Source organism: Paraburkholderia tuberum STM678, from assembly GCF_902833905.1.
In the GTDB taxonomy this organism is placed as follows: Bacteria; Pseudomonadota; Gammaproteobacteria; order Burkholderiales; family Burkholderiaceae; genus Paraburkholderia; species Paraburkholderia tuberum.
On sequence record NZ_CADFGP010000026.1, the window covers coordinates 1 to 55,590 of the forward strand.

At 64.1% G+C, this 55,590-nt stretch carries 56 protein-coding genes and 2 pseudogenes; 38 read left to right on the forward strand and 20 right to left on the reverse strand.

Translation table 11 applies throughout. The features are described 5' to 3' along the window. The 6 genes and pseudogenes from HWY30_RS22230 to ptsP (HWY30_RS22255) all read left to right on the forward strand — a co-directional run. A pseudogene (locus HWY30_RS22230) lies at positions 1-462 on the forward strand (ammonium transporter); the annotation flags it as partial. A 252-nt stretch (positions 463-714) separates the two neighbouring features. After that, the gene (gshA, locus tag HWY30_RS22235; protein WP_090802854.1) at positions 715-2,004 is read left to right on the forward strand and encodes a glutamate--cysteine ligase; all 1,290 of its coding nucleotides are present in this window, start codon (positions 715-717) and stop codon (positions 2,002-2,004) included. A 103-nt stretch (positions 2,005-2,107) separates the two neighbouring features. Next, positions 2,108-3,064 carry a glutathione synthase gene (gshB, locus tag HWY30_RS22240; protein ID WP_090802856.1) on the forward strand — a complete coding sequence of 319 codons (957 nt, stop codon included), beginning with the start codon at positions 2,108-2,110 and terminating at the stop codon, positions 3,062-3,064. Positions 3,065-3,307: 243 nt separating this feature from the next. Beyond that, a complete protein-coding gene (locus tag HWY30_RS22245) occupies positions 3,308-3,835 on the forward strand; it encodes a PTS sugar transporter subunit IIA (protein ID WP_090802858.1) in 528 nt (175 codons plus the stop codon). A gap of 124 nt (positions 3,836-3,959) precedes the next feature. Further along, positions 3,960-4,229, forward strand: a complete 270-nt coding sequence (locus HWY30_RS22250; protein WP_018419292.1) for an HPr family phosphocarrier protein — start codon at positions 3,960-3,962, stop codon at positions 4,227-4,229. A gap of 372 nt (positions 4,230-4,601) precedes the next feature. Next, complete coding sequence (ptsP, locus tag HWY30_RS22255; protein WP_090805570.1) at positions 4,602-6,344, forward strand: phosphoenolpyruvate--protein phosphotransferase; 1,743 nt, start codon at positions 4,602-4,604, stop codon at positions 6,342-6,344. Positions 6,345-6,444: 100 nt separating this feature from the next. Here ptsP (HWY30_RS22255) and HWY30_RS22260 read toward each other — a convergent pair whose 3' ends face one another. The 3 genes from HWY30_RS22260 to gpmA all read right to left on the reverse strand — a co-directional run bounded on the left by HWY30_RS22260 (position 6,445) and on the right by gpmA (position 10,117). Next, positions 6,445-7,203, reverse strand: a complete 759-nt coding sequence (locus HWY30_RS22260) for a HesA/MoeB/ThiF family protein (RefSeq protein WP_090802861.1) — start codon at positions 7,201-7,203, stop codon at positions 6,445-6,447. Positions 7,204-7,438: 235 nt separating this feature from the next. After that, positions 7,439-9,016 (reverse strand): S41 family peptidase, encoded by a 1,578-nt coding sequence (locus HWY30_RS22265; protein ID WP_090802863.1) that lies wholly within the window; start codon positions 9,014-9,016, stop codon positions 7,439-7,441. Between the two features lie 354 nt (positions 9,017-9,370). Further along, complete coding sequence (gpmA, locus tag HWY30_RS22270; RefSeq protein ID WP_090802867.1) at positions 9,371-10,117, reverse strand: 2,3-diphosphoglycerate-dependent phosphoglycerate mutase; 747 nt, start codon at positions 10,115-10,117, stop codon at positions 9,371-9,373. Between the two features lie 137 nt (positions 10,118-10,254). Between gpmA and HWY30_RS22275 the strand changes: the two genes are divergently transcribed. The 5 genes from HWY30_RS22275 to HWY30_RS22295 all read left to right on the forward strand — a co-directional run bounded on the left by HWY30_RS22275 (position 10,255) and on the right by HWY30_RS22295 (position 13,254). After that, positions 10,255-10,680, forward strand: a complete 426-nt coding sequence (locus HWY30_RS22275; protein WP_090802869.1) for a rhodanese-like domain-containing protein — start codon at positions 10,255-10,257, stop codon at positions 10,678-10,680. Further along, the gene (gene grxC / locus HWY30_RS22280) at positions 10,677-10,937 is read left to right on the forward strand and encodes a glutaredoxin 3 (protein ID WP_090802871.1); all 261 of its coding nucleotides are present in this window, start codon (positions 10,677-10,679) and stop codon (positions 10,935-10,937) included. Before HWY30_RS22275 ends, grxC begins: the two co-directional genes overlap by 4 nt. Positions 10,938-11,084: 147 nt before the next feature. Then, positions 11,085-11,561, forward strand: a complete 477-nt coding sequence (gene secB / locus HWY30_RS22285) for a protein-export chaperone SecB (protein ID WP_018419299.1) — start codon at positions 11,085-11,087, stop codon at positions 11,559-11,561. Between the two features lie 22 nt (positions 11,562-11,583). Continuing rightward, positions 11,584-12,582 (forward strand): NAD(P)H-dependent glycerol-3-phosphate dehydrogenase, encoded by a 999-nt coding sequence (locus HWY30_RS22290; protein WP_090802873.1) that lies wholly within the window; start codon positions 11,584-11,586, stop codon positions 12,580-12,582. A gap of 111 nt (positions 12,583-12,693) precedes the next feature. Next, on the forward strand, positions 12,694-13,254 hold the full coding sequence (locus HWY30_RS22295) for an O-acetyl-ADP-ribose deacetylase (RefSeq protein WP_090802875.1): 561 nt from the start codon (positions 12,694-12,696) through the stop codon (positions 13,252-13,254). Here the strand turns inward: HWY30_RS22295 and trmL are convergent. Together trmL and HWY30_RS22305 are read right to left on the reverse strand one after the other, a co-directional pair. Continuing rightward, positions 13,227-13,697 carry a tRNA (uridine(34)/cytosine(34)/5-carboxymethylaminomethyluridine(34)-2'-O)-methyltransferase TrmL gene (trmL, locus tag HWY30_RS22300; RefSeq protein WP_090802877.1) on the reverse strand — a complete coding sequence of 157 codons (471 nt, stop codon included), beginning with the start codon at positions 13,695-13,697 and terminating at the stop codon, positions 13,227-13,229. The genes HWY30_RS22295 and trmL overlap by 28 nt on opposite strands. Positions 13,698-13,715: 18 nt before the next feature. Further along, entirely contained in the window at positions 13,716-14,462 is a 747-nt protein-coding gene (locus HWY30_RS22305) for a ComF family protein (protein ID WP_425199395.1), read from the reverse strand. Positions 14,463-14,583: 121 nt separating this feature from the next. Between HWY30_RS22305 and HWY30_RS22310 the strand changes: the two genes are divergently transcribed. From HWY30_RS22310 to HWY30_RS22340, 8 genes are all read left to right on the forward strand, one after another. Further along, positions 14,584-15,549, forward strand: coding sequence for a methyltransferase domain-containing protein (locus HWY30_RS22310; protein ID WP_090802880.1), 966 nt, complete (start codon positions 14,584-14,586; stop codon positions 15,547-15,549). A gap of 396 nt (positions 15,550-15,945) precedes the next feature. Next, entirely contained in the window at positions 15,946-16,422 is a 477-nt protein-coding gene (locus HWY30_RS22315; RefSeq protein ID WP_090802881.1) for a DUF2244 domain-containing protein, read from the forward strand. A 64-nt stretch (positions 16,423-16,486) separates the two neighbouring features. Continuing rightward, positions 16,487-18,139: a cytochrome c oxidase subunit II gene (gene coxB / locus HWY30_RS22320; RefSeq protein WP_090802883.1), complete on the forward strand. Its 1,653-nt coding sequence runs from the start codon at positions 16,487-16,489 to the stop codon at positions 18,137-18,139. Positions 18,140-18,183: 44 nt separating this feature from the next. Further along, positions 18,184-19,797 (forward strand): cytochrome c oxidase subunit I, encoded by a 1,614-nt coding sequence (gene ctaD, locus HWY30_RS22325; RefSeq protein ID WP_090802884.1) that lies wholly within the window; start codon positions 18,184-18,186, stop codon positions 19,795-19,797. 109 nt (positions 19,798-19,906) lie between these two features. Further along, entirely contained in the window at positions 19,907-20,041 is a 135-nt protein-coding gene (locus tag HWY30_RS41765; protein WP_090802886.1) for a cytochrome oxidase small assembly protein, read from the forward strand. Between the two features lie 42 nt (positions 20,042-20,083). Beyond that, positions 20,084-20,722, forward strand: a complete 639-nt coding sequence (locus HWY30_RS22330; protein WP_090802888.1) for a cytochrome c oxidase assembly protein — start codon at positions 20,084-20,086, stop codon at positions 20,720-20,722. Between the two features lie 50 nt (positions 20,723-20,772). Beyond that, positions 20,773-20,982, forward strand: coding sequence for a DUF2970 domain-containing protein (locus tag HWY30_RS22335; RefSeq protein ID WP_090802890.1), 210 nt, complete (start codon positions 20,773-20,775; stop codon positions 20,980-20,982). A 127-nt stretch (positions 20,983-21,109) separates the two neighbouring features. Then, complete coding sequence (locus HWY30_RS22340) at positions 21,110-21,967, forward strand: cytochrome c oxidase subunit 3 (RefSeq protein ID WP_090802891.1); 858 nt, start codon at positions 21,110-21,112, stop codon at positions 21,965-21,967. Between the two features lie 160 nt (positions 21,968-22,127). On the opposite strand, the gene HWY30_RS22345 is transcribed toward HWY30_RS22340, so the two are convergent. After that, positions 22,128-22,337, reverse strand: coding sequence for a twin transmembrane helix small protein (locus HWY30_RS22345; protein WP_074300894.1), 210 nt, complete (start codon positions 22,335-22,337; stop codon positions 22,128-22,130). 111 nt (positions 22,338-22,448) lie between these two features. On the opposite strand from HWY30_RS22345, the gene HWY30_RS22350 reads away from it, so the two are divergent. The 5 genes from HWY30_RS22350 to HWY30_RS22370 are packed head-to-tail and all read left to right on the forward strand — an operon-like array spanning position 22,449 to position 26,568. Further along, positions 22,449-23,165 (forward strand): SURF1 family protein, encoded by a 717-nt coding sequence (locus HWY30_RS22350; protein ID WP_090802893.1) that lies wholly within the window; start codon positions 22,449-22,451, stop codon positions 23,163-23,165. 51 nt (positions 23,166-23,216) lie between these two features. Beyond that, positions 23,217-23,891: an SCO family protein gene (locus tag HWY30_RS22355; protein WP_090802894.1), complete on the forward strand. Its 675-nt coding sequence runs from the start codon at positions 23,217-23,219 to the stop codon at positions 23,889-23,891. Positions 23,892-23,913: 22 nt separating this feature from the next. After that, positions 23,914-25,023 carry a COX15/CtaA family protein gene (locus HWY30_RS22360; RefSeq protein ID WP_090802896.1) on the forward strand — a complete coding sequence of 370 codons (1,110 nt, stop codon included), beginning with the start codon at positions 23,914-23,916 and terminating at the stop codon, positions 25,021-25,023. A 5-nt stretch (positions 25,024-25,028) separates the two neighbouring features. Then, positions 25,029-25,934, forward strand: a complete 906-nt coding sequence (cyoE, locus tag HWY30_RS22365; RefSeq protein ID WP_090802898.1) for a heme o synthase — start codon at positions 25,029-25,031, stop codon at positions 25,932-25,934. A 4-nt stretch (positions 25,935-25,938) separates the two neighbouring features. Further along, on the forward strand, positions 25,939-26,568 hold the full coding sequence (locus HWY30_RS22370; protein ID WP_090802900.1) for an SCO family protein: 630 nt from the start codon (positions 25,939-25,941) through the stop codon (positions 26,566-26,568). A 75-nt stretch (positions 26,569-26,643) separates the two neighbouring features. Here the strand turns inward: HWY30_RS22370 and HWY30_RS22375 are convergent, their stop codons facing one another. Further along, positions 26,644-26,934, reverse strand: a complete 291-nt coding sequence (locus HWY30_RS22375) for a YciI family protein (protein WP_090802901.1) — start codon at positions 26,932-26,934, stop codon at positions 26,644-26,646. Between the two features lie 270 nt (positions 26,935-27,204). On the opposite strand from HWY30_RS22375, the gene HWY30_RS22380 reads away from it, so the two are divergent. Further along, the gene (locus HWY30_RS22380) at positions 27,205-28,017 is read left to right on the forward strand and encodes a MetQ/NlpA family ABC transporter substrate-binding protein (RefSeq protein WP_090802903.1); all 813 of its coding nucleotides are present in this window, start codon (positions 27,205-27,207) and stop codon (positions 28,015-28,017) included. A 77-nt stretch (positions 28,018-28,094) separates the two neighbouring features. Here the strand turns inward: HWY30_RS22380 and HWY30_RS22385 are convergent, their stop codons facing one another. Then, positions 28,095-29,021: a bifunctional helix-turn-helix transcriptional regulator/GNAT family N-acetyltransferase gene (locus HWY30_RS22385; RefSeq protein ID WP_090802905.1), complete on the reverse strand. Its 927-nt coding sequence runs from the start codon at positions 29,019-29,021 to the stop codon at positions 28,095-28,097. A gap of 366 nt (positions 29,022-29,387) precedes the next feature. On the opposite strand from HWY30_RS22385, the gene HWY30_RS22390 reads away from it, so the two are divergent. The 5 genes from HWY30_RS22390 (at position 29,388) to nagE (ending at position 37,165) form a co-directional block, all read left to right on the forward strand. Then, on the forward strand, positions 29,388-30,122 hold the full coding sequence (locus tag HWY30_RS22390; protein ID WP_090802906.1) for a GntR family transcriptional regulator: 735 nt from the start codon (positions 29,388-29,390) through the stop codon (positions 30,120-30,122). Positions 30,123-30,196: 74 nt separating this feature from the next. Beyond that, positions 30,197-31,300, forward strand: a complete 1,104-nt coding sequence (gene nagA, locus HWY30_RS22395; protein WP_090802908.1) for an N-acetylglucosamine-6-phosphate deacetylase — start codon at positions 30,197-30,199, stop codon at positions 31,298-31,300. Beyond that, complete coding sequence (locus HWY30_RS22400; protein ID WP_090802910.1) at positions 31,284-32,300, forward strand: SIS domain-containing protein; 1,017 nt, start codon at positions 31,284-31,286, stop codon at positions 32,298-32,300. Before nagA ends, HWY30_RS22400 begins: the two co-directional genes overlap by 17 nt. A gap of 38 nt (positions 32,301-32,338) precedes the next feature. After that, on the forward strand, positions 32,339-34,906 hold the full coding sequence (gene ptsP, locus HWY30_RS22405) for a phosphoenolpyruvate--protein phosphotransferase (protein WP_090805572.1): 2,568 nt from the start codon (positions 32,339-32,341) through the stop codon (positions 34,904-34,906). A 444-nt stretch (positions 34,907-35,350) separates the two neighbouring features. Beyond that, positions 35,351-37,165: an N-acetylglucosamine-specific PTS transporter subunit IIBC gene (gene nagE, locus HWY30_RS22410; RefSeq protein WP_090802911.1), complete on the forward strand. Its 1,815-nt coding sequence runs from the start codon at positions 35,351-35,353 to the stop codon at positions 37,163-37,165. A gap of 107 nt (positions 37,166-37,272) precedes the next feature. Here nagE and cydX read toward each other — a convergent pair whose 3' ends face one another. From cydX to rpoH, 5 genes are all read right to left on the reverse strand, one after another. Further along, positions 37,273-37,389, reverse strand: coding sequence for a cytochrome bd-I oxidase subunit CydX (gene cydX, locus HWY30_RS22415; RefSeq protein WP_090802913.1), 117 nt, complete (start codon positions 37,387-37,389; stop codon positions 37,273-37,275). A 36-nt stretch (positions 37,390-37,425) separates the two neighbouring features. After that, positions 37,426-38,562 carry a cytochrome d ubiquinol oxidase subunit II gene (gene cydB / locus HWY30_RS22420; RefSeq protein ID WP_090802915.1) on the reverse strand — a complete coding sequence of 379 codons (1,137 nt, stop codon included), beginning with the start codon at positions 38,560-38,562 and terminating at the stop codon, positions 37,426-37,428. 34 nt (positions 38,563-38,596) lie between these two features. Continuing rightward, the gene (locus HWY30_RS22425; RefSeq protein WP_090802916.1) at positions 38,597-40,189 is read right to left on the reverse strand and encodes a cytochrome ubiquinol oxidase subunit I; all 1,593 of its coding nucleotides are present in this window, start codon (positions 40,187-40,189) and stop codon (positions 38,597-38,599) included. Further along, positions 40,179-40,439 carry a cytochrome oxidase putative small subunit CydP gene (cydP, locus tag HWY30_RS22430; RefSeq protein ID WP_018419327.1) on the reverse strand — a complete coding sequence of 87 codons (261 nt, stop codon included), beginning with the start codon at positions 40,437-40,439 and terminating at the stop codon, positions 40,179-40,181. Before cydP ends, HWY30_RS22425 begins: the two co-directional genes overlap by 11 nt. Before the next feature lie 416 nt (positions 40,440-40,855). Then, complete coding sequence (gene rpoH / locus HWY30_RS22435; protein ID WP_090802918.1) at positions 40,856-41,791, reverse strand: RNA polymerase sigma factor RpoH; 936 nt, start codon at positions 41,789-41,791, stop codon at positions 40,856-40,858. Between the two features lie 354 nt (positions 41,792-42,145). Here rpoH and HWY30_RS22440 point away from each other — a divergent pair, with 354 nt between their 5' ends. Both HWY30_RS22440 and HWY30_RS22445 read left to right on the forward strand, forming a co-directional pair. Then, complete coding sequence (locus tag HWY30_RS22440) at positions 42,146-42,718, forward strand: acyloxyacyl hydrolase (RefSeq protein WP_090802919.1); 573 nt, start codon at positions 42,146-42,148, stop codon at positions 42,716-42,718. A gap of 41 nt (positions 42,719-42,759) precedes the next feature. Beyond that, positions 42,760-43,143, forward strand: coding sequence for a nuclear transport factor 2 family protein (locus HWY30_RS22445; protein ID WP_008921685.1), 384 nt, complete (start codon positions 42,760-42,762; stop codon positions 43,141-43,143). Positions 43,144-43,340: 197 nt separating this feature from the next. Here the strand turns inward: HWY30_RS22445 and HWY30_RS22450 are convergent. Further along, a pseudogene (locus HWY30_RS22450) lies at positions 43,341-44,327 on the reverse strand (2-isopropylmalate synthase); the annotation flags it as partial. A 381-nt stretch (positions 44,328-44,708) separates the two neighbouring features. Further along, positions 44,709-45,680 carry a DNA-binding protein YbiB gene (gene ybiB, locus HWY30_RS22455; RefSeq protein WP_176078932.1) on the reverse strand — a complete coding sequence of 324 codons (972 nt, stop codon included), beginning with the start codon at positions 45,678-45,680 and terminating at the stop codon, positions 44,709-44,711. Between the two features lie 222 nt (positions 45,681-45,902). On the opposite strand from ybiB, the gene HWY30_RS22460 reads away from it, so the two are divergent. Beyond that, positions 45,903-46,601 carry a fumarylacetoacetate hydrolase family protein gene (locus HWY30_RS22460; protein WP_090802924.1) on the forward strand — a complete coding sequence of 233 codons (699 nt, stop codon included), beginning with the start codon at positions 45,903-45,905 and terminating at the stop codon, positions 46,599-46,601. Positions 46,602-46,635: 34 nt separating this feature from the next. Further along, positions 46,636-47,280, forward strand: a complete 645-nt coding sequence (maiA, locus tag HWY30_RS22465; protein ID WP_090805574.1) for a maleylacetoacetate isomerase — start codon at positions 46,636-46,638, stop codon at positions 47,278-47,280. A gap of 112 nt (positions 47,281-47,392) precedes the next feature. Here the strand turns inward: maiA and ftsY are convergent, their stop codons facing one another. Next, the gene (ftsY, locus tag HWY30_RS22470) at positions 47,393-48,553 is read right to left on the reverse strand and encodes a signal recognition particle-docking protein FtsY (protein ID WP_090802926.1); all 1,161 of its coding nucleotides are present in this window, start codon (positions 48,551-48,553) and stop codon (positions 47,393-47,395) included. Positions 48,554-48,803: 250 nt separating this feature from the next. Here ftsY and rsmD point away from each other — a divergent pair, with 250 nt between their 5' ends. Continuing rightward, positions 48,804-49,418, forward strand: coding sequence for a 16S rRNA (guanine(966)-N(2))-methyltransferase RsmD (gene rsmD, locus HWY30_RS22475; protein ID WP_090802928.1), 615 nt, complete (start codon positions 48,804-48,806; stop codon positions 49,416-49,418). Between the two features lie 100 nt (positions 49,419-49,518). Then, entirely contained in the window at positions 49,519-50,028 is a 510-nt protein-coding gene (gene coaD / locus HWY30_RS22480; protein ID WP_062125937.1) for a pantetheine-phosphate adenylyltransferase, read from the forward strand. A 491-nt stretch (positions 50,029-50,519) separates the two neighbouring features. Here the strand turns inward: coaD and HWY30_RS22485 are convergent, their stop codons facing one another. Then, positions 50,520-50,867: a MarR family transcriptional regulator gene (locus HWY30_RS22485; protein ID WP_090802929.1), complete on the reverse strand. Its 348-nt coding sequence runs from the start codon at positions 50,865-50,867 to the stop codon at positions 50,520-50,522. 1,147 nt (positions 50,868-52,014) lie between these two features. Between HWY30_RS22485 and HWY30_RS22490 the strand changes: the two genes are divergently transcribed. Further along, entirely contained in the window at positions 52,015-52,713 is a 699-nt protein-coding gene (locus HWY30_RS22490) for a hypothetical protein (RefSeq protein WP_244144964.1), read from the forward strand. Positions 52,714-52,746: 33 nt separating this feature from the next. Then, positions 52,747-53,004: a YfhL family 4Fe-4S dicluster ferredoxin gene (locus HWY30_RS22495; protein ID WP_090802933.1), complete on the forward strand. Its 258-nt coding sequence runs from the start codon at positions 52,747-52,749 to the stop codon at positions 53,002-53,004. Between the two features lie 78 nt (positions 53,005-53,082). On the opposite strand, the gene hisC is transcribed toward HWY30_RS22495, so the two are convergent. The 3 genes from hisC to HWY30_RS22510 form a co-directional block, all read right to left on the reverse strand. After that, positions 53,083-54,162, reverse strand: coding sequence for a histidinol-phosphate transaminase (gene hisC / locus HWY30_RS22500; RefSeq protein ID WP_090802934.1), 1,080 nt, complete (start codon positions 54,160-54,162; stop codon positions 53,083-53,085). Positions 54,163-54,212: 50 nt separating this feature from the next. Beyond that, the gene (gene pth / locus HWY30_RS22505; protein WP_090802935.1) at positions 54,213-54,818 is read right to left on the reverse strand and encodes an aminoacyl-tRNA hydrolase; all 606 of its coding nucleotides are present in this window, start codon (positions 54,816-54,818) and stop codon (positions 54,213-54,215) included. A gap of 148 nt (positions 54,819-54,966) precedes the next feature. Then, on the reverse strand, positions 54,967-55,584 hold the full coding sequence (locus HWY30_RS22510; protein WP_090802936.1) for a 50S ribosomal protein L25/general stress protein Ctc: 618 nt from the start codon (positions 55,582-55,584) through the stop codon (positions 54,967-54,969). Positions 55,585-55,590 lie beyond the last annotated feature (6 nt).

The following is a 55,590-nucleotide window of genomic DNA, read 5'->3' on the forward strand; positions in this document are numbered from 1 at the left end:
GCGTGGATGTTCGCCGAATGGGCAGCCAAGGGCAAGCCGTCGGTGCTCGGTATCGTGTCGGGCGCGGTCGCGGGTCTGGTGGCGATTACGCCAGCGTCGGGCTTCGTCGGCACGGTCGGGGCGCTCGTGATCGGTATCGTCGCGGGTGTGGTCTGCTTCTGGGCGGCCACGTGGCTCAAGCACAAGTTCGGGTACGACGATTCGCTCGACGCGTTCGGCGTGCACTGCATCGGCGGGATCATCGGTGCGCTGCTGACCGGCGTGTTCGCGGTCAAGGACATCAGCGGCTCGGACGGCAGCGTGATCCTGCAGGCGAAGGGCGTGCTGACGACGCTGATCTACAGCGGCGTGGTGAGCTTCGTGCTGCTGAAGATCATCGACCTGGTGATGGGCATCCGCGTGACCGAAGAGCAGGAGCGCGAAGGCCTCGACGTGAGCCTGCACGGCGAGAAAGTCGAATAACGGAGAACCTGTCCCGGTTCGGCCCGGGCTCCCGGGCCCGTCAGTAAGAAAAAATGGTTAAGCAAGCGCAGCAATTTCGCCCGCCTTCATGGCGGGCTTTTTTCTTGCTGATCGGGTTGCGAACGGCGATTTTCCGCGCCTATCATCGAGATAGGGAGAATGCATTCGAGTCTGCTTGCGAATGGAGAAACCGTCCCCAAATGGACAAAGCATTTGCTCTACAATCTTTTTTCTCCAGTCTGCGAGTGATCAATGGTTCCGCACCTAGTTACGGCGTTAAACGGCCCGCTGCTCGACCTCGAGCGGAAGATCCTCGACGCCACGCCCGCTATCGAACGCTGGTTCCGGCTCGAATGGCAGGAGCACACGCCACCGTTCTACTGTTCCGTCGATCTGCGTAACGCGGGCTTCAAGCTCGCGCCGGTCGACACCAATCTGTTTCCCGGCGCGTTCAACAATCTGTCGCAGGAAGTGCTGCCGCTCGCGGTGCAGGCCGCGATGGCCTCGATCGAAAAGATCTGCCCGGACGCGAAGAATCTGCTCGTTATTCCCGAGCGTCACACCCGCAACGCGTTCTACCTCGAAAACGTCGCCCGGCTTGCGTCGATCATGCGCCAGGCGGGTCTGAACGTACGCTTCGGCACGCTCGACGAAACCATCAACGGCCCGGTCACGATCGCGCTGTCGGACGGCCAGAAGCTGGTGCTCGAACCGCTCGAGCGCTCGCAGCGGCGCCTTGGTCTGAAGAACTTCGACCCGTGCTCGATCCTTCTGAACAACGATCTGTCCGGCGGTATTCCGCCCGTGCTCGAAAACCTGCACGAGCAGTACCTGCTGCCGCCGCTGCATGCGGGCTGGGCGGTGCGTCGCAAGTCGACGCATTTCTCGTGCTATGACGACGTCGCGAAGAAGTTCGCGAAGATGGTCGAGATCGATCCGTGGATGATCAATCCGTATTTCGCGCACGTCGAGGGCGTCGACTTCCAGCAGCGCACCGGCGAGGAAGCCCTTGCCGATGCGATCGACGGCGTGCTGAAGAAGATCGCGCGCAAGTATCGCGAGTACGGCATCTCCGAAAAACCGTATGTCGTGATCAAGTCCGATGCGGGCACCTACGGCATGGGCGTGATGACCGTGCACGACGCGTCGGAAGTCGCCGCGCTGACGAAGCGCGAACGCACGCGCATGGCCGCGACCAAAGACGGCCTCGAAGTGCACGACGTGATCGTGCAGGAAGGTGTCTACACGTTCGAGCGCATCGGCGAGGAGGTCGCCGAGCCGGTCGTCTACATGATCGACCGCTATGTGGTGGGCGGCTTCTATCGCGTGCACGGCAGCCGCGAGCGCGACCAGAACCTGAACGCGCCGGGCATGCACTTCGTGCCGCTCGGCTTCGAACACACGGCGCTGCCCGATGCGCACGCGAAGCCCGGCGCGGCGCCGCCGAACCGCTTCTATATGTATGGCGTCGTGGCGCGGCTCGGGTTGCTGGCCGCATCGGTCGAACTCGAAAAGACCGATCCTGAAGCGATCCAGGTCTAAGCCGCCTCGCGCGGCAGGATGGCGGCATGCGTGCCGCCATCGCCGTCTTCAAAGACTATATTGACGAACAATGTCACGCCCTTCAGGGCGCACCGGGACTTTCATGGACATTCTTTTCATCGCCGATCCGCTCAGCCATTTCAAGGTCTACAAAGACACGACCTACGCGATGATGGCCGAAGCGGCGCGGCGCGGCCACACGGTGTACACCTGCGGGCCGAAGCATCTGGCGTGGACGGGCGGCGATGTCGAGGCGAACGTGCAGCGCATTGCGATCGTCGGCGATACCACGGATCTGCATCGTGATGTCTGGTTTGCCGCCGATGCCGCCACGCCGCGCGCACTCGCGAGCTTCGGCGCGGTCGTGATGCGCAAGGACCCGCCGTTCGACATGGAATACGTGACGTCGACCTGGCTGCTCGAACTGGCCGAGCGTGGCGGCGCACGCATCTTCAACAAACCGCAGGCGATCCGCGATCATTCGGAGAAGCTCGCAATCGGCGAGTTCGCGCAGTTCGTCGCGCCGACGCTGGTCACTCGCGACCCGGCGCGTCTGCGCGCGTTCCACGAACAGCACGGCGACGTGATCCTGAAGCCGCTCGACGGCATGGGCGGCATGGGCGTATTCCGCGTGAAGGCGGACGGCATGAACCTCGGCTCGATCGTCGAAATGCTGAGCCACGACGGCGCGCGCTCGGTGATGGCGCAGAAATTCATCCCCGAGATCAAGGAAGGTGACAAGCGCATCCTGCTGATCGGCGGCGAAGCGGTGCCGTACTCGCTCGCGCGCATTCCTCAGGGTAATGAGGTGCGCGGCAATCTGGCGGCCGGCGGACTGGGCGTCGCGCGGCCGCTCAGCGAGCAGGATCGCAAGATCGCCGATACGCTCGCGCCGGTGCTGGCGGCGCGCGGCCTGCTGCTGGTCGGACTCGATGCGATCGGCGACTGGCTCACCGAAGTCAACGTCACGAGCCCGACGTGTTTCCGCGAGATCATGGACCAGACCGGCTTCGACGTCGCCGCGATGTTCGTCGACGCGCTGGAGCGCGCGGTCGGCTGACGCGTGGCGCTCGCGTGGCGCGCCGACGCAGCGGCCTTGATTGCCCGGCTGCACCCCCAATCTGTGTAGTAAATCCGCATCAGGCGTGGCCTCGGCATTGGCGCGAAAATGAGGCTGCTACAATGCCCGCTCTCCCGACGATGCATTCCCGCCCTCGCGACCCACGGCCGGTCCGGGGCGATGGCGAACCGGGCTCGAGTCCCGGTCCACGGTTTGGGGCCGTTCTTTTGCAGTAAGGCTGACATGGCAGGCATTCTGATCATTGCGCACGCTCCATTCGCCACCGCGTTGCGCGATTGCATTTCCCACATCTATGGCGGTTTGCCGGCGCGTATCGGCGTGATCGACGTGTCGCCGGATTGCGATCCTGCGCAGGTCGTCGCGTTCGCGAATTCGGAAGTCGTGCGGCTGAAGGAAGAGAACGGCGCGCTCGTGCTGACCGACATGTTCGGCGCGACGCCGGCCAACATCGCGGGCCGGCTCGCCACCGTGCCGGACGTGCGTGTGCTGTGCGGCGTCAATCTGCCGATGCTGGTGCGCGCGGTCTGCTATCGCGCGACGCCGCTCGACACGCTCGTCGACAAGGCGCTCGCCGGCGCGACCAAGGGCGTGCACGCGATCGGACCGGCGATGCCGACACCGGTCACGCCGTCAGCGTGCGCTGCCGAGTGCCTGCCGGCGCTGCCGCCTGACGCGGCGGCCGCCGACTGTGTTCCCGCTTTGCCGGCCGATGCCGATCTGACGCAAAAGACGGACGCGACCGGCCTGTAAGCCGGGCTGGTTCGCAGGCAAGCTTCGACGGATTCAAGCGGTTTCACAACGGTGCCGATCGCATTGAAGCCGCTTTGCAGTAACACTTTTCACCATTTCATTCACCCGCGCTTCGGACCATCACATGCTGCAACAGGAAACGACAATTGTGAACAAGCTGGGGCTGCACGCGCGCGCGTCGGCCAAGTTGACGCAACTCGCGGGCAACTACCAGGCGGAAATCTGGATGAGCCGCAATGGCCGTCGTATCAACGCGAAGAGCATCATGGGCGTGATGATGCTGGCCGCGGGCATCGGCAGTACCGTGCTGATCGAAACGGAAGGCACCGACGAACAGGACGCGATGGACGCGCTCTTGAAACTGATCGCCGATAAATTTGGCGAAGGTCAATAAAGCCGCGCGCTTTGCGTTCGACAAACCCGAAAATGCCGCGGCTCAGTCCGCGGTTTTTTTTCGGTGCGCCGACATCTGAATATCAGAAGAGGCGCGCTGTTAATCGACATTAAAGGGATCTAGAAGCGGCGCGAAAGCCATCGGGAAGAGTGCGTAAGACGACATGCGTTTTCAATGTTTAAACCATATGTTCTGCGCGACGTGTATAAAGCGAAGCTTCGCCGGGTACGAGGGCACCTCATTGCGATAATCCGTGCTGCGCTGCACACACCGCCGACACACTTCAAAAAGGCGCGGAATTTATAATGCCCAGTACAGTCTGAGAGCATTGCAGCGGTTTGCCGCGGCATTACACAACTAGAGGAGGTGCGCGTGTCATTCACGCTGCATGGAATTCCCGTGTCACGCGGTATCGCCATCGGGCGGGCCTATCTGATCGCCCCGGCAGCACTCGACGTAGACCACTATCTGATCGAACCGCCCCAGATCGAAGGGGAGGTCGGGCGTTTTCGCGCGGCTCAGCAACGCGTGCATGAAGAACTCAACGTATTGCGCGCCGATCTTGCCGCGGATGCCCCGAGCGAAATGGGCGCGTTCATCGACGTTCACACGATGATCCTGAACGACGTCATGCTCGTTCAGGAAACCATCGACCTGATCCGCACGCGCCGCTACAACGTGGAATGGGCGCTGACCGAACAGCTCGAAAGACTGTCGCGCCATTTCGACACTATCGAAGACGAATACCTGCGCGAGCGCAAGGCCGATATCGAGCAGGTCGTCGAGCGCGTGCTGAAGGCGCTCGCGGGCGCGCCGGGCATCGTCGGCAACGTGCATGGCGCGTGCGACGAGATGATCGTGGTCGCGCACGACATCGCGCCGGCCGACATGATGCAGTTCAAGACGCAGACGTTCCAGGGCTTCGTCACCGATCTGGGCGGGCGCACGTCGCACACCGCGATCGTCGCGCGCAGCCTCGGCATTCCGGCCGCGGTCGGCGTGCAGCATGCGAGCGCGCTGATCCGCCAGGACGATCTGATCATCGTCGATGGCGACCACGGCATCGTGATCGTCGATCCCGCGCCGATCGTGCTCGAGGAATACTCGTACCGGCAAAGCGAGAAGGAGCTCGAGCAGCGCAAGCTGCAACGGCTCAAGTTCTCGCCGACGCAAACGCTGTGCGGCACGCGCATCGAACTGTGCGCGAACATCGAGTTGCCGGACGACGCGCGCGCGGCGGTCGAATCGGGCGCGACCGGCGTGGGTCTGTTCCGCACCGAGTTTCTGTTCATGAATCACAAGCACCGGATGCCCGAAGAGGAGGCGCAGTTCAGCGCGTATCGTCGCGCGGTCGAACTGATGAACGGCTTGCCGGTCACGATCCGCACGATCGACGTCGGCGCCGACAAGCCGCTCGATTCGATGGGCGGCGACGGCTACGAGACCGCCGCGAATCCGGCGCTCGGTTTGCGCGCGATTCGCTGGAGCCTGTCCGAGCCGCAGATGTTCCTCACGCAGTTGCGCGCGATCCTGCGCGCGTCGGCGTTCGGCAGGGTGAAGATCCTGATCCCGATGCTCGCGCACGCGCAGGAAATCGACCAGACGCTCGATCTGATCCGCGAAGCGAAGCGTCAACTCGACGACGCGGGTATCGCTTACGATCCGAACGTGCAGGTGGGCGCGATGATCGAGATCCCGGCCGCCGCGATCGCGTTGCCGCTGTTTCTGAAGCGGCTCGATTTCCTGTCGATCGGCACCAACGATCTGATTCAGTACACGCTCGCGATCGATCGCGCGGACAACGCGGTCGCGCATCTGTACGACCCGCTGCATCCGGCCGTGCTGCATCTGATCGCGTTCACGCTGCGCGAGGCGAAGCGCGCGGGCGTGCCCGTGTCGGTGTGCGGTGAGATGGCGGGCGATCCGGCGTTGACGCGTCTGCTGCTCGGCATGGGTCTGACCGAGTTTTCGATGCATCCGAGCCAACTGCTCGAGGTCAAGCAGGAGGTGCTGCGCTCGCATCTGAAGACGCTCGAAAAGCCCGTTGCCGACGTGCTGGCTTCGTTCGAGCCGGAGGAGGTGCAAGCGGCGCTCAAGCGGGTCGCGCTGGTTTGAATCTGACGCGCATCGTCTTGCCTCGTTGAACGAAAAAACGCCGCACATGTGCGGCGTTCTGCTATTTCGGCGTCACGCGAACGGGCAGTGCGGAACCGCCTCAAGACCCGGGCGCGTGGCCGCACACCGGACAATCCGGCTGACGTCCGATGCGCATCGTGTTCCATTCCATCCGCAGCGAATCGAGCATCGTCAGGCGGCCCACGAGCGGCGTGCCGATTGCGCCGATCACCTTCAGCGCTTCGGCAGCCTGCATCGAACCGATGATGCCGACCGTCGGCGCGAACACGCCCATCGTCGAGCATGCGACTTCTTCGAACGGCTGGTCTTCGGGAAACACGCACGCGTAGCACGGCGACGCTTCATCGCGGAAATCGAAAGTGCTGATCTGGCCGTCGAAGCGCAGCGCCGCGCCCGACACGAGCGGCACGCGATGCTTGACGCACGCGCGGTTGATCGCGTGACGCGTCGCGAAGTTGTCGGTGCAATCGAGCACGACACTCGCGTGCGGCACCTCGCGGTCGAGCCACGCATCGTCGACGCGCTCGGCCACCGCGTTGACGACGACCTCGGGATTGATCCGCGCGAGCATGTCGCGCCCGGACTCGACCTTCCTACGTCCAACCGACGCGCTCACGTGCAGGATCTGTCGTTGTAGATTAGTCAGGTCGACGATATCGGCATCGACGAGCGTCAGACGGCCGACGCCCGCCGCCGCGAGATACAGCGCGGCTGGCGAACCGAGCCCGCCCGCGCCGACGATGATCGCGTGGGCGTCGATAAAACGCTGCTGCGCCTCGATGCCGATTTCATCGACGAGGATGTGGCGGGAGTAGCGAAGGAGTTGATCGTCATTCATGGCGGGGCGCGTGGGGTGTGTCGCTATGTCGCTGTGTCGCGCAAGGAGAGGCAGGCCGAGGGGCCGCGGCGCGCATTCGTGGCTGTTATTTTAATCGCGCGGGGAGGGTGGCGGTTGCGGCTTGCCGTGATGCGCCACCGGTTAGGCGGCGGCTTTTGCTGAAACTGTTGCGGCGTGTCTTCGCAGACTATCGTGCTGCGAAGACACGCGCGGGGTTCGCTGCCTGTCGGTCAGCTTACTTGCCAGCGGGAGCCGGTGCCGAAGCCGGCGCCGGTCCCGATGCGCCCGGCACCGGTTGCGTCGGCTTCACCGCGACCGGCGCGGAGGCCGACGTGCCCGGCTTGTTCTGCGCGAGACGGCGCTCCATCAGCGACTTCGATTCCTGAACCGGCTTGCCTTCGAGCTTGTCGACCGCCTGTTGCAGCATGAAGTCGTCGGCCGAACCGAACTCGACCGGCTTGCGTTCGCGCTCCTTCTGGCGCTGTTCCGGCGTCTTCTTGTCGTTCTGCTCTTCGAGTTGACGCAGTTGCTCCATGCGCTCCTGCTCGCGCTGCTCCGCTTCCTTCTTCTCGTTCGGGTCCTGCGTGTTCGCGAGGTGATTCGAGTAGTCGACTTCGCGGGTCACGAGCGCGTCGTCCGGATCGCCGTCCGCGTACTGATCGACCGGAATGTCGGGGCGGATGCCCTTGTTCTGGATCGAACGGCCGCTCGGCGTGTAGTAATACGCGGTGGTGAGGCGCAGTGCGGTGTCGGCCGTCAGGGGGCGCACGGTTTGCACCGAACCCTTGCCGAACGTGGTCTTGCCGAGAATCAGCGCGCGGTGCTGATCCTGCAGCGCGCCCGCGACGATTTCCGACGCCGACGCCGAATACGCGTTGGTCAGCACGATCATGGGCACGGTCTTGAAGATGGCCGGGACGTCCTTGAGCGGATCGCTGTCGAACGATTGCAGACGGTAGTTATCGTAGGTGTCGCGATAGATCTGCTTCGAATCCGGAATCTGGCCGTTGGTCGACACCACCACCGAATTCGGCGGCAGGAACGCGCCCGCGACGCCGACCGCGCTTTGCAGCAGACCGCCGCCGTTGTTGCGCAGGTCGAGGATGAGGCCCTTCAGGTTCGGCTCCTGGCGCGCGAGATCCTGCAGCTTGGCCGCGAGGTCAGGCGTGGTGCGTTCCTGGAAGCTCGTGATGCGCACGTACGCGAAGCCCGGCGCGACGATCTTGCCCTTCACCGACTGCACCTTGATGATCGCGCGCGTGACGGTGAGCGGGAACGTGCGGTCGTCGGTCTTGCGGAAGATGGTCAGCGTGACCTTGGTGCCCGGATCGCCGCGCATCTGCTTGACCGCCTGGTCGAGCGTCATGCCGCGCACGGGCTTGTCGTTGATGCGCGTGATCAGGTCGCCCGGACGGATGCCGGCGCGGAACGCGGGCGTGTCTTCGATTGGCGAAATTACCTTGATCAGGCCGTCTTCCGACGAAATTTCGATGCCGAGGCCCGCGAAGCGGCCCTTGGTCTGCTCCTGCAGCTCTTCGTAGTCGGTCTTGTCGAGGTACGACGAGTGCGGGTCGAGGCTGGACACCATGCCCTTGATCGCGGCGGTGAGCAGCTTCTTGTCGTCGACCGGTTCAACGTATTCGTGCTTGATCTGCCCGAACACTTCGGCGAAAAGCCTGAGCTGGTCTAGCGGCAGCGGGGCGACCGCAGCGCTAGCGGGTTGCTGGGCCGAGGCGGAGTATTGCAGGGTGGCAAAGACACCGGTAGCAAGGCCCGCGGCAATCAGGCCGAAATTTTTCAGGTTCTTTCGCATAGAGTCTGTTGCGGTCGGAAGCGCGTGGCAGCGTATATAAAGATTGGACGGACAAGTATAACTGCACACCCGCCTGCTCAGGGCGCGGTGCAGGCAATCGTGGTTCGACAGTACGGGAAGGTCCTGGTTCTTGCGACCCGAGCCGCGGATGGCGAGCCGTACGACATGGCACTCGGCGGGTCGGAACTGAGAGTTGCCGCGCAAGGCCAGCGGATGCGCTCGCCGCTACTGTGAACCCTGCAGCGGGCCTCTGAATCTGACCGCCGGGCGCAATACAGAATTTCTTGTCGGCCCGGTTGTCTGCGTGCGGCCCCGCGCGTTTTCGTGGCGTGGGCCGCGCCCGGAAATGCCGGATCAGCCCGCCTTGCCCTGGCTCGCGACCGCGGCTTGCGCCTTGGCGATCGCGTCCTGGTCGCCGAGATAGTAGTGCTTGATCGGCTTCAGGTTCTCGTCGAGTTCATAGACGAGCGGCACGCCGTTCGGGATGTTGAGGCCGACGATGTCGCTGTCCGAGATGTTGTCGAGATACTTGACCAGCGCGCGGATCGAGTTGCCGTGCGCGGCGATCAGGATGCTGCGCCCCGACTTGATGGCCGGCGCAATCGACTCGTTCCACAGCGGCAACACGCGCGCGACCGTGTCTTTCAGGCACTCGGTCAGCGGCAGTTGCTCGCGCGGCACCCTGGCGTAGCGCGGATCGGTGTACGGCGCGCGCTCGTCGGTGGGCTCGAGCGCGGGCGGCGGCGTGTCGTAGCTGCGGCGCCAGACCAGCACCTGCTCGTCGCCGAACTTCGCGGCGGTTTCGGCCTTGTTCAGACCCGACAGCGCGCCGTAGTGGCGTTCGTTCAGGCGCCACGAATGCACGACGGGCAGGTACATCAGATCCATCTGGTCCTGCACATGCCACAGCGTGCGGATCGCGCGCTTGAGCACCGACGTGTAGGCGATGTCGAACGTATAGCCCGATTCCCTGAGCAGCCCGCCCGCCTGCTGCGCCTCGAGGTTGCCCTGCTCGGTGAGGTCGACGTCGACCCAGCCGGTGAAGCGGTTTTCCTTGTTCCAAGTCGATTCGCCGTGGCGGATGAGAACGAGTTTGTACATGAGAGTTGCCGGTCGGTAGTGAGGAAGCGGTCTCGCTCTGTGCGGCGCCTCGGGCGGCGCATCGCCATCGCGTCGAACGGTTATTTTATAATGCTCGGGTTGACCTTTTCGATTTCTCTCTTTCCGGCGGATCTTCCGTGAAGTTTTTCACCGAATACACAAACCTTGTCCTGATCGCAATCGTCCTTATCTCTGGTGGGTTGCTGCTGTGGCCGACCATCAGTCGGCGTGGACGTGGCGGCCTGTCGGCCGCTGAAGCCACCCAACTGATCAACCGGCGCAACGCGGCGGTCATCGATCTGCGGCCGTCCGCCGATTACGCCAAGGGGCACCTGCCCTTGGCACGGCATTTCGAATTCGCAGAGTTGCAGGCGAAAGTCACGCAACTCGCGAAGAACAAGAGCAACCCGGTGCTGCTGGTGTGCCAGACCGGCCAGCAGTCGAACAAGGCCGCGCGTATCGTGCAGGAAGCGGGATACGCGGAAGTCCATGTTCTCGAGGGCGGCGTCGACGCCTGGCAGAAAGCCGGTATGCCGGTTGTGAAACAAGGAGCAGCCAAGTGAACAAAGTGATCATGTACAGCACCCAGGTGTGCCCGTATTGCCAGATGGCCGAACGTCTTTTAAAGTCGCGCGGCGTCGAGCACGTTGAGAAAGTACTGATCGACAAGGACCCGGGCCGTCGCGAGGAGATGATGACCCGGACCGGTCGTCGCACGGTGCCGCAGGTGTTCATCGGCGAGACGCATGTGGGCGGCTATGATGACCTTTCCGCGCTCGATCGCGCGGGCGGTCTGACGCCGCTGCTCGAAGCAGCCTGAGTTCGCGCGTTTCGCGCCGCGCGAACGGGCGGACCACTCGATAAGCCGGCGCACGCGCTCCTCGTGGAGCCGGCGAGCCGGCGCAATAATCTGGCGGCCCATGCGTGCATCGGCCGCCGCCACGCACACCTATCAGGAATCACCATCATGTCCGACGAGAATAACCAGCCGTTCTTCAACATCCAGCGCATCTATCTGAAGGACATGTCGCTCGAGCAGCCGAATTCGCCGGGTATCTTCCTCGAGCAGGAAATGCCGTCGGTCGAAGTCGAAGTCGACGTGAAGGCCGAGCGCCTCGCCGAATCCGTGTTCGAAATTCTCGTGACGGGCACGGTCACGGCCAAGGTGTCGGACAAGGTCGCGTTCCTGATCGAAGCGAAACAGGCCGGCATTTTTGACATTCGCAACATTCCTGCCGAGCAGATCGATCCGCTCGTCGGCATTGCCTGCCCGACCATCCTGTTCCCGTACCTGCGCTCGAACATCGCCGATGCGATCACCCGCGCCGGCTTCCCGCCGATCCACCTCGCCGAGATCAACTTCCAGGCGCTGTACGAGCAGCGTCTCGCCCAGATGAGCGCGGCCCAGCAGGACGGCGCGGCGCAAAAAGGCGTCACGCATTAAGGCGCCGCGCGCAGTGCCGGCTATGAAAGTCGCCGTTCTCGGCGCTGGCGCCTGGGGCACCGCCCTCGCCGGCCATCTGGCCTTAAGGCACCACACGGTGTTGTGGGCGCGCGAGTCCGCGCTCATCGCCGAGCTTTCCACTTCGCATGAAAACGCCCGCTATCTGGCGGGCGTCGCGTTGCCGCCCGCGCTTCGCTTTGAAGCGGATCTCGGCGTGGCGCTCGATCACGCGCTCGACGACGATGCGCTGTGCGTGGTCGCGACGCCCGTGGCTGGCCTGCGCGGCCTGTTGCGCGCGATGCGCGATGCGGGCAAGGTGCCCGCGCATATCGTGTGGCTGTGCAAGGGGTTCGAAGCGGATTCGCAGTTGTTGCCGCATCAGGCGGTCGCGGCGGAATTGCCCGAGCATGCGAGCAACGGCGTGTTGTCCGGACCGAGCTTCGCGCGCGAAGTCGGGCAGGGGCTGCCGGTTGCGTTGACGATCGCGAGCCCGTCGGCGGCGTGCCGCGAACGCACGGTCGCGGCGTTCCATCACGGCGCGATGCGCATCTATACCGGCGACGACGTCGTCGGCGTCGAAGTGGGCGGCGCGGTGAAAAACGTGCTCGCCATCGCCACGGGCATCGCCGATGGCCTCGGCCTCGGCCTCAATGCACGCGCGGCGCTGATCACCCGCGGCCTCGCCGAAATGTCGCGCCTTGGCGTGACGCTCGGTGGGCGCGCGGAAACCTTTACCGGGTTGACCGGCCTCGGTGATCTGATTCTGACTGCTACCGGCGATCTGTCGCGCAACCGCACCGTGGGCCTGCAACTCGCCACGGGCCGCACGCTCGACGACATCCTCGGCGGTCTCGGTCACGTGGCCGAAGGCGTGCGCTGCGCGCGGGCGGTACTCTCGATCGCACGGGCTCATGCAATCGAAATGCCGATCACGCAGGCGGTCTGCGCGGTGCTGTTCGACGGCGTGGCGCCGCGCGATGCGGTTAGCGCGCTCCTGCGGCGCGATTCGAAGGCGGAATAAAGCCTTCTCTATCAGCCGTTTAGCGGAAATTCGCGTTGAACGGCTGCCTCGCCTGGTGGTCTACTTCGGGTTGTCCACTTCGTGAGCGAGACTCGGGTCAGCGAGGTTCCCATGCCCACCTTCAATCTCATTCTTGGCACGTGCACGCTCGAAGCGCGCGTGGTCGATATCACGACGCTCGCCGTCGATGCGATCGTCAATGCCGCGAATACTTCGCTGCTCGGTGGCGGCGGTGTGGATGGCGCGATTCATCGCGCGGCCGGCAGGGAGTTGCTGCGCGAATGCGAAACGCTCGGCGGCTGCGTGACCGGCGACGCGAAAATCACCGCCGGCTATCGTCTGCCCGCGAAGCATGTTATTCACGCGGTCGGTCCAGTGTGGCGTGGCGGCGCGCATGGCGAGGCCGACCTGCTCGCATCGTGCTATCAGCGCTCACTCGAAGTCGCGCGCGAAACTCAGTGCACGAGCATCGCGTTTCCAGCGATCAGCTGCGGTATCTACCGTTTCCCCGCCGACGATGCGGTCAGCATCGCGGTCGCGACCGTACTCGACACGTTGCCGCGCACACCACACATGAAGCACGTGACGTTCGCGTGCTTCGACGACGCGATGTTCGCACGCTACGAGGCCGAGCTCGAACGCCGTCAGGCGCCGCCTTCGAAGCCGGCCTGACGCCACGCTTCGAACACCACGATCGCCACCGTATTCGACAGATTCAGACTGCGATTGCCGGGACGCATCGGCAGACGCACGCGCTGTTCGTTCGCAAAGCGCTCGAGCACCGTGCCGGGCAGGCCGCGCGTTTCGGCGCCGAACACGAACCAGTCGCCCGGTTGAAACGCGTGGTCGTGAAAGCGCCCCGAGCCGCGCGTCGTAAATGCGAACATGCGCGACGCGTCGGGCGTTTCTTTCGCGATGAACGCGTCCCAATCGGCATGCACGTTCATTTCCGCGTACTCGTGATAGTCGAGGCCGGCGCGCCGCATCTTGGTGTCGTCGAGAGGGAAGCCGAGCGGCTCGATCAGGTGCAGCCGGGCGCCGGTGTTCGCGCACAGGCGAATCACGTTGCCGGTGTTGGGCGGAATTTCGGGTTCTACGAGAACGACGTTGAACATAAGAAGACCACGTAAAAGCTAGTTTTTCGGAGTGCGCAGCGCGACGAAGTTCGTAACCCGCCGCGCGCCGGCGGCCTTCAGCGTATGCGCGAGCGCTTCGAGCGTCGCGCCGCTCGTCATCACATCGTCGACGATGCCGACGTGCAGGCCGCGCACTGGGCGCGCGACGCGAAACGCGCGGCCGACGTTCTGCCGGCGCGCATCGAGATCGAGGCGCGATTGCGGCGCGGTGTCGAGCGTTCGTTCGAGCAGCGTGGGGTCGCCGCGCACGCCGAGCGCCCGGGCGAGCGGCCGCGCGATCTGCCAGGCCTGGTTGTAGCCGCGCTCGACCAGACGGCGACCGGCGAGCGGCACTGGCGCGATCACGTCGGGCCGCTCGGCCGCGTCGTGCCAATCGGCTTCAGCGAGCCGCGCGAGGCGTTGCGCGAAGTCTCGCGCGAGCATCAGCCGGGCGCGGAACTTCAGGCCGACCGCGAGTGTATCGAGCGGCGCGCGATAGTCGGCGAGCGCGAAGCTCGCGTCGAACGGCGGCGGCTCGGCCACGCAATCCGCGCAGTGATACCGCGCCTGAGCGACCCAGCGTGACGCCGGCAACGGTACCGCGCAAACGGTGCAGCGCAGCCGGCTCTCGTTCCAGTAGGCCGCGTCGCAACCGTCGCACAACGCCTTATGCGACAAATTGCCGCACAACGCGCACAGGTTCGGCAGCGCGGCGTTCAAGGCCCGCGGCCATGCCGAATGCAGACCGCGCGCAAAACGCGCCACCTGATTTCGACACGACGAAGAAAATGACTGGAATCGCACGAGTGAGCGCCGGTGAAAGCCGTTCTCGCTGAATGGAGGGGAACGACCGAGTATACTTCGAACTCACGCCAGCACGACACACATGTCCCCAACATCCGCTCAATCTGGCCGTCCGGCCTACGATTCACGGCGCCTCAGGCGTATTTTCGACCGTCGCGCTGCCACCTTCGACGAGGTTGCGTTCCTGCCGCGAGAGATTGCGCAGCGCATGCGTGAGCGTCTCGATTACATCAAGGTGGCGCCCTCGAGCGTGCTCGACGCCGGTTGCGGCGCGGGCGAAGACCTCCCCGCATTGCGCGAACGCTTTCCCGAGGCGCCGGTGTTCGGCGCTGATCTGTCGCACGGCATGCTCCGCCGCGCGCTGCGTCACGATGCCGGCGACACCAGTTGGCGGCGCTTTCTTCCCGCCTCGCTCGGCAAGGCGCTCGGCGCGCGTGGCCCGCGCTTCGCGCAAACCGATTTCTCCGCGCTGCCGTTCACGTCCGGCGCATTCGAATTCATCTGGTCCAACCTCGCGCTGCACTGGCACTCGCGGCCCGATCTGGTCTTTCCCGAATGGCAGCGCGTGCTGAAGGTCAACGGCCTGCTAATGTTCAGCACGCTCGGCCCCGATACGCTGAAGGAGTTGCGCGGTGCCTACGCCGAGATCGAGGCCGCGCACGGCGTCGCGTCTCGCAAGCATGTGATCGACTTCGTCGACATGCACGACCTCGGCGACATGCTCGTCGAGGCGGGCTTCGAGATTCCGGTGATGGACCAGGAGACGCTGACGATCACCTATAAGTCGCCCGAGTCGCTGCTCGCGGACGTGCGTCGCTGGGGCGCGTACCCGTTCGAGCGCGATGCGCATGACGGCGTGCTCACGCGTCGGTTGCACAAAGCCCTGCTCGCCGCGCTCGAAGCGCGCCGGCGCGCCGACGGCACGATCGCGCTGACCTTCGAGGTGATCTACGGCCACGCATGGAAAGCCGTGCCGCGCACCACGGCGGAAGGACATGGCATCGTGCGGCTCGAGGACATCGGACGAGGTCCGGGCAAGCGTGGGTAGCAGATTGCGGTGCTGTCATCAACTGCTTGCCGACGGTGCGGTTGACGTGTTGCAAAAGCGGTAAAGAGGACATCCGTTATGCCTGGGATTTGCCCTTCAAAAGAGCCGCAAAATGCTGGGCAAAATGGCGCGAAGGCTTGTCGCGCCTGGCTTGTGGGCCGATTGGGGCTTGCTTGTCGATGCTATGGATCACGCCTATAATGCGTCAGTTTGTCACCCGAAGTTCCCACATTTGGGGTGGCAAGCCGCGAGGCGCGGGGCTGCAAAATGAAGTGATGCGGTAGGGGTTGGCGCGCTCGCGAGTGATGCTGGAAACAGTGACTCGAACGGCGGCCGCGAGATGCATCCGGAAGTAAAAGAAGGCAGGCCGGACTCGACGATTCGCAGGAGGCAGCGATGGGCGCATCAGATCATCTGCTGGCGGATTCAGAACCGGTCCTCAGGGACTGGACCATGAAGCGCAACTGTTCGATATCGCCGCGGCAGTTCGTCTGTCTGTACGTGTCGCTTGCGTTGTTTTCGTTGGCAATTGCATTCATGCTGGTTCTGGTCGGCGCCTGGCTGGTGTTGCCGTTCACCGGAATCGAATTGCTGGCCGTAGGTATCGCGTTTGCAATATATGCGCGTCATGCTGTCGATTACGAGCGCATCCGGTTGTTTCCGAACCGGCTCATGATCGAGCAGGTCAGCGCCGAGCAGATTACGCAATTCGAATTCAATCCGCGCTGGGTGCGGATAGAGCCGGGCGCAACGCCGCGCGATCAGATCAAGCTGATCTCGCGCGGGCAGACGATCATGATCGGGCAACACCTCGCGCAGAATCGGCGCGCGCAGTTCGCAGGCGAACTACGTATGTGGCTGGCACGTTGTTAGATGGTGCCGGACGCGCGGCGTTCAAGGGGGCGCGACACGCTGCCAGCGGGGTCGAGGGGTTTGAATGGAAAATTTGGGTAAGGAAGCTATGAAAACAATCAAGCGAGCGCTCATGAGCGTGCTGGCGACGAGCGGACTGCTTTTCGCCGGTGCCGCCCTGGCAGTGGGCGATGCTCCGGGCGGCCCTGCCGTCAACGCGATCAATCTCCAGCCGCCTGCAACGAGAATCGCTGAGGAGCTGTTCAGCCTCCACATGTTCATGCTGGGACTGTGCACCGTGATCTTCATCGGTGTGTTCGGCGTGATGTTCTATTCGATCTTCGCGCACCGCAAATCGAAAGGCCACAACGCAGCCAATTTCCACGAAAGCACCACCGTCGAAATCATCTGGACAATCGTGCCGTTCGTCATCGTCGTGCTGATGGCGCTGCCCGCCACCAAGGCCGTCGTCGCGATGAAGGACACCTCGAACGCCGACCTCACGATCAAGGTCACCGGCTACCAGTGGAAGTGGGGCTACGACTACGTGAAGGGTCCGGGCGAGGGCATCGGCTTCCTGTCCACGCTCGCCACGCCGCGCGCGCAAACCGATGGCCGCGAGCCGATCTCCACGCTGTATCTGCAGGAAGTCGACAACCCGCTCGTGGTGCCGGTCGACAAGAAAATCCGCATCATCACCACCGCGAACGACGTGGTCCACTCCTGGTACGTGCCGGCCTTCGGCGTGAAGCAGGACGCGATTCCCGGCTTCGTGCGCGACACGTGGTTCAAGGCCAACCGCACCGGTACGTTCCGCGGCTTCTGTACCGAACTGTGCGGCAAGGAACACGCGTTCATGCCGGTCGTCGTCGAGGTGCTGTCGGCTGACGACTACGCGAAGTGGGTCGACGAGGAGAAGAAGAAAATGGCCGCCGGCCAGGACGATCCGAACAAGACCTACACGATGGCCGAGCTGATGGAACGCGGCGGCAAGGTCTACGCGGCGAACTGCGCGGTCTGCCACCAGCCGACCGGCAAGGGCGCGGGCGCATTCCCGGCGCTCGACGGCAGCAAGATCGCCAACGGTCCGATCGGGCAGCACGTGAGCCTCGTGTTGAAGGGCAAGAACGCGATGCCTTCGTGGGCGCCGACGCTGGACGACGTCGAAATCGCCGCGGTGATCACGTACGAACGTAACTCGTGGGGCAACCATACGGGCGACATCCTGCAGCCGAAGCAGGTCGCCGACGCGCGCAACGGCAAGCTGCCGGAAGGCGGCGATCATCTGGCCAACGCCGGTGCTGCCGCGAGCGGCGCCGTTGCGGCATCGGGCGCGCAAGCAGCGTCGGGCGCAGAAGCGGCGTCCGCACCGGCCGCATCGGGCAACGAGGCTGGCGCGGCGGCTTCGAACAGCGCAGAGGCCGCGCTGCCGGCGAGCATCTACTTCGAGACCGGCAAGAGCACGCTGCCGGCCGACGCGAAAGCGGCGGTCGACGCGGCCGCGGCCTACGCGAAGGCGCATCCGGACGCGAAATTCACGCTGTCGGGCTTCACCGACGCAACCGGCTCCGCCGACGTCAACGCGAAGCTCGCGAAGAGTCGTGCCGAAGCCGTTCGCGACGCGCTGAAAGCAGCCGGCATTGCCGACGATCATATTATTTTGAAGAAGCCGGAAACGATCACCGGCGGCACCGACGCGAAGGAAGCCCGGCGCGTTCAGATCAGCCCGGCAGCCTGACGTGTTCATGGTCAGCACCGCAGAATTCGCTTTAGGAGATTGTCATGTCTAGCATCGGACACGATGTAGTCGCGGGCCACGAGCACGTGCACGGCGACCATGCCCACGAAACGCCGCACGGCTGGCGTCGTTGGCTGTTCGCAACCAACCACAAGGACATCGGTACGCTGTATCTGATCTTCTCGTTCACCATGTTCCTGTCCGGGGGCGTGATGGCGCTGATGATCCGTGCCGAACTGTTCGAGCCGGGTCTGCAGATCATGCGTCCCGAGTTCTTCAACCAGTTGACCACCATGCACGGGCTGATCATGGTGTTCGGCGCGATCATGCCGGCGTTCGTCGGCTTCGCGAACTGGATGGTGCCGCTGCAGATCGGCGCATCGGACATGGCTTTCGCGCGGATGAACAACTTCAGCTTCTGGCTGCTGCCGGTCGCCGCCGTGCTGCTGGTCGGCTCGTTCTTCGCACCGGGCGGCGCGACCGCCGCGGGCTGGACGCTGTACACGCCGCTCTCCACGCAGATGGGCCCGGGCATGGACTTCGCGATTTTCGCGCTCCACCTGATGGGTGCGTCGTCGATCATGGGCGGTATCAACATCGTCGTGACGATCCTGAACTTGCGCGCACCCGGCCTCACGCTGATGAAGATGCCGATGTTCGTCTGGACCTGGCTGATCACCGCGTACCTGCTGATCGCCGTGATGCCAGTTCTGGCGGGCGCGATCACGATGGTGCTGTTCGACCGTCACTTCGGCACGTCGTTCTTCAATGCGGCAGGCGGCGGCGACCCGGTCATGTACCAGCACATCTTCTGGTTCTTCGGGCACCCCGAGGTGTACATCATGATCTTGCCTGCGTTCGGGATCGTCTCGCAGGTGATCCCGGCGTTCTCGCGCAAGCCGCTGTTCGGCTATAGCTCGATGGTGTACGCAACGGCATCGATCGCGATCCTGTCGTTCATGGTGTGGGCGCACCACATGTTCGCGACCGGCATGCCGGTCACGGGCCAGCTGTTCTTCATGTACGCGACGATGCTGATCGCGGTGCCGACCGGCGTGAAGGTGTTCAACTGGGTCGCGACGATGTGGCGCGGTTCGCTGTCGTTCGAAACGCCGATGCTGTTCGCGGTCGGCTTCCTGATCGTGTTCACGTTCGGTGGCCTGTCGGGTCTGATGCTCGCCATGGCGCCGCTCGACATCCAGTATCACGGCACTTATTTCGTGGTCGCGCACTTCCACTACGTGCTGGTGGCGGGGTCGCTGTTCGCGCTGTTCGCCGGCTGGTACTACTGGTCGCCGAAGTGGACCGGCTGGATGTACAACGAAACGCGCGGCAAGATCCACTTCTGGGCGTCGATGTTCTTCTTCAACCTCGCGTTCCTGCCGATGCACTTCGTCGGTCTCGCGGGCATGCCGCGTCGTTACGCCGATTACCCGGCGCAGTTCACCGACTGGAACCAGGTGATCTCGATCGGTGCGTTCGGTTTTGGTCTGTCACAGGTGTACTTCCTGTTCGCGGTGGCGCTGCCGGCCTACCGTGGCGGTGGCGAGCTCGTAGAAGCGGGCGACAAGCCGTGGGACGGCGCAACGGGCCTCGAGTGGACCGTACCGAGCCCGGCTCCGTTCCACACGTTCGAGCATCCGCCGACCGTCGAGTAAGCCTATCCCGGCGAGGTGCCGGGTTCCGGCGGCGCGACATGCCGCCACCGGACTCGGGCGCTTCGCGCGGCGGCCTCGCCAGTCAAGAACCGTACTCAGAAAGTCGAGCATGACGCGCAATCCACAGGAAAGACGTACGCCGGAGCAGATTCGCGCGAGCAACAGGCGGATAGGGTTGGTGATGTTCGCGATCGCCGCGGTGTTTTTCGCGAGCGCGATTCTGAAGCAGTGCTGGTTCAGCTAACGCCGCCTTCGCAGTCCGTAGGCAGGTTTGTTGAGGATTCAGATGTCGACGCAACCGCCGGCTGAGGCCGACCGCTCTTTCAACCGTTCGATGCTGATCAAGCTGTTCGTCGTCGCGTTGATGATGTTCGGTTTCGGTTTCGCGCTGGTGCCGATGTATCGCGCGATCTGCCAGATCACCGGCGTGAACAACCTCGTGCAGCGCGACGTTTCAGCGCGCGAGGCGAAGAATACGCAGGTCGACATGAGCCGCACGATTTCGATCGAATTCGATGCGAACGCGCGGGGCCTGTTGGGTTTCAAGCCGGAGCAGCGCAGTCTCGACGTGCATCCGGGCGAAGTAACGACGGTCATGTACGACGTCAGCAACGAGCAGTCGCGCACGATCCGTGCGCAGGCCATTCCGAGCTACGCGCCGAAGCAGGCGACCGAGTACTTCAGGAAGATCGAGTGTTTCTGCTTCACGCAGCAGACGTTGAACGCGAACGAGACGAAGCGGATGCCGGTGGTGTTCGTCGTCGACCCGAAGTTGCCGAAGGACGTGAAGACGATCACGCTGTCGTACACGTTTTTCGAGTTGAACACGCTGGCGGCGGCTAGCGCGGATGATGCGGCGCCGAAGGCGAATGCAGTGAACGATGCAGTGACCAGCGCGGCAGCCATTCCCGCGAAGCCGGCCTGAAGCAGATTTGACGGCGCGAGCCGCGGACGAACGAAGGAAGACCAAGCGACATGAACGATAACGGCGGCAGTCCGCGCAAGAGCAGTTTCGGTCAATCGTTGCGCGCGGTGTTCTGGTCGTTTTTCGGCGTGCGCAAGCGCCGCGATCTCGAGGCGGACGCGACGCAACTGAACCCGCTGCATGTGATCGTGGCGGCGCTGATCGGCGCGGCGGTTCTGATCGGGGTGCTGATTCTGGTCGTGCGCCTCGTGGTCGGTTGAGACAGTAGCAGGGCGCAGCACAGCAGAGAAGAGCCCACGAATTAGAGAGAAGCGGTGCGGTATCGACGCGCCGCCGAAGATACAGCCGGAGATTCCGGAACAACTGGACTGAAGTGGAGAATCAAGAATGAGCGGTCAAAACGAGAGCCCGTACTATTTCGTACCGCATCCGTCGCGGCATCCGATCAGCGCCGCTACGGGGTTGCTGGTCATGCTCGGATCGCTTGCGGCCTGGATCAACGACCATACCTGGGCGCCGCTTGGCGTGCTCATCGGTCTGCTGTGGCTGCTCTTTACGCTGTGGCATTGGTTCGGCGACGCGATCGCCGAGTCGGAAGGCGGCATGTACGGCAAGAACGTCGACCGGTCGTACCGCTGGAGCATGAGCTGGTTCATATTCTCCGAAGTGATGTTCTTCGGCGCATTCTTCGGCGCGCTGTTCTATGCCCGCGAAATCGCGCTGCATCAACTCGGCAGCCTCGACTACAAACTGATCTGGCCGGATTTCACGGCGGTGTGGCCGAACAACGGCCCGGCCGAACTCGTGGGCACCTACAAGTCGATGCAGCCGTGGCCGGTGCCGACCATCAACACGGCGCTGCTGCTGTCGTCGGGTGCGACGCTGACGGTGTCGCACCACGCGCTGCGCGACAACCATCGCAAGAAGGCGATTGCGTGGCTCGCGGCGACAATCGTGCTGGGCATGAGCTTCCTGTTCCTGCAGGGCTTCGAATACTTCCACGCGTACAACGAGCTGAACCTGACGCTGGCTTCGGGCATCTACGGTTCGACGTTCTTCCTGCTGACCGGCTTCCACGGCTTTCACGTGTTCCTCGGCGGCACGATGCTCTCCGTTGTGCTGGTGCGCCTGATTCGCGGCCACTTCACGCCGGAACATCACTTCGCGTTCGAAGGCGCGGCCTGGTACTGGCACTTCGTCGACGTTGTGTGGCTCGGTCTGTACGTCGTCGTGTACTGGCTGTAATGCGGCCAGATCCGTGCGCGCAACGCCGTTCAGGCGGCGCGCACGAGCAGTATGCAAGGCTGAATGCAGCGCCGCCCTCGACCTCTCAGGGCGGCGTTTTGTTTGGCGGCGAGGAAAATTTGCCGCTGAGGGGGATGCGGCGGCGAGCTATCCGCGAGCGTCAGCGCCCGTACGGAATCCCGGTCGACTGAATCCAGCCCATCCAGTGTGCGAACAGGATGAACAGGAACAGCGAGATCGACAGGCCCACCCGCGTGGCGAGTGACCAGACCATCCGCTTGGTCTTGCCCTTGTCGTGCATCATGAAATACAGCGCCGACGCCATGCTGGCGATGATGAGAGCAAAGGCGATGGGAACGATAATGTGCATGGAACCAACTGAAACCGGAAAGCGCAGTGGCAAGACATTCATTATCGCACCGCGAGCAGGCGTCTGCCGCAGGTTCCCGGCGGCCCTGAGCGCGATGCCGGAGCGCCCGCAATGAAGTTTCGCCTGATTCCCGCGCTGCTGATCCTGCTGGTCGTCGTCGTGACGATGCGGCTCGGTTTCTGGCAGCGCGATCGCGCGCATCAGAAGGAAGCGCTCGAGGCGCGCATCACGCAGTTCGAGAACGCGCCCGCGTTGCCGGTCAGCGCGGCGCCGCTCGCGCTGAAGGACGTCGAGTTTCATCGCGTGAAAGCGCGCGGCAGTTTCGTCACGGACAAGGTCGTGTACCTCGATAATCGTCCGTATAACGATCAGCCGGGCTTTTACGTCGTGATGCCATTTAAACTCGCCGACGGCGGTTACGTGCTCGTCAATCGCGGCTGGCTGCCGCGCAACCTGAGCAATCGCGAGACCATCGCGCCGTACACGACGCCGCCGGGCGAGGTCGAGATCGAAGGGATTGCGCGTGCCGACGCGTCGCGCGCGTTCGAGCTCGGCGAGGGTGGATCGGCCGCGCATCGCCTGATCCGGCAGAATCTCGATGTCGGCTCGTACGCCGCGGAGACCGGGCTGCCGCTGCAACCGTTCGTGATCCAGCAGACCGGCGATGCCGGCGACGGCCTGGTGCGCGACTGGCCCGCACCGACCACCGGCGTCGAGCGCAACTACGGCTACATGCTGCAGTGGTGGGGCATGGCCGCCGCCGCGCTCGCCTTCGGTCTGTATGCGGCGCGCCGCGCGGGCAAAAAAAAGCACGCGCCCGGCGCGTGAGGAACGCAAGGCACGGCTCGCCGCCGTCCAAACATTGAAAGAGGTTCTGTAGTGTCGACTCAAACTCCCCGTTCGCCGGAAGCTGGCAAATCCAGCGGCAAACCCGCCGCGGCCAAAGCGATGCCCGGCCAACCGAACGGCCCGGGCTCGTGGCGGCGCGGCCGCTGGGTGCTGCTGCTGCTCGCGGTGATCTGCGCGGCGCCGATCGCGATCTCGTACTTCATGTACTTCGTCGTGAAGCCGACCGGCGGCAGCACGAACTACGGCGCGCTGATCGAGCCGCAACGGCCGATCCCGGACTCGCTCATGGTCACCGGCGCGGACGGCAAGCCGCTGAAGCTCACCTCGCTGCATGGCCGCTGGCTCATGATCTCGGTGGACAACAGCGCGTGCGACCAAGCCTGCGTGACGAAGCTCTACTTCATGCGACAAATCCGCGCAGCTCAGGGGCCGGAACGCGAGCGCGTCATGGAAGTGTGGCTGCGCACCGATGCAGACAAGGTCGCGGACGTGATACAAACCGCCTACCCCAACACCGACATGCTGATCGCCGATCCGGCGCAGGTCGCCGCGTGGCTGCCCGCCGACACCGGCACGCGGATCACCGACCACATCTACCTGGTCGATCCGAACGGCAATCTGATGATGCGGTTTCCGAAAGACGCGAACCCGAGCAAGATCAAAGGCGACCTGACCAAGCTGCTCAAATGGTCGACCATCGGCTGACGCCCCAACCTGGGTAAATGAGATGTTCGTATTGCAACTGGGCCTGATCGGCTTGTGTATCGCGTTGCTGCCGCTGTCCTACGTGTGGGTCAAGGCCGACGACAACAAATTCCGCAAGCTGGTCTGGCTCACCACCTTCCTGACGCTCGATCTCGTGATGTTCGGCGGCTTCACGCGCCTCACCGATTCGGGCCTCGGCTGCCCGGATTGGCCCGGCTGCTACGGCACGTCGTCGCCGTTCATCGCGCACGCGGCGATCTCCGCGGCCTATCAGGCGATGCCGAGCGGCCCCGTCAGCATGACGAAGGCGTGGATCGAAATGATCCATCGCTACTTCGCGATGGCGATCGGCGTGCTGATCATCGCGCAGACGATCATTGCCTGGACGGCGCGTATCAAGCGTCGTCCGCTGCATGTGTCGCCGTGGTGGCCGACTTCGCTGCTGCTGCTGATCGTCGTGCAGGGCGTGTTCGGCGCGTGGACCGTGACCATGAGGCTGCAGCCGATCATCGTGACCACGCATCTGCTGCTCGGCCTGGCGCTGCTCGGCACGCTCGGCTGGCTCGCGGCGCGCTTGACGCCGCTGCCGGCGTACGAGCCCGAGGCCGCGCGCTGGCGCGTGGCCGCGCTCGCGGGTCTCGCGCTGCTGGTACTGCAAATCGCGCTCGGTGGCTGGGTCAGCACGAACTACGCGGTGCTCGCGTGCACCGACTTCCCGACCTGCAACGGCCAATGGATTCCGCCGATGGACTTCGCGCACGGCTTCCACCTCTGGCGCGCGCTCGGCATGACCGGCGACGGCGACATGATTACGCAGGATGCGCTGGTCGCGATTCACTGGACGCATCGCACGTTCGCGTTCGCTGTGATCGCCTATCTGGTGTGGTTCGCGTTGAAGATGCGCCGCTTCGAGTCACTGCGGCGACCCGCCAACGGCGTGCTGCTGGTGGTGCTGATCCAGTTCGTCACCGGCTTGTCGAATATCGTGCTGCAATGGCCGTTACCGATTGCGGTCGCCCATAACGGCGGGGCCGCGATCCTGCTGCTGCTGCTCGTTATGTTAAACTTTCGGATCGCTTATAGCCGTCCCGGCCGCGCCGCGCTCCCTGCGCGCGAAGCCGCGCCAGCGTGACTCACATGGACAGCACAACACTCTCCCAAACGCCCGGCAGCCGGGTCTCCCAATATCTCGCACTGACCAAGCCGCGTGTTACGCAGCTTGCGGTGTTCTGCGCGGTCATCGGCATGTTCCTGTCGACGCCGGGCATGGTGCCATGGACCGTACTGATCGGCGGCACGGTCGGCATCTGGCTGCTGGCCGGCGCCGCGTTCGCGATCAACTGCCTCGTCGAGCAGCAGATCGACGCCAAAATGCGCCGCACGTCGTGGCGTCCGTCCGCGCGCGGCGAAATCACCACCCCGCAGATCCTGCTGTTCTCGGCCGTGCTCGGCGGCCTCGGCATGTGGACGCTGTACACGTTCGCCAATGCGCTGACCATGTGGCTCACGCTCGCCACGTTCGTCGGTTATGCGGTTATCTATACGCTGCTGCTGAAGCCAGCCACGCCGCAGAACATCGTGATCGGCGGCGCGTCGGGCGCGATGCCGCCCGCGCTCGGCTGGGCCGCGGTAACGGGCCACGTGCCCGCCGACGCGTGGATCCTCGTGCTGATCATCTTCGTGTGGACCCCGCCGCATTTCTGGGCGCTCGCGCTGTATCGCCGCAAGGACTACGAAAACGCCGGCCTGCCGATGCTGCCGAACACGCACGGCGAAAAGTACACGCGCCTGCATATCCTTCTCTACACGATCATCCTGTTCGCGGTCACGCTGATGCCGTTCATCTCCGGCATGAGCGGCGTCGTGTATCTCGCGTCGGCGGTGCTGCTCGGCGCCGTGTTTCTCGCTTATGCGTGGAAGATCTACCGGGAGTATTCGGACGAGCTCGCGCGCAAAACCTTCCGTTATTCGATCGTCTATCTGTCGCTGCTGTTCGCCGCGCTGCTGATCGACCACTACGCCCGCGTCGTGATAGGCGCGTAACACCATGCTCAACGATCGCTTTGCGCGCATTGCGCGCGCCGCTGTGATGGCTTGCACGCTCGGCGCGACGCTGGGCGGCACACTGCTGATGACGGGTTGCGGGAAGCAGCCGCCGGCTTTTACGAATCTCGACATCACCGGCAATACGCAATTCGCCAGCGATTTCTCGTTGCCCGACACGTCCGGCAAGATCCGCACGCTTGCCGACTACAAAGGCAAGGTCGTCGTGCTGTTCTTCGGCTATACACATTGCCCGGACGTCTGCCCGACGACGATGGCCGAGCTGTCACAGGCGTTGCAGCAACTCGGTCCGGAGGACGCGAAGCGCGTGCAGGTGCTGTTCGTCACCGTCGACCTTGAGCGCGATACGCCGCAGTTGCTCGCGCAATACGTGCCGGCGTTCAATCCGAGCTTCGTGGGCTTGCGTCCCGCCAGCGAAGAACAGCTCGCGAAGGTCGCGAAAGACTTCCGCGTGTACTACGCGAAGGTCCCGGGCAAGACGCCCGACAGCTACACGATGGACCACACGGCCGCGAGCTATGTGTTCGACACGGACGGCAAGCTGCGTCTGTTCGCGCGCGATGGCCAAGGCGCGACACCATGGGTGCATGACCTCAAGCTGCTGCTTGATTGACGCGCATCGCAGGCGGCTTTTTAAAGCGGCGCCGCTCACGCCTCCCCGCATCCCTCCCCTCTTCGCCACTCGCGCTCAGACCGGAATCGGCAAATTCAGCCCCGGCGCGAGACGCGTCGTCTTGAACTCCGTCACCTCGTAGCGCGCGAGCTGTTGCAGGGCGAACGGATCGCTCGCGAGAATGCGATCCAGCCTGTCGCGCTCGATACGAACCGCGAGGATGATGCCGCCGTCGCGCGGCACTTTCGGCCCGGCCGCGACGAAGATGCCCGCGTCGAACTGCTCCGCGAGAAACGCGCGATGCGCGTCGAGCGCGTCGTCGATACGATCGAGCGGGGCGGTGTAGATCAGGTTGATCATGTACATGGTCGTTCTCAGGGGCGGGTGAGTGGGCCGTGCGCGGCTACGGCTCTGGATTATCGGTCAGCCGTAGGTTTTGCGTTGCGCTAGCCATTGCGCTTGCGCTCCGCATAACCATATGCGGTAAGGGTATTTCCCAGCTTGCCGCCCATATGAAAGAATTTTGGGCTTGGCCGACGGCGCGCCAGCACGAACCGGAGCGCCGCCCATTTCATCCGACTCCGACATCGATCGGAGCCATCGACTCAAACGTCGAACCGCAACAGCGAGAATCACATGCAGCGCAGAAATATCCTCAAAGCCCTCACCGCAGTCGTCGCCGGTGCGGCGATCCTGACCAGCTTCGGCGCGCACGCCGACGACAAGGTCATCAAGGTCGGCACGATCGGCGGCCCGGACGCGCAGATCTGGGAAGTCGTCACCAAGGTCGCGAAGCGCGAAGGCCTGAACGTGAAGGTCGTCGAGTTCAACGACTACATCCAGCCGAACGCCGCGCTCGACGCGGGCGACCTCGACGCCAACAGCTTCCAGCACCAGCCGTACCTCGATAGCCAGATCAAGCAGCGCGGCTACAAGCTCGTCAACGCAGGCCTCACGTACATCTCGCCGCTCGGCGCGTACTCGAAGAAGCTGAAGTCGTTGAAGGACCTGCCGCAGGGCGCGAAGGTCGCGGTGCCGAACGATCCGTCGAACGAAAATCGCGCGCTGCTGTTGTTGCAGGCGCAAGGGCTGATCAAGCTGAAGGACGGCGCGGCCACAGGCGGCAACAACGCGACGCCGCTCGATGTCGTCGACAATCCGAAGAAGATCAGGTTCGTCGAGCTCGACGCCGCGCAACTGCCGCGTTCGCTCGCCGACGTCGACGCTGCCGTCATCAATACGAACTTCGCGCTGGCCGCCGGCCTGCAGCCAACCAAGGACGCGATCGCGCTCGAAGACATCCACAGCCCGAACGCGAACCTGATCGCCGTGCGCGCGAAGGACAAGGATCAGCCATGGGTGAAGAAGCTGGTCGCGGCGTATCAGTCGGAAGACGTGCGCCAGTTCATCATGACGCAGTTCAAGGGTTCGATGGTGCCGTCGTTCTAAGCGACGCGTTCAGCGCGATCGCAAGCGCAGCCGCATGGCATCAGGAAAGGCACGCGCCGTACAGGCGCGTGCTTTTTTTATAGCTCCAGCTCCCATCTTTCGATTATCAGATCCTGGCCGAAGCGGCGCTGCGCCGCGCTGCCGGCCAACTCGAACCCAGCGCGCTCGCAAAGCCGCCGTGGCTCTGCCAATGCGCTCGCGGTGGTCAGCGTGAGCTTCGTGTAGCCCGCGCGCCGCGCGAAGCGCACGCATTCGCTGAGCAATTGCGTGCCGATGCCGAGCTTCCGCACGTCCGGTTCGACCCACAGCAGGCGCACGCCCGCGACCGTCGTCGAGACCCCGACGAGGCAAACCGAGCCGACCACCAGACCCTCCTGTTCGGCGATCCAGCACTTCTTGCGCAGCGGATCGTTGCGCTGCGCGTACTCGGCGACGACGCGCGCGAGCAAGCCCTCGAACGTGTGATCCAAGCCGTACTGCGCGGCGAACCACTGCGCCTGACGATGCACGAGCCAGCCACATTCGCCGGCGCGCGGCTGACGCAGCACCACGAGCTCGTGCTTCGGCTTGTCGCCGAGCAGGCGCTCGATCAGCTTCATCGCGGCGATCAACTGCTCCTGCGATAGCGCGCTGAGTCTGTCGAGCAGGCCGAGTGCTTCGTGGATGGCGGCGGCGTCGAGCGGCGCGTAGATCGCGTGGCCGTGCTCGGTGAGCGCGATCAGCGACTGGCGTGCGTCGGTGTCGGACGGACGGCGGGTGATCAGCTTGCGTCGCTCGAAACTGCTCAGCAGGCGGCTCAGATAGCCGCTATCGAGCCCGAGCGCGCGCCCGAGCTCCGACGCGGTCTGCGCGCGGGCGCATGATAGCTCGTGTAGCACGCGCACTTCCGTCAGCGAGAACCCGCTTCGAGCCAGATGCTCGTGCAGGGCACCGATGCATTGGGTATAGAAGCGATTGAAATGGCGGACGGCCTGAGCGCGCCGCAGCGCCTCGGAATCTGTCAAGGGCGGCTCCCCGGGACTTTTTATGGTCGGTACAGCGCACTATATCGGCACGACCCTTATTTACAAAGCCACTCCACCCCCGCGAGACACCAACTGGTATTAAATAGGTATTGATTATTTGGGCTGTTGACACCACCAGGAGCCGATAACGACTCGCTGGTATCGTCAAATGCGTGCGATGCGGGAAAGTCCCTGGTCTGCCAATCCCTCCGACGGAGCCCTTGAATCCCGCTGTGATCCCCACTCAGCAAGGCTTTCCGGCGATCCGGGCCGGCATGGAACCAGTCCGTTGACTGGTATTATGTTGGTTATATAATGGGCTCTCAATTTTCCGGGCTGTACTGCTCACGGCGTCCCTGGAGCCCCATGGAAACTCGCTGGTCCGCATTGATGCCTGACGTGCGCAACGTCACGCCGCTCTACCTGCAGCTCGCGCGCAACCTGGCGACGGCGATCCATTGCGGCGTCTGGTCGGCCGGCGAGGCGCTGCCTTCCGAGCGTACGCTGTCCGACGCGATCGGCGTGTCGCGCGTCACCGCGCGCAAGGCGATCGAACTGCTGGTCGAGCAGGGGCTGATCCGGCGCTCGCGCGGCGCGGGCAGCTTCATCACGCCGCGCGTCGAAGATCCGCTGTCGCGTCTCACCGGCTTCACGAAGAAGATGCAGCAGCGCGGTTTCCGGCCCGATTCGGTCTGGCTCGAACGCGACGTGCGCGCCGCCAATCGCGACGAGCTGCTGCGCCTCGGCTTGTCACCCGGCGCGGCCGTCACGAGCCTGCGGCGGCTGCGGCGCGCGGACGGCATCGTGATGGCGGTCGAACATTCGGCGCTGCCGGTCGCGATCGTGCCTGATCCGCTGGTGATCGGCGACTCGCTGTACAGCTATCTCGAGCAGCGCGGCGCGGCGGTCGTGCGCGCGTTGCAGCACTTCCGCGCGGTCAACGCGTCGAGCGAAATCGCCGCGCTGATGGACATCGAACCGCGCACCGCGCTGCTGGTCATCACCCGGATCGGCTACTGCGCGGATCAACGCGCGATCGAGCTGACCGACACCTATTGCCGCGACGACTATTACGACTTCGTCGCTGAATTGCGCACCTGAGCTGCGCGGCCCTCGCAGGCCGCAAGTCCGGCGGACGCCATTTGCCGCATACGTATCACGCACCAGAGAGACTCATGCTGACCGGAAACATACTCACCACCGAAGGGTGGATCCACGGCACGCTCGAATACGAAAACGGCCGCATCACGACGCTGTCCGGCGAGCGCGTCGATCCGACGACGAACGACGCACCGTACATCCTGCCCGGCTTCATCGATCTGCACGTGCATGGCGGTGGCGGCGCCGACGTGATGGAAGCTGGCGACGCGATCGAAACGATCACCCGCACGCATGCGCGCTACGGCACCACGAGCCTGCTCGCAACGACCATGACCGCGCCGCGCGACGAGCTGATGAACGTCGTCGCCGGGCTCGGCAACGTCACGCGGGTGCGCACGCCGGGTTGCGCGCGCGTGCTCGGCGTGCATCTGGAAGGACCGTACATCAACCCCGGCAAGCTCGGCGCGCAGCCCGACGCGGCGGTATCGGCGGTGTTGGACGAGGTGCTCAGGTATCTGTCGATCGCGCCGATCCGCGTCGTCACGCTGGCGCCCGAGATCGCCGGCCACATGGAGATCATCTCGGAGATGGCGGCGCGCGGCGTACGCGTGCAGCTCGGCCATTCGCTCGGCACCTACGACGACGCGGTCGCCGCGCTCAAGCACGGCGCGTGCGGCTTCACGCATCTGTTCAACGCGATGTCGCCGCTGCATCACCGCAACCCTGGCCTCGTCGGCGCTGCGCTTGCGCACGCCGAATACGCCGAAATCATTCCCGACCTGCTGCACGTGCATCCGGGGGCGATCCGCACCGCGCTGCGCGCGATTCCGCGCCTGTATGTGGTGACGGACAGCACGTCGGCCACCGGCATGCCCGACGGCGAATACCGCCTCGGCAGCCAGCACGTAACCAAGTGCCTCGGCGGCGTACGTCTGGCCGACGGCACGCTCGCGGGCAGCACGCTGACGATGGATCAGGCGCTGCGCAATCTCGTCTCGATCGGCCTGCCGATCGCCGATGTATCCCACCGTTTGTCACGCTACGCCGCCGACTATCTCGGCATCGAGGACCGCGGCCGCATCGCGCGCGGTGCGTGGGCCGACGTGGTCGTATTCGACCGCGAGCTGGCGCTGAGCGCGACCTACGTCGAAGGAGAAGCCATTGTCGAATATGCTTAAGGAAGCGCTCGCGTCCGCCGCAACAGTAGCCGAGCAGCTCAAGGACACCTCGCGCGTCGCGGCGCTCGCCGCGAAGCTCGCGCAACAGCCGCGCCATGTCGCGCTGACCGTCGCGCGCGGCAGCTCGGACCATGCCGCCAGCTACTTTGCATCCCTGACGATGAGCCGCCTCGGCGTGCCGGTCGCGTCGCTGCCGATGTCGGTCGCGACGCTGCAGCAGGCGCCGCTGCAGGTGCGCGACCAGCTTGCGCTCGCGTTTTCGCAATCGGGCAAGAGCCCCGACCTCGTCGGCACGATGAACGCGTTGCGCGCGGCCGGCGCATTGACGGTCGCCGCCGTGAACGCACCGAGCTCGCCGCTCGCCGACGCGTGCGAATGGCATCTGCCGCTCGTAGCCGGTCCCGAGCTGAGCGTCGCGGCGACCAAGAGCTACATCGCCATGCTGTCGATCTCCGCGCAGCTGGTTGCGCATTGGCAGAACGACGCCGAGTTGCTCGATGGACTGAATACGCTGCCCGACGCGCTGGAACGCGCGGGCCGGCTCGACTGGTCGATGGCCGTGAACGAGTTGCGCGGTATCGAACGGATGATCGTGATTGGCCGCGGTCTTGGCCTCGCGATCGCGCAGGAAGCCGCGCTGAAGCTGAAGGAAACTTCCGGCATCCAGGCCGAAGCGTTTTCGAGCGCGGAAGTGCGTCATGGTCCGATGGAGCTGATCGACCGCGACTATCCGCTGCTCGTGTTCGCGCCGCGTGGCCCGGAGCAGGCGGGTCTGCTGCAGCTCGCGCACGACATGAGCGCGCGCGGCGCGCGCGTGCTGCTCGCGGCGCCCGATGACGTCGCGCAAGCCTCGCTGCCGCTCGTCGCCACCGCACACGCGGCGCTCGATCCGATCGCCGCCATCCTGTCCTTTTACGTGATGGCCGCGGATCTTGCCGCCGCGCGCGGGCGCAATCCCGACGCGCCTCGCCATCTCAACAAAGTCACCGAAACTCACTGACGAGAATGACGATGCGACGTGTCGAGAAGTCCAATCTGATGAGCCATTCCGAGAATCACATTGTTTTGCTTGCACCGCTGACCGGACCGGTCGTGCCGCTCGCGAAGGTGCCGGACCCGGTGTTTTCGGGCGGCATGTTCGGCGACGGCATCGGCGTCGATCCGCTCGAGGGTCGGCTCGTCGCGCCATGCGACGGCGTCGTCACGCATCTCGCGCGCACCGGCCACGCGGTAACGCTCGAGAGCGCCGAGGGCGCGCAGATTCTGCTGCATATCGGTATCGACACCGTCGGACTGAACGGCAAGGGTTTTGCGCCGATGGTCGAGCAGGGCGCGCAGGTGCGCGCCGGTGACGTGCTGATCGAGTTCGATCTGGATCAGATCGCGCTGAATGCGCCGAGCCTCGTCTCGGTGATCGCGATTGCGAATTCGGATGCGTTCGAGGTCATCGAGCGGGCGCCGAACGGGCATGTCAAGGCCGGCGAAACGACGCTGCTGGTGCTGCGCGCGCGCGAGGGCGTCAGCCACGACGCGGTGCGCGAGGCGAGCGCCGCGCAGGTGATGGACGAAGCGCGCCGGCAGATCACGCTGACGCATGCGGGCGGCCTGCATGCGCGGCCCGCGGCGCGGGCGCGCGAAGCGGCGCGCCGCTTCGACGCACGGGTCGAGGTGCGCTACGACGGGCGCAAGGCGTCGATCGAAAGCGTGGTGGGTTTGCTTGGACTCGGTGCCGGCGAAGGCGCAAGCGTCGAGTTGCTCGGCGTCGGTCCGCACGCGCAGGCGGCGGTCGATGCAATCGCTGACGAACTGACGCGCGAAGCGCACGGCGAGGTCGAACCGAAGCGCGAACAGAAAGCGGCGCGGCCAGCGGCAGTCGTTGCGGCGCCCGCCGCGGGCGAGCCGCTCCCGCCGAACACGCTCGCGGGCGTGTGCGCCGCGCCGGGCATCGCGCTCGGCAAGCTGGTGCGCTGGGACGACGCGGATCTCGAGCCGCCGGAACAGGCGAGCGGCACGTCGGCGGCGGAAAGCCGTCTGCTCGACAAGGCGATCGCGACCGTCGACGCCGATCTCGACACGATCGTGCGCGATGCGTCGCAACGCGGCTCGGTCGGCGAGGCTGGGATTTTCGCGGTGCATCGCGTGCTGCTCGAAGATCCGACACTGCTCGACGCCGCGCGCGATCTGATCAGCCTCGGCAAGAGCGCCGGTTTTGCGTGGCGTGAAGCGATCCGCGCGCAAGTAGGCATCCTGAGTAATGTGGAGGACGCACTGCTCGCCGAGCGGGCCGCCGATCTGCGCGACATCGAAAAGCGCGTGCAGCGCGCGCTCGGCTACACGAGCAGCGCGGCTCGCACCCTGCCGGACGAGGCGGTGCTCGCGGCCGACGAATTCACGCCGTCGGATCTGTCGTCGCTCGATCGCACGCGCGTGACCGCGCTCGTGATGGCACGCGGCGGCGCGACCTCGCACGCGGCGATTCTCGCGCGTCAGGCGGGCATTCCGGCGCTGGTCGCGCTCGGCGACGCGTTGCATGCGATACCCGAGGGCACTCAGGTGGTGGTGAACGCGAGCACCGGCCGGCTCGAATTCGCGCCGACCGAACTCGACGTCGAACGCGCGCGACGCGAACGCAGCCGCCTCGCCGACGTGCGCGAAGCGAATCGCCGCACCTCGCAGCAGGCAGCGGCGACCGCCGACGGCCGCGCGATCGAAGTGGCCGCCAACATCGCCACACTCGACGACGCGAACGCCGCGGTCGACAACGGCGCGGACGCGGTCGGCCTGCTGCGCACCGAGCTGCTGTTCATCCACCGCCCGGCCGCGCCGAGCGCGGACGAGCATCGCCACAGCTATCAGGCGATCGTCGATGCGTTGCGCGGCCGCGCCGCGATCATCCGCACGCTCGACGTCGGCGCGGACAAGGAAGTCGATTATCTGACGCTGCCGCCCGAGCCGAACCCCGCACTTGGCCTGCGCGGCGTGCGCCTCGCGCAGGTGCGCCCCGATCTGCTCGACGACCAGTTGCGTGGCCTGCTCGCGGTGCGTCCGGTCGGCGCCGTGCGCATCCTGCTGCCGATGGTCACCGATGCGGGCGAACTGATCCGCATCCGCAAGCGTATCGACGAGCTTGCACGCGAAGCGGGTAGATCGGAGCCGGTCGAAGTTGGCGCGATGATCGAAGTGCCGTCGGCTGCATTGCTCGCCGATCAGCTCGCGCAGCACGCCGATTTCCTGTCGATCGGCACCAACGACCTGACCCAATACACGCTCGCGATGGACCGCTGCCAGCCCGATCTCGCGGCGCAGGCGGACGGCCTGCATCCGGCGGTGCTGCGCCTGATCGCGGCGACCGTCGAAGGTGCCGCGAAGCACGGCAAATGGGTCGGCGTGTGCGGCGCGCTCGCCGGCGACCCGCTCGCGATGCCGCTGCTGGTGGGCCTCGGTGTGACCGAGCTGTCGGTCGATCCGGTCTCCGTGCCAGGCATCAAGGCCCGCGTGCGCACGCTCGACTATCAGCTGTGTCGCCAGCGCGCCCGCGATGCGCTAGCGCTCGACTCGGCGCAGGCGGTCAGAGCCGCAAGCCGCGCCACGTGGCCCCTCGATTGAAACACTAGGGTCTGTTTACATATGGAACGCACGTGCGAATGCCCGCTATCGGCCGTCTCCCAAGGGGACTTCCTTCGGGGCGCAGGGCAAGGAGTAAGGAGCGCTGCGTGGCCGCGCCACGTGAGCGACGCACGACGCCGCCATGCGGCCGATAGCGGGCATTCCCCTGGAATGAAATTCAGAACTGGGGTTGCCGCGAGAAGGGCCGCTCGCTGCGTCATGCTCCTTGCGAATACGTCGAGTATTCGCGGCGTCGCAATCCTTGCGAGCGGCCCTTCTCGCGGCAACGCACGTGCGTTCCATATGTAAACAGACCCTAGCGAATTTGAGAACCCGCACGCCGTGCGCCCGGCAGCACGTCTGCCTTCACGCGCGGCGCGATTCTCCGTATAGCTGCACCACTCAACCAAGACCTACCCCTACGAGACAAAATTGGAGATACCGATGGATGGAAATCCGTTTCTGAAGATTCAGCGCCTGGGACGCGCGCTGATGCTGCCGATCGCGGTGCTACCGGTGGCCGGCCTGTTGCTGCGGCTCGGCCAGCCCGACGTGTTCAACATCAAGATGATCGCCGATGCGGGCGGCGCGATCTTCGACAACCTGCCGCTCCTGTTCGCGATCGGCGTGGCGGTCGGCTTCGCGAAAGACAACAACGGCGTCGCGGGTCTGGCTGGCGCGATCGGCTATCTGGTGCAGATCGCGGTGATGAAGGACATCAACGACAAGCTCAACATGGGCGTGCTGTCGGGGATCATCGCGGGCATCGTCGCGGGGCTGCTGTACAACCGCTACAAGGACATCAAGCTGCCCGACTACCTGGCGTTCTTCGGTGGCAAACGCTTCGTGCCGATCGTGACAGGGGTGGTCTGCGTGGTGCTAGGCATCGTATTCGGGCATGTGTGGGAGCCGGTGCAGAACGCGATCGACGTGGCCGGCCACTGGCTCACGACGGCCGGCGCGCTCGGCGCCTTCGTGTTCGGCGTGCTGAACCGGCTGCTGCTCGTCACGGGCTTGCATCACATCCTCAACTCGCTGACGTGGTTCGTGTTCGGCACCTTCACGCCGGCGGGCGGTGCGCCCGTCACGGGCGACCTGCACCGCTTCTTCGCTGGCGATCCGACCGCGGGCACCTTCATGACCGGCTTCTTCCCGGTGATGATGTTCGGCCTGCCGGCCGCATGTCTCGCGATGTATCACGAGGCGCCGAAAGAGCGTCGCGCGATGGTGTTCGGCCTGCTGTTCTCGATGGCGCTCACGTCGTTCCTGACCGGTGTGACCGAGCCGATCGAGTTCAGCTTCATGTTCCTCGCGCCGGTGCTGTATGCAATCCACGCGCTGCTGACGGGTCTGTCGCTCGCGATCTGCTCGGCGCTCGGGATTCACCTCGGCTTCACGTTCTCGGCGGGCTTCATCGACTACGTGCTGAACTTCGGTCTGTCGACGAAGGGCTGGTGGGCGATTCCGCTCGGCATCGTGTACTCGGTCGTGTACTACGGTCTGTTCCGCTTCTTCATCCGTAAGTTCAACATGGCGACGCCGGGCCGTGAGCCCGCCGCTGCCGACGAGCAGGTCGAGTCGTTCGCGGCGGGCGGTTTCGTCGCGCCGGCGGCTGGTGCGGCCGTGCCGCGTGCGCAGCGCTATATCGCGGCGCTCGGTGGCGCGGCGAATCTGTCGGTCGTGGATGCGTGCACGACGCGTCTGCGTCTGTCTGTCGTCGATACGGACAAGGTCTCCGAAAGCGAACTGAAGTCGAGCGGTGCGCGCGGTGTGCTCAAGCGCGGCACGAACAACGTGCAGGTGATCATCGGACCGGAGGCGGACATCATCGCCGATGAGATGCGTACGGCGATCGCGCAGGGTCAGGGCGACGCGGTGAAGGTGGCGGGTGTTGCTGTATCGGCGCCGGCTGCTGCCGCGGCGGCTACCGCTGCCGCGCCGGTCGCGCGAAACGCTGGGCACGCCGATGACGCGCAAGGCGGTCCGCTCGATCCCGATCCGCTGCGCTGGCTCGCCGTGCTCGGCGGCGTGGGCAACGTGATGTCGCTCGATGCGGTCGCGGCGACGCGTCTGCGGGTAGTCGTGCGCGATCCGTCGGCGGTCGATCGTCAGCGCCTCGCGACGCTCGATACCGCGTGGGTGTCGACCGACACGTTCCATATCGTCGTCGGCGAGGCCGCGCAGCGCTATGCGCAGAAGCTGGCCGAGCGCCTGTCGTCGCAAGGCGGCGGCGCGGGCGCGGCGCCGGTGCCGGCGTGATCGGTTGATGGCTGTCGAGCGCTGTTGAGTTGCACGGCGCTCGCAGCACGCCAATAAAAAAGCGGCACCTGGTCCCAAGGTGCCGCTTTCGCGTTTACGACCAGTCCCTAGCGAATCCCCCGCTTTACCGAGCGCGCCACCTCGCGCGATTCGAGCCACATCACATTGACGACACCGAACGCCAGCGCGACGCCAACGCCGAGAATCCAGCTGAAATACCACATCGCCAACTCCTGTTTTCTGTTGAAGCGTCGTGCCGGTCAATACATCGAATGGTGGTTTTCCTTGATTGCCGCGGCGGTCACCTTGCCGCGCATCACGCGATACACCCAGCCCGTATAGAGCAGGATGATCGGCAGGAACACGATGACGGCGAACAGCATGATCTCGAGCGTCAGGCGGCTCGACGTCGAATCCCACATGGTCAGGCTGCTGCGGCCGTCGAGTGACGATGGCATGATGAACGGGAACATCGAGAAGCCCGCGGTCAAGATCACGCCGACGATCATCAACGACGTCGACAGAAACGCCGTCGCCTCGAAGCGCGAACGCGCGAGCAGCACCGCGAGCACCCCGCCGAGGAGACCCGCGAGCGGCGCAACCGCCATCCACGGGTAGAGCGCGTAGTTGTTCAGCCACAAACCCGGCGCGCCGATCACGGTCTTCATCAACGGATTGGAGACGGCGTCGAGCGGCGGCGAGTCGACGATCTGATAGCCGCCGATCATCGTCGCGACGAGCGCACCCGCGACAAGAAACAACACCACCGTGCACAGCGCCGCGAGCCGCAGCGCCTTCGACGCGCGCTCGTGAACCACCCCATCGGTCTTCCACTTGACGAACGCGGCGCCGTGCGCGGCTAGCATCGACACGCTGACGAGTCCCGTCAGCAGCGCGAACGGATTGAGCAGGCCGAAGAAGCTGCCGTGATAGGTGACGCGCAGATCGGTATCGAACGAGAACGGCACGCCTTGCAGCAGATTGCCGAACGCGACACCGAACACCAGCGCCGGCACGAAGCCGCCGATAAAGAGGCCCCAGTCCCACGCGTTGCGCCAGCGCGGATCCTCGCGCTTGCCGCGATAGTCGAAGCCGACCGGACGGAAGAACAACGCGAACAGCACGAGCAGCATCGCGAAGTAGAATCCCGAGAAGGATGCCGCGTAGGCGAGCGGCCACGCGGCGAACATCGCGGCGGCCGCGGTCACGAACCAGACCTGGTTGCCTTCCCACGTCGCGCCGACCGTGTTCACGACGATGCGTCGCTCGGAGTCGGTGTTGGCGATGAACGGCAGCAGGATCGCCGCGCCCATGTCGAAGCCGTCGGTGAGCGCGAAGACGATCAGCAGTACACCTATCAACACCCACCAGATCAGTCTGAGAGCTGCGTAGTCCATATGGGTTTCTCCTCCGGGGCGGTGCAGCGGTGCGTCATGCGGCCGTGTTCGACAGTGGCTGCGTCACCGGCTGTCCGATCTCGTGGTGATAGCGGCCCGTATGCAGCGACGAAGGGCCGAGCCGCGCGTACTTGAACATCAGCATGATCTCGATGACGAACAGCCCCGTGTAGAACAGCACGAAGCCGCCGATGCTCAGATACAGATCGCGCGGCGTCAGCGTCGACGCGGCCAGGTTGGTCGGCAGAATGCCCGCGATGCTCCACGGCTGGCGGCCCATTTCCGCGACGATCCAGCCTAGCTCGGCGGCGAGCCACGGCAGCGGAATCGCGATGACCGCCCAGCGCAGAAACCAGCGGCGCCTTTCGAGCAGCAACGTGCGCTGCGCGCAGAACCAGAAGGCGAGCACGAAGGTCGCGAGGAACAGCAGGCCAAGGCCGACCATCGTGCGGAACGAGAAGAACAGTGTCAACACCGGCGGAACCGTGCTTCGTGCCGCCGCGGCGATCTGGTCTGGCGTCGCGTCGATGACGTTCGGCGTGAACCGCTTGAGCAGCAGGGCGTAGCCGAGATCGTCCTTGTACTTGTCGAACTCCGCATGCGCCTCGTCGCTGGAGTCGCCGCCCTTTAACCGCTGCAACGCCGAATAGGCGAGCATGCCGTCCTTGATGCGACCTTCGTTTTGGGCGATCAGGTCGCGCAGGCCGACCACGGGTTCGTCGAGCGAGCGGGTCGCGATAATGCCGAGCGCGTACGGCACACGGATCGCATAGTCGGTGCGTTGCTCTTTCTGATTGGGGATGCCAAATATCGTGAACGGTGCCGGCGCGGGCGCGGTGTCCCATTCGGATTCGATAGCCGCGAGCTTGATCTGCTGGACTTCACCGGTGCGATAGCCGGATTCGTCGCCCAGCACGATCACGCACAGCGCCGACGCTAGGCCGAAGCCGGCGGCGATCGCGAACGAGCGCAGCGCGAACTCGGTGTCGCGGCGCTTCAACAGATACCACGACGACACGCCGAGTACGAACATCGCCGCGGTCACGTATCCAGCTGATACCGTGTGCACGAACTTGACCTGTGCAACCGGGTTGAAGATCACCGAGCTGATGCTGTCGAGCTCCATGCGCATCGTCTGATAGTTGAACTTCGCGCCGACCGGATTGTTCATCCAGCCGTTGGCAATCAGAATCCACAGCGCCGACAGGTTCGAACCGAGCGCGACACAGAACGTGACGATCAGATGCTGGATTTTCGACAATCTGTTCCAGCCGAAAAAGAACAGACCGACGAACGTCGATTCGAGGAAGAACGCCATCAGCCCTTCGACGGCGAGCGGCACGCCGAAAATGTCGCCGACGTAATGCGAGTAATAAGCCCAGTTGGTGCCGAACTGAAACTCGAGCGTGAGGCCGGTCGCGACGCCCATTGCAAAGTTGATGCCGAACAGCTTGCCCCAGAACTGCGTCATGTCCTTGTAGATCTGCTTGCCGGTCATCACGTAGACCGATTCCATGATGACGAGCAGCCAGGCGAGACCGAGCGTGAGCGGCACGAACAGAAAGTGATAAAGCGCCGTGATGGCGAACTGGAACCGCGACAGTTCTACGACTTCGCTAACGGGCATGTTGATCACCTCGAGACGGATGCGGGGCGGGCACCGACAGCAGCGCCTGCGCGACCTGCTCAGGCGGCAGCATCATGTGCTGCGCCTGTGGATGATTGAAGAAGGTGTACTTGAGCGCCATCAGTAGCACGAACTTGATGGCGAGGATGATGGCGATATCGCGCGCCAGCGTTGGACCGCGCACCCACCTGGTGAACCGGCCGCGCAAGCGCGACCGGACAGTGCTGCTGCGATTCAGGGCTATGGTCATGATCGGTCGAAGACGACTTCACGCCGGTGAGTCCGGCTGGATCCAGACCGCCCTGGCCGTCAGGCAGTCTGGCAGTCTGGCGAATGCATGCCGATTGTAGGAGGTGAACCTCGCGCGCTCAGGTTTAGCCATGCGGCAACACGTCGCGAAACTTGCCGCGTCTGTGCAGTATTGCTACCGGACTTGCGATACGTCAAGAAACGCTTACCGGCCTCGACAGGCCGGCTTGCGGATAGGCCGACGCGAAGCGCGGCCGCGGGGACGCAAGAAAGGGCGAAAAGAATGAAAAAGCCCCGCCGTCTTGCGAGGGCGGGGCTTGAGCGCGATGGTCGCTAAATGGCGCGACCGATTAACGCGTGTCGTTTTTACCTATGTCATAGGCGGGACACAATTGACGCGCGCATGGCTTCGACGCTTTACGCGTATTCGGTCAGCGCGCCGCGCATCTTCTTCATCGCGCTGGCTTCGATCTGGCGGATACGTTCGGCCGAGACACCGAACTCGTCGGCCAGCTCGTGCAACGTGGAGCCGCCCGAGCCGTCGTCGGCCACCTTCAGCCAGCGCGCTTCGATGATGCGGCGGCTGCGCGGATCGAGCGCGTCGAGCGCGCTTGCGATGCCGTCGCTTTGCAGCCGGTCGCGCTGACGCGAAGCCAGCACGGCAGTCGGTTCACTATGCGAGTCGGCCAGATAGGCGATTGGCGCGTACGACTCCTCGCCGTCTTCGACCTGACCTTCGAGCGCGATATCGCCGCCTGACAGACGCGTCTCCATCTCCGCGACCTCTTCGCGCTTCACGTTCAGCTCCTTCGCGAGACCGTCGATCTCGTCCGGCGTGAACGCGCCAAGCCCCTGCTTGTGGCTGCGCAGGTTGAAGAACAGCTTACGCTGCGCCTTGGTGGTGGCGACCTTCACCATGCGCCAGTTGCGCAGGATGTACTCGTGGATCTCGGCCTTGATCCAGTGCATCGCGTACGACACGAGGCGCACGTTTTGCTCGGGATCGAAGCGCTTGACCGCTTTCATCAGGCCGATGTTGCCTTCCTGGATCAGATCGGCGTGCGGCAACCCGTAACCGAGGTAGTTACGCGCGATTGACACGACGAGTCGCAGGTGCGACAGCACCAGGCGGCGCGCCGCCTCCAGATTGTCGTGTTCGCGCAATTCGGTGGCGAACTGGCGTTCCTCCGCCGGCGTCAGCATCGGAATCCGGTTGACCGCCTGGATGTAGGCGTCGATGTTGCCCAGGTGACCGGACAGCAGCGAGGAATGCGAGAGCGCCAGTGCACCTGCCGGAGCGGCCTTAGCCGACGACGGGCTCAAAGTACTCGGAAGGGTCATTGCATGGCTCACGTTTGAAGCTCCTTTGGAATCAGACAATTGCGTACTCAGTAAACGACTCCAGCGACGGATGTTAGCACTCAGATCTGCCGAGTGCTAATACTTAGAGGTCGCAGGGGTATCCGAGTTCCCAAAAATCCTATTGAGTTTTGACTTCCGATAGCTATCATACGCCCTATTTGCCCTGCGCGTTGGACCTGTACAAAGTACCGCCCGGAGCGGGCGCAGGCTCACGTTTGACTGATATCGTCCGGTTTTGAAGAGAATAATTGCTGATCATGGGCATTATCTGGGAAATACTTGCTCCTGAATTCGTGCCTGGAATAAAGGGGGCGCTCGCTTAATACTCGGCAGTATGGGGGGCGGATGAACAGGCAGAATCTTGTGGTGCGTGGGCTTAGTCTAAAAAGCACGTTTGCCGTTCTGCTCGTTCTGCTGTTGAGCGCGGCGGGCGCGTCCCAAGCTGAGCAGTTCGGCGTGCAGGTGGCCGCCGGCGTCGGCGACCATCACGTCAGGACGCTCGATCTCGGCGTGGTCTGGGATCCAAACCTGACCTGGTGGCAGATCGGCGACTGGCATTTCGCGCTGCTCGGCGAGGCGCATGTCGCGTGGTGGCACACCAATGAAGGAAACGTTCACGACAACATCGGCGAGATCGGCGTGACGCCGGTGATCCGCTTCATCAGGTCGTCGGGTTCGGTGCGGCCATTCATCGAGGTGGGTGCCGGCGTCCGGCTGCTGACCAGCCCGCGCATTTCTTCCGACTTCACGTTGGGCACCGCGTTCCAGTTCGCCGAGATGGCGGGCGTCGGGCTGCAGTTCGGCGCTCGTGAGCAGTATGTCGCCGGCTACCGCTTCCAGCATGTCTCCAATGGCGGTATCAAAGAGCCGAATCCTGGTATAAATTTCAGCCAGCTATATTTGCAATATCACTTCTGACCGTGGCCGCCTGCGGCTCGCGGTGTTCGAGGGGCTCTGCAATGGCGGCAAAGATGATCGAAGCGATTCGCGGGCTCGAGCGAGAGCGTTTTCGCGCGATGGTCGATGGCGATGGGCAGTCGCTCGACACGCTGCTCGCGGACAACGTGAGCTACGTCCATACGAATGGCAAGCGCGAGACGAAGCGGCAGTTCATCGACGGGATCACCGCGGGGCGCCGTCGTTATCGGCAAATCGAGGTGCAGTCGCAGGATGTCTTGCCGGCCGGGCGCGAGACCTACGTCGTCACGGGCCGCGCGCTGATCGAGATGGAGGCCAACAACGGCGCGCTCCTGTTTCCGATTGCCTATACCGCGATTCACACGCACGAAGACGGGCAGTGGCGACTGATCGCGTGGCAGGCGACCCGTTGCGCGCTCGAGTGAGATTCTCATCGGGCGGGCGCGCCTCGTGAGCGCGTCTCCAGCGGCAGCGGAATGCGGGTGTGCACTCCGCTGCAGCAGGCTCGAGGCCCAACGCGAATTCACGCGGTCACGCATTCGCCAGCTTTGTCGCGGCTGTTTGCGCCGTGCTCGTCTACATCGGCATCCGCGTCGCGCGCCTCGCGCGTGCCGCGCATCGCTACCTGTCCCGCATACGGATGCCGCGCCGCAACCGGAAGCCGCGTGCAGTGCTCCGCCACGCGCCTGATCGTCGCGAGATCCGAGAAATCCAGACCGCTGTCGATACCCATCGCGTCGAGATTCATCGCGACTGTGACGAGATCGACGTTGCCGGTGCGCTCGCCATTGCCGAACAGACAGCCTTCGATGCGATCCGCGCCCGCCAGCAGCGCGAGCTGCGCCGCGGCCACGGCGGTGCCGCGATCGTTGTGCGGATGCACCGACAGCACGATGCTGTCGCGGTAACCGAGGTTGCGATGCATCCATTCGATCTGGTCGGCGAACACGTTCGGCGTGGCCGCTTCGACGCTTGCCGGCAGGTTGACGATCATCTTGTGATCGCGCGTAGGCCGCCACGTTTGCGCGAGCGCGTCGCACACCTCGCGCGCGAACGGCAGCTCGGTCGTGTTGAAGGTCTCGGGCGAGTACTGGAAGGTCCAGCGCGTGCCCGGCCGCGCCTGCGCGTGTTCCTTGATGAGGCCCGTGCCTTCGACGGCGAGCGCCTTGGTCTCATCCTTCGACTGCTGGAACACGATGCGCCGGAACGACGGGCAGATCGCGTTGTACAGATGCACGATCGCGCGCGGCGCGCCTTCGAGCGCGTCGAACGTGCGTGCGATCAGCTCCGCGCGCGACGGCACGAAGACTTCGATCGTGACGTCGTCGGGAATGCGTCGCTCGTCGATCAGCTTGCGCACGAAGTCGAAATCGGTCTGCGACGCCGACGGAAAGCCCACTTCGATTTCCTTGAAACCGATCGCGACCAGCATCTCGAAGTATTCGAGTTTCTGCGCGGCGTTCATCGGTTCGATCAGCGCCTGATTGCCGTCCCGCAGGTCCGTGCTCATCCAGACGGGTGCGGCGTCGACCGTGCGACTCGGCCATTTGCGGCCGGTCAGCCTGACGGCGGGAAATGGGCGGTACTTTTCAGCGGGATTGCGCAACATGGTGAGGTGCCTCATTCGTGGCGTCGTCGGCGGAGGGTGGGGACGTCGAGCGGTTGGCCGACTGTTCACGCATGCACGCTGCGGATGCTGCCCATGCAACGTACATGTGATCCTCTCGCATCGTCCGCGCGGTAAACGGACGAATGCAAACGACGACAGGTTGTGGAGAACTACGACGGGGGTGAAGCGAAACTGCGGGAACTACGGGGAGGACCGCCGACGGCAACCGGAGCTGCCAGCGCGCGGCGCTACGCGAGACTTAGGCCAGGCGTAGCGATAGGGGCCGCGCCAGGCGGCCGGAGATAATTCGGAGGGTGTTCGGAAGGGAACGCATGAGGCCAAATGTATGACGGCGTGCGTTGGCCTGTCAACCCGCGGCCGTCAGGCCGCCGTCTTCGCGATATCGACGATCAGCTCGACCTGCCGCTCGAGCGCGCCAGGCACCGGCGCTTCGCCGCGCAGCACGGCGTCGATCCAGGCGGCCGTGGTCGCCGCGTCGCGCGCTTCGGGCAGTTCCACTTCGGGCGCATCGGGCGACGAGCGCTCGTGCGGCAGCCGCGTCTCGCAGATGCCGTCATGCAGCCAGTCGACCTGCACCTGGCGGCGCGTATCGGCGACCGCCTCGCCTTCGGTGCCGCGCGCGAGCAGCGCACCGCCGACGGCCGCATCGGGATGCGTGACGAACAGCTGAGTGAGACTGTCGCGATACGGCGGATGCGTGTAGTTCACGAGCCGCAATCCCGCGGGTGCGAACGGCTGCAGCAGCTTCACGAGCGTATGCGTCGAATTGCGCACGCCCATGCGCCGGCGCAGCGCGAGCAGGCGCGCGAGCTTGGGCGCCAGTACGTCGATCGAGGCGAACGCGACGCGGCGCTCCGCAAGTCCAGCTTCGATCTGCGCGTGCGACTGCGCATGGGCGATGCGCAGATGTGTGAAGATTTCCGCGCTCGTCACCCGACCCAGATCCTCGGTGACGCCGTGAACCAGCACCGGCACGCCTTCGCGGGCGAGCAGCAGCGCAAGCAGCGGCACGAGGTTCGGCTGCTTGCGCGCGCCGTTGTACGACGGAATCGACACCGGCCGAAACGCGCCGTGCGGCAGCCGCACCGGCTCGAACGACGTATGCGCGGCGGCCAGCATCGCGGCGAGTTCGTCGGCGGTTTCGCCTTTCACGCGATACGCGAGCAGCACCGCGCCGAGTTCGAGATCGTCGACGCGGCCGTCGAGCATCGCGGTGTAGAGCGAGCGCGTGTCGTCGGCGGTCAGCGCGCGGGCGCCATTCGGGCCGCGGCCGATTTCCTTGATGAATCGGGCCCAGGGGAAGGGAGGAGTGGTATCGGTGGAGTCGGTCATCGTGCGCAAGAGGCGGGTGGCGTGCCGCGCCTGGCGGTTCGCTACGCCATTCGGGGAACAGTTCGGTGTGAGTATCGCATCTATGGCGAGCGGGCGAACAGCAACGAAGCGGGCACGCAGTGGCGCGCGACGGGCCGCCTGACACGCCCCCGCGCCGTGCCGCGGGTTACACTCGATGTTTCTCGCCGCCTCGGCGGCGCACATCGGAAAACGGAGAACGGGATGAGTTACGTATTTGCACCCGCACCGCAGGTCGCGGTGCCGGTCGTGGGGTCGGGCGAGCAGTTCGCGGTGCGCCGCATCTACTGCGTGGGGCGCAACTACGAGGCGCACGCGCGTGAAATGGGCCACGACCCGGACCGCGAGCCGCCGTTCTTCTTCACGAAGCCGGCCGATGCGATCGTGTACGTCGCGCCGGGCACGACCGGCGAATTCCCGTATCCGTCGCAGACCAGGAACGTCCATTTCGAAATGGAAATGGTCGCGGCGATCGGCGAGGGCGGCAAAGACATCCCCGTCGACCGCGCGCTCGACCATGTCTACGGCTACGCGCTCGGTCTCGACATGACGCGCCGCGACCTGCAAGGCGAAGCGAAGAAAATGGGTCGTCCGTGGGATACCGCCAAGGGCTTCGATCACTCGGCGCCGCTCGGCCCGATCCATCCGGCTTCGACGGTCGGTCACATCGGCAAGGGCGAGATCTGGCTGTCGGTGAATGGCGAGGACAAGCAGCGCGCGGATGTGTCGCAGCTGATCTGGTCGGTGGCCGAGACGATCGCGTATCTGTCGACGCTGTTCGAACTGCGGCCTGGCGACCTGATTTTCACCGGCACGCCGGAAGGCGTCGGCGCGGTCGTGAAGGGTGACCTGATGAAGGGCGGCGTGGACGGGCTCGGCGAGTTCAGCGTGCGCGTCGTCTGAGACGGCTTGCGTGCAGGTGGAGGAGGCAGACAACATGAAGCTCTACAGCTATTTCCGTAGCTCGGCGTCGTATCGCGTGCGCATCGCGCTGAACGTGAAGAACCTGTCGTACGACTACGTACCCGTGCACCTCGTGCGCGAAGGCGGCGAGCAGCTGAAGCCCGCGTATCGCAAGATCAACCCCGACTGCATCGTGCCGACGCTCGCCGACGGCAGTCATTTGCTGCCGCAGTCGCTCGCGATCATCGAGTATCTCGAGGAGACGCATCCCGAGCCGCCGCTGCTACCGAAGGCACCGCTCGATCGCGCGTATGTGCGCTCGGTGGCGCTGCAGGTCGCGTGCGAGATTCATCCCCTGAACAATCTGCGCGTGCTGCGCTATCTGAAGCACACGCTGCGAGTCGACGACGATGCGAAGGACACGTGGTACCGGCACTGGATCGACGCGGGCTTCGCGACGCTGGAGACGCATCTTGCCGGCGACGCGCGCACCGGCAAACTGTGTTTCGGCGACGCACCGACACTCGCCGACGCGTGCCTGATTCCGCAGGTATTCAACGCGCAGCGCTTCAAGCTCGACACCGCAAAGTTTCCGACGATCCAGCGCATCTACGATCACGCGATGCAACTCGACGCGTTCGCGCGCGCGGCGCCGGGCGTGCAGCCGGACGCGGAGTGAGCCCGGGATCGCTGACACGTCGACGGTAGCTCGAAACGAAAAAAGGGCGCTCCGCTGAGTGCCCTTTTCCTTTGGTTCGCCGCGAGCGCCGAGCGCCGCAACGATCACGCGATCAGCCGCCCAGTAGCGCGTCCGAGAACTCCTCCGCGCTGAACGGCTGCAGATCCTCGACCTTTTCGCCGACGCCGATGAAATACACCGGAATCGGCCGCTGCCGCGCGATCGCCGCGAGGATGCCGCCCTTCGCGGTGCCGTCGAGCTTGGTGACGATCAGGCCGGTGAGCCCGAGCGCGTCGTCGAACGCCTTGACCTGTGTGAGCGCGTTCTGGCCGGTGTTCGCGTCGATCACGAGCAGCACTTCGTGCGGCGCGCCGTCCTGCGCCTTGCCAATCACGCGCTTCACCTTGCGCAGTTCTTCCATCAGATGCAGTTGCGTGGGCAGGCGGCCGGCCGTGTCGGCCATCATCACGTCGATCTTGCGCGCGCGCGCGGCGCCGACCGCGTCGAAGATCACCGCGGCCGGGTCGCCGCTTTCCTGCGCGACCACGGTCACGTTGTTGCGCTGGCCCCACACGGCGAGTTGCTCGCGCGCGGCGGCGCGGAACGTGTCGCCGGCGGCGAGCAGCACCGATTGGTCAAAGCTCTGCAGATGCTTCGCGAGCTTGCCGATGCTCGTGGTTTTGCCCGCGCCGTTGACGCCGGCGATCATCATCACGAGCGGCTGAGCGCGGCCGAGCATCAGCGATTTTTCGAGCGGCTTGAGCAACTCGACGAGCAGTGTGCGCAAGGCGGTTTTGACCTGCAGCGGGGCCGTCAGGCGTTCGCCGCGCACTTTTTCGCGCAGCGCTTCGAGCAGGAATTCGGTCGCCTCGACGCCGGCGTCAGACATCAGCAGCGCGGTTTCGAGTTCCTCGTACAGGTCCTCGTCGATCTTCGTGCCGACGAAAATGCCGGTCAGGTTCGAACTGGTTTTCGCGAGGCCGCTCTTCAGACGCGTAAGCCACGAGCGCTTCGCGCCGGCATCCTGCACGGGCGGCGGGACGATTTCGACGGTGTCGAGCATGGCGTCTGGCGGCTCGGGCTGCGGCTCGATGATCGTCGTGGCCACAGGAGGAACGGGGGGCGCGGTGGGCTCGATGGGCTCGATGGGCTCGGCGGGCGCAACGGGCGCTGCCTCGGCCTCGGGTGCCGCGCCGTCTTGCGCCGCCAGCGATTCGTCTGCGGCGGTATCGGACTCTTTCGAGCCCTTGAATCGTTTGAAAAAGCTGAACATGATCTGACGTATGGGAGAGCGCGCCGATGCGCGCAGCCGGCACGGGACCGGCGAAGCGGTGGGCAGCGCCGGGATGCGAAAAGGCGGGGCGCTGGCAGCCGCACATTTTATCAGGCGTGCCGCGGCGCGTCGTATCGGCCGCTCGGCCAGGCTGGACGCGCGCCAACCCTGTGGTAACGTGAGCGCTCCGGCCCGCGCGCATCGACGCCGTGGGCGTGTTCATCACCTAGCTGAAACTGCGCGATACTGCATGCCTCGTTTAGCACCTTCACGCGCCGCTGGCGCTTCGTCCAAAAGTGGCAAACCGCATGCCATTCGCATCATCGGCGGCGACTGGAAACGCACGCCGCTGCCCGTGCTCGATCTGGACGGCTTGCGCCCGACGCCCGACCGCGTCCGCGAAACGCTGTTCAACTGGCTCGGCCAGCGTCTGGACGGCCAGCACTGCCTCGATCTGTTCGCTGGTAGTGGGGCGCTCGGCTTCGAGGCCGCGTCGCGCGGCGCCGCTCGCGTGCTGATGGTGGAGCGCCATGCGCGCGCTGCCGGCCAGTTGCGCGCAAACCAGCAGCGGCTCGATGCACGCATGATCGAAATCGCCGAGGCGGACGGCCTGCGTCTTGCGGCGAGTCTCGCGCCAGGCTCGTTCGACGTCGTGTTCCTCGATCCGCCGTTCGATACCGACCTGCTCGGCAAGGCGCTCGCGGTGGCCGTGCCGCTCGTGCGGGCCGACGGCTATCTTTATGTCGAGGCCGGCGAAGCGCTCGAACCGGCCGCGCACGAGCCGCTGTCAGGCTGGGAACTCGTTCGGCAGGGCAAAGCGGGCGCTGTGCACTTTCATTTGCTGCAGCGCGAAAATAAGGAATAATGCGCGTTCCAAAAAAGGGCCGGGCGGTTTATCGTCATCCGCGCCGGTGCGAAATGCGTCGCCCGGACGTGCCCTTTTGTCTGAAGAGAGGAGAAGTCTCATGGTAGTCGCCGTGTACCCGGGCACGTTCGACCCGCTGACGCGCGGTCACGAAGACCTCGTTCGGCGCGCGTCGAGCATTTTCGACACGCTGGTGGTGGGTGTGGCCGACAGCCGTGCCAAGAAGCCGTTTTTCACTCTCCAGGAGCGCCTCGCGATTGCGCATGAGGTGCTCGGTCACTATCCGAACGTCCAGGTGATGAGCTTCAAGGGACTGCTGAAGGACTTCGTGCGGACCAACAACGCGCGGGTGATCGTCAGGGGGCTGCGCGCGGTGTCGGACTTCGAGTACGAGTTCCAGATGGCGGGCATGAACCGTTATCTGCTGCCCGACGTCGAGACGATGTTCATGACGCCGTCCGATCAGTATCAGTTCATCTCGGGCACGATCGTGCGCGAGATCGCGCAATTGGGCGGCGACGTCAGCAAGTTCGTGTTCCCGTCCGTCGAAAAATGGCTGAAGGAGAAGGTCGCTTCGCTGGATCCGCAGGACGGCGCTCAGGGGACCTGAGCCTGAGTCGCGCGAATGCCGGTTTTGACGGATCAAGACCGGCCAGGCCTCGGTGATCGGCGCCAGGGGCATCGGTCGGCTGTTCCAAGTAATGTTGGCGAGCCGTATTGGCGGCGAACGTCAATCCTGTCGTTATGCACGGGCATCGGTGTATTCGATGGTTCGTGCAAGCTGCGATGTCAATGATGATGCGAAGAACAAGAATTGTCTCTTCATCGCAAACGGGGCGATCATCAATAGTCACGCCGGCTTGTCAGGTTCCTACGGAACCCTATCCGGAAAAAGTCACGGGCGTGGGCAATCGATATACCTTTGTCCAATTCGCCGAGTATGAACTGACGAAGCGCACCAGTACGGTACGATGGATTTCAACAGGGTACAGGTGCCGCATACGTGGAATTGCCGGAGCGGAGCAACCAGACGGGCATTGCAAGAGGAATGAGGAGTTTTTCCTAACCGGATAGTGCCGGCTTAACCGAAGCAGAACAATGTCAGCTTCCCTTCGCAGCTTTCGTGAACGCCTCGGCAAGTTTGTCGAAGTGCCGGAGGGCCGCGGGCGTCAGCTCGACCTGTTTGCGGCGAGCGTCTTCGGTGTCGTTGAGCAGGAGCCAGCCCTTTTCGCGCATTGACGTGATACGGGCATGCAAGGTAGCCGGCGACCCCAGCGCACTTTGGGCCATCATGTCTCGAACTGACAGGCGTTCGTTTTTTTGCCTCATGCGAGCAACGAACTCCAGGATCTTTTCTTCGAGTGGATCGAGCGCGGGAAGTGCGGGAAGACCTCGCAGTGCTTCGGTCAATTGAAGAAATCGAAGATAGATATCAGCAGGGCGGCCCATGACTATCGCTCCAACGAAAACGCCGCTCACCCGAGCGCGGAAAGCGAACCTTGATGCCCTGCGACAACCGGGCTTCCCTATTTTATCTCCATGTCCAGCTTACGTTTGGGTTTGCTCCCGGTCGCGGGCACGGCCATCGCGTTCGCGCTGTCGCTCTGGATCGACCAGGAAGTCTTCACGCACATCGAGTTCCACGCGAACCATTTCTCTCAGGTTTGGCCGTTACAAAAACTATAACGATAAAGTCGCGCATTGCCAAGATTCGTGCGGGTGATCAACTCGAGCCGTCGCTGGAGGACGATTGGCTGCTTTCCGAAGGCGGATTCAACCGGTCGATGCAACACTAGGATCGTCGATCAAGTGGCGAAGGCTGTAGGGCGCTACGTGCTCGTACAGGATCGGCCAATCTACCGCGAGTAGCGGAATCGTTGGGTCTTTCCGACACCAGTACGCAACAAACCGCGCCCAGCCCCCGAGAAACATTCCGTTGCCAGAACTCAGCAGACACGGAGGGCGAGCGACAGGCGGAACCAGCATCCGCGGCATTCCCGCCGCCAGGGTTTCAAGGGCGTCCGACGATTCGTGTGACGCCAGCAGACTGTCCTCGGTATCAGACAGGTATCGACGTACTTCTTCTGCGACGCATGTGCTGCGAAGTTCCAGGTAAGAGGCGCGGACTTCATCAAGTACTGAAGTGGGCACACACGAATAATTGGAGCCACCCAGTCTTTCCAAAGCAGCGCGCCTGACGAAGTCAGGAAGCGCCCCCAACCTTGTTTCGCAGCCGAGCAACGCATCTCGAAAGACGGGATAGCACGCGAGCCATGCAGCAGGCGGGCAGCCTACTGGTCGGCGTGCCGATAGCCACCGGTTCGTCCGGATAGCGCGTTCCGTTCCAGCCTGTTCTCTCAGGTTCATCGCTATAAAAAGCATATCAATATGGACGCGGCTCTGCATGCTTGTCGAGCCGGGCATAAAGCTATACATGGGTTTTCGGTCGCGTCGCGCAGAACTTGAGGGCCTCGCGAAATTTTTTCCGTGAGCGTCACGATATCTGTGACCGAAAGCCTGCTGCTTGTGCTCGCGGAACGCCATACGGGCACGCTATGATGCATTCGGCAAAAGCAACCGAGGATGGCTCACCGCAATGTCTAGCTTACGTTTGCATTTTTGGTCGATCGCTGGGACCCTGATCGCGTTCCTGGCGTCGCTGTGGATCAATCAGGAGGTGTTTACGCACACGTCTTTCGTGCGAGGCGTCAACTGGATTTTCCTGCCGTCTGGTGTTCGGCTTCTCAGCACGTTGCTGGTTGGGTTCGATGGTGCACTCGGCCTGCTGCTTGCCGGACTGATTACAGACTTTCTGTACTGGTTTCCGCATGACCCGGTGCGTGCAATAGCAGGCGCCTTGCTTGGGTCACTGGCACCGTATCTGGTCTACAGGTTTGCGCTCGAGTATTTCGATCTGCGCGCATCGCTGACGAACCTGACGCCGAAGCGGCTGCTTGTTCTGGCTGTCGCCTATTCGGGAGCAAATACGCTGTTTCACCACCTGTGGTTCGCGCTGGCCGGTACGACGAAGAACTGGTTCGAAAGCTTCTTCACGATGTTTGTGGGTGATCTGGCCGGCGCGCTAATCATTCTGTATGTGATGAAGGCATTGCTGGCCCTGTTGCCGAAACAGCCCGGCAATTCCCGCGTGTCGAATGGCATGTTCAGCATCCAGTTGGCGTTGAACAGCGCATACGCCAACCAGTTTGCGACGAAGGCTACCGGGCCGAGAAGCGCAGCCGTCCATGATCCTGGCGTGGGATTGCACGGCCGTGCGGGGGCGAAAAAGCTATAATGTATTGTTTTCTCTAGCAAAGTTGGTGGCGGCATGGCCCTGATGATTACCGACGAGTGCATCAATTGCGACGTCTGCGAGCCCGAGTGCCCGAACGACGCGATTTCGATGGGCCCGGAAATCTATGTGATCGACCCGAAGAAGTGCACCGAGTGCGTCGGTCATTTCGACGAGCCTCAATGCATTCAGGTGTGTCCGGTCGAGTGCATTCCGCGTGACCCGAACCACCTGGAAACGCCCGAAGGTTTGATGGCGAAATATCACGCGTTGCAGGCCGCCAAGGGCACCTGACGTTCGCGGGAGACGCGCAAAAGAAAACGGCGAAGGCCTGCGGGCCTTCGCCGTTTTCTTTTGGGGGCGGCGTTTCCGTTATCCGACGTAAGCGCTGAAAATGCCGCGCAAAGCGTCGAGCAGTATGTCGCATTCGGCGTCGGTGCCGACCGAGATCCGCAAATGCTGGTCGATGCGCGGCGCGTTGAAATGCCGCACGAAAATTTCCTTTTGCCGCAACCGCGACGCGAGCGTCGCCGCGTTGTACCCCTCATGCCGCGCGAACAGCAGATTCGCCGCCGATGGCACCACCTCGAAGCCGAGCGCGGTCAATTCCGCCGCAAGCCGTTCGCGGCTCGCGATCACCTTCGCGCAGCATTCGCGAAACCACGCGTCGTCTTCGTAGGCGGCGGTGGCCGCGACTTGCGCGAGGCGGTCGAGCGGGTACGAATTGAAGCTGTCCTTCACGCGATTGAGCGCATCGATCAACGCGGGATCGCCGAACGCAAAGCCGACGCGCATGCCGGCGAGCGAACGCGACTTCGACACGGTCTGCACGACGAGCAGATTCGGATAGCGCGCGATCAGCGCAATCGCCGACTCGGCGCCGAAGTCGACATACGCTTCGTCCATCACCACGACCGAATCAGGATGGCTCGCGACGAGGCGTTCGATTTCCGCGAGCGGCAGCGGCCGGCCGGTCGGCGCGTTCGGATTCGGAAACAGGATGCCGCTGTTGGGCACCGTGTAGTCGTCGACGTTGATCGCGAAGCTGTCGTCGAGGGGGATGGTCCGATAGTCGACCTCGAACAGCTTCGCGTAGGTCGGATAGAAGCTGTAAGTGATGTCGGGAAACAGCAGCGGCTTGTCGTGCTTGAGCAAGGCCTGGAACGTTAGCGCGAGTACCTCGTCCGAGCCGTTGCCCGCGAACACCTGCTCGGCGCGGATGCCGTGATACGCGGCGACCGTTTCGCGCAGCTTGCGTGCGCTCGGATCGGGATAGCGGCGCAGTGCGTCGGCCGTGTCGCCGAGCTCGCGGCGGATCGCGTCTAGCACGCGCGGCGACGGCGGATACGGATTCTCGTTGGTATTCAGCTTCACCGGATGCGCGAGCGCGGGCTGCTCGCCCGGCACGTACGGCGTCAGACGGTGAACGATGTCGCTCCAGTAGCGGCTCAAGCGATTCTCCTTGCGGGGCCGATTGCGGGTGTCGATGAGTGTGGCGCGCGTCAGCTGTTGTTGCGATGCAGTTGCATCATTGCGCGTTCGAGCTCGCCCTTGATGATCTGCGGCATCACCGCGAGCGCGCGTTCGATCGACGCGTCGATGACCTCCTGCTCTTCTCGCCGCGGCGGCTTCAGCACATAGTTCGCGACGTCCGGCTTCGCGCCGGCGCGCGCGCTTTCAGGAATCAGATCGCGCGGATGGCCGATGCCGATCCGCAGCCGCCAGTATTGCTGCGACGACAGATGCGCGCTGATGTCCTTCAGCCCATTATGCCCGCCGCTGCCGCCCCCGAGCTTCAGCTTGACGCTGCCGGGTGGCATGTCGAGCTCGTCGTGTGCGACGAGGATCTCGTCGGGAAGAATCTTGAAGAATTGCGCGAGCGCGACGACCGATTGACCAGAGCGGTTCATGTAGGTTTGCGGCTCGAGCAGATGCACTTCCTCGCCATGCAACCGCGCTTTCGCGTAAAAGCCGTGAAAGCGCCGCTCGTCGCGCAGCGCGGTGCCGGCCTCGCGCGCGAGTTGATCGACCAGCCAGCAGCCGGCGTTGTGACGCGTCGCGGTGTATTCGGCGCCCGGATTGCCGAGCCCGACGATCAGCTTGATCATGATTGCGTGAGTCCACCAAGTCCGGAAGTGAAACGTACCGGACTAGAAAAGCCGAAAAAAAACCCGCCAGGGCGAACCTCGGCGGGTCACATCGACCGTTTCATAGGAAACGGATCGAGAGGATTGCTTGCTTCGAACCGGAAGGCTCTTAAGCAGCCGGCGTTTCGCCACCTTCAGCAGCAGCAGCGTCTTCAGCGATTGCGCCAGCCGGGATCGTTGCAGCAGCGACCACCGGGTTTTCCGCGTCGACGTGGGCCACGAGCGCCACACCTGCCGGCAACGGGATGTCCTTCGCGTGAACCGATTGACCTGCTTCGATCTTCGCGAGGTCGACTTCGATGAACTCCGGCAGTGCCGACGGCAAGCACTCGATTTCGATTTCGTTGAGGATGTGCGAAATCACCGCGCTCGACAGCTTCACTGCCGGGTTGGTTTCCTGGTTCAAGAAGTGCAGCGGCACCTTGGTGTGCAGCTTCTTCGTCGCGTCGACGCGCTGGAAGTCCACGTGCAGCACGAGCTGACGGAACGGGTGGTATTGCACGTCGCGCAGCAGAACCTGTTGCGACTTGCCTGCCACTTCCAGATCGAGGATCGACGAGTGGAAAACTTCTTTCTTCAGCGCGTGCCACAGGGCGTTGTGATCGAGTTCGATCAGTTGCGTGTCAGCGCCGGCGCCATAAACGATACCCGGGGTCTTGCCCGAGTTACGCAGGCGGCGGCTCGCACCCGTACCTTGCAGGGAACGCTCGAAAGCGACTACTTTCATGTTGAA

Bases quoted from the DNA above. Each gene is read 5' to 3' on its own strand.
- gshA (WP_090802854.1), top strand. From the start codon at position 715: ATGGTTCCGCACCTAGTTACGGCGTTAAACGGCCCGCTGCTCGACCTC.
- gshB (WP_090802856.1), top strand. From the start codon at position 2,108: ATGGACATTCTTTTCATCGCCGATCCGCTCAGCCATTTCAAGGTCTAC.
- HWY30_RS22245 (WP_090802858.1), top strand. From the start codon at position 3,308: ATGGCAGGCATTCTGATCATTGCGCACGCTCCATTCGCCACCGCGTTG.
- HWY30_RS22250 (WP_018419292.1), top strand. From the start codon at position 3,960: ATGCTGCAACAGGAAACGACAATTGTGAACAAGCTGGGGCTGCACGCG.
- HWY30_RS22260 (WP_090802861.1), bottom strand. From the start codon at position 7,203: ATGAATGACGATCAACTCCTTCGCTACTCCCGCCACATCCTCGTCGAT.
- HWY30_RS22265 (WP_090802863.1), bottom strand. From the start codon at position 9,016: ATGCGAAAGAACCTGAAAAATTTCGGCCTGATTGCCGCGGGCCTTGCT.
- gpmA (WP_090802867.1), bottom strand. From the start codon at position 10,117: ATGTACAAACTCGTTCTCATCCGCCACGGCGAATCGACTTGGAACAAG.
- secB (WP_018419299.1), top strand. From the start codon at position 11,085: ATGTCCGACGAGAATAACCAGCCGTTCTTCAACATCCAGCGCATCTAT.
- HWY30_RS22290 (WP_090802873.1), top strand. From the start codon at position 11,584: ATGAAAGTCGCCGTTCTCGGCGCTGGCGCCTGGGGCACCGCCCTCGCC.
- HWY30_RS22295 (WP_090802875.1), top strand. From the start codon at position 12,694: ATGCCCACCTTCAATCTCATTCTTGGCACGTGCACGCTCGAAGCGCGC.
- trmL (WP_090802877.1), bottom strand. From the start codon at position 13,697: ATGTTCAACGTCGTTCTCGTAGAACCCGAAATTCCGCCCAACACCGGC.
- HWY30_RS22310 (WP_090802880.1), top strand. From the start codon at position 14,584: ATGTCCCCAACATCCGCTCAATCTGGCCGTCCGGCCTACGATTCACGG.
- HWY30_RS22315 (WP_090802881.1), top strand. From the start codon at position 15,946: ATGGGCGCATCAGATCATCTGCTGGCGGATTCAGAACCGGTCCTCAGG.
- coxB (WP_090802883.1), top strand. From the start codon at position 16,487: ATGGAAAATTTGGGTAAGGAAGCTATGAAAACAATCAAGCGAGCGCTC.
- ctaD (WP_090802884.1), top strand. From the start codon at position 18,184: ATGTCTAGCATCGGACACGATGTAGTCGCGGGCCACGAGCACGTGCAC.
- HWY30_RS41765 (WP_090802886.1), top strand. From the start codon at position 19,907: ATGACGCGCAATCCACAGGAAAGACGTACGCCGGAGCAGATTCGCGCG.
- HWY30_RS22330 (WP_090802888.1), top strand. From the start codon at position 20,084: ATGTCGACGCAACCGCCGGCTGAGGCCGACCGCTCTTTCAACCGTTCG.
- HWY30_RS22335 (WP_090802890.1), top strand. From the start codon at position 20,773: ATGAACGATAACGGCGGCAGTCCGCGCAAGAGCAGTTTCGGTCAATCG.
- HWY30_RS22340 (WP_090802891.1), top strand. From the start codon at position 21,110: ATGAGCGGTCAAAACGAGAGCCCGTACTATTTCGTACCGCATCCGTCG.
- HWY30_RS22345 (WP_074300894.1), bottom strand. From the start codon at position 22,337: ATGCACATTATCGTTCCCATCGCCTTTGCTCTCATCATCGCCAGCATG.
- HWY30_RS22350 (WP_090802893.1), top strand. From the start codon at position 22,449: ATGAAGTTTCGCCTGATTCCCGCGCTGCTGATCCTGCTGGTCGTCGTC.
- HWY30_RS22360 (WP_090802896.1), top strand. From the start codon at position 23,914: ATGTTCGTATTGCAACTGGGCCTGATCGGCTTGTGTATCGCGTTGCTG.
- cyoE (WP_090802898.1), top strand. From the start codon at position 25,029: ATGGACAGCACAACACTCTCCCAAACGCCCGGCAGCCGGGTCTCCCAA.
- HWY30_RS22370 (WP_090802900.1), top strand. From the start codon at position 25,939: ATGCTCAACGATCGCTTTGCGCGCATTGCGCGCGCCGCTGTGATGGCT.
- HWY30_RS22375 (WP_090802901.1), bottom strand. From the start codon at position 26,934: ATGTACATGATCAACCTGATCTACACCGCCCCGCTCGATCGTATCGAC.
- HWY30_RS22380 (WP_090802903.1), top strand. From the start codon at position 27,205: ATGCAGCGCAGAAATATCCTCAAAGCCCTCACCGCAGTCGTCGCCGGT.
- HWY30_RS22390 (WP_090802906.1), top strand. From the start codon at position 29,388: ATGGAAACTCGCTGGTCCGCATTGATGCCTGACGTGCGCAACGTCACG.
- nagA (WP_090802908.1), top strand. From the start codon at position 30,197: ATGCTGACCGGAAACATACTCACCACCGAAGGGTGGATCCACGGCACG.
- ptsP (WP_090805572.1), top strand. From the start codon at position 32,339: ATGAGCCATTCCGAGAATCACATTGTTTTGCTTGCACCGCTGACCGGA.
- nagE (WP_090802911.1), top strand. From the start codon at position 35,351: ATGGATGGAAATCCGTTTCTGAAGATTCAGCGCCTGGGACGCGCGCTG.
- cydX (WP_090802913.1), bottom strand. From the start codon at position 37,389: ATGTGGTATTTCAGCTGGATTCTCGGCGTTGGCGTCGCGCTGGCGTTC.
- cydB (WP_090802915.1), bottom strand. From the start codon at position 38,562: ATGGACTACGCAGCTCTCAGACTGATCTGGTGGGTGTTGATAGGTGTA.
- HWY30_RS22425 (WP_090802916.1), bottom strand. From the start codon at position 40,189: ATGCCCGTTAGCGAAGTCGTAGAACTGTCGCGGTTCCAGTTCGCCATC.
- cydP (WP_018419327.1), bottom strand. From the start codon at position 40,439: ATGACCATAGCCCTGAATCGCAGCAGCACTGTCCGGTCGCGCTTGCGC.
- HWY30_RS22440 (WP_090802919.1), top strand. From the start codon at position 42,146: ATGAACAGGCAGAATCTTGTGGTGCGTGGGCTTAGTCTAAAAAGCACG.
- HWY30_RS22445 (WP_008921685.1), top strand. From the start codon at position 42,760: ATGGCGGCAAAGATGATCGAAGCGATTCGCGGGCTCGAGCGAGAGCGT.
- ybiB (WP_176078932.1), bottom strand. From the start codon at position 45,680: ATGACCGACTCCACCGATACCACTCCTCCCTTCCCCTGGGCCCGATTC.
- HWY30_RS22460 (WP_090802924.1), top strand. From the start codon at position 45,903: ATGAGTTACGTATTTGCACCCGCACCGCAGGTCGCGGTGCCGGTCGTG.
- maiA (WP_090805574.1), top strand. From the start codon at position 46,636: ATGAAGCTCTACAGCTATTTCCGTAGCTCGGCGTCGTATCGCGTGCGC.
- ftsY (WP_090802926.1), bottom strand. From the start codon at position 48,553: ATGTTCAGCTTTTTCAAACGATTCAAGGGCTCGAAAGAGTCCGATACC.
- rsmD (WP_090802928.1), top strand. From the start codon at position 48,804: ATGCCTCGTTTAGCACCTTCACGCGCCGCTGGCGCTTCGTCCAAAAGT.
- coaD (WP_062125937.1), top strand. From the start codon at position 49,519: ATGGTAGTCGCCGTGTACCCGGGCACGTTCGACCCGCTGACGCGCGGT.
- HWY30_RS22485 (WP_090802929.1), bottom strand. From the start codon at position 50,867: ATGGGCCGCCCTGCTGATATCTATCTTCGATTTCTTCAATTGACCGAA.
- HWY30_RS22490 (WP_244144964.1), top strand. From the start codon at position 52,015: ATGTCTAGCTTACGTTTGCATTTTTGGTCGATCGCTGGGACCCTGATC.
- HWY30_RS22495 (WP_090802933.1), top strand. From the start codon at position 52,747: ATGGCCCTGATGATTACCGACGAGTGCATCAATTGCGACGTCTGCGAG.
- pth (WP_090802935.1), bottom strand. From the start codon at position 54,818: ATGATCAAGCTGATCGTCGGGCTCGGCAATCCGGGCGCCGAATACACC.
- HWY30_RS22510 (WP_090802936.1), bottom strand. From the start codon at position 55,584: ATGAAAGTAGTCGCTTTCGAGCGTTCCCTGCAAGGTACGGGTGCGAGC.